Source organism: Streptomyces sp. NPDC005266 (assembly GCF_040607655.1).
Classification (GTDB): domain Bacteria; phylum Actinomycetota; class Actinomycetes; order Streptomycetales; family Streptomycetaceae; genus Streptomyces.
This window is the reverse complement of sequence record NZ_JBEXHC010000018.1, coordinates 1-57,671: the sequence shown is the minus strand read 5'-3', so window position 1 is coordinate 57,671 and position 57,671 is coordinate 1. Positions and strand designations below refer to the sequence as shown.

The following is a 57,671-nucleotide window of genomic DNA, read 5'->3' as shown; positions in this document are numbered from 1 at the left end:
CCTTGAGGACGGCGAGCGGGCCCTGGTGATCGGGCACACCGACGAGGAGCGCGTGGTGCGGCTCGCCGAGCCGCTGCTGGAAACCACCATCCGCCCCGGTGACGCCCTGTTGCTCGAGCCCCGGTCCGGCTATGTCTACGAGGTCGTGCCCAAGAGCGAGGTCGAGGAGCTCGTTCTCGAAGAGGTTCCGGACATCGACTACACGAAGATCGGCGGTCTGGGAAACCAGATCGAGCTGATCCGCGACGCGGTCGAGCTCCCTTATCTCTACCCCGACCTCTTCAAGGAGCACGAACTGCGGCCGCCCAAGGGCGTGCTGCTTTACGGCCCGCCCGGCTGTGGCAAGACGCTCATCGCCAAGGCGGTCGCCAACTCCCTTGCCAAGAAGGTCGCCGAGGTGACCGGCAAGCCCGCCGGGAAGAGCTTCTTCCTCAATATCAAGGGCCCGGAGCTGCTCAACAAGTACGTCGGTGAGACGGAGCGGCACATCCGGCTGGTCTTCCAGCGGGCACGGGAGAAGGCCAGTGAGGGCACGCCCGTCATCGTCTTCTTCGACGAGATGGACTCCCTCTTCCGCACCCGTGGCTCCGGGGTCAGCTCGGACGTGGAGAACACCATCGTCCCCCAGCTGCTCTCCGAGATCGACGGTGTCGAGGGCCTGGAAAACGTGATCGTCATCGGCGCCTCCAACCGTGAGGACATGATCGACCCGGCGATCCTGCGTCCCGGCCGCCTCGATGTGAAGATCAAGATCGAGCGTCCGGACGCCGAGGCCGCCAAGGACATCTTCTCGAAGTACCTGACCGAGACCCTGCCGATCCACACGGACGACCTCGCCGAGCACAGCGGGTCCCCGAAGGCCGCCGTCGGTGGCATGATCCAGTCGGTTGTCGAGCAGATGTACGCGGAGTCCGAGGAGAACCGCTTCCTGGAGGTCACCTACGCCAACGGTGACAAGGAAGTCCTCTACTTCAAGGACTTCAACTCCGGCGCCATGATCCAGAACATTGTGGACCGGGCCAAGAAGATGGCGATCAAGGCTTTCCTCGACCACAACCAGAAGGGCCTTCGGGTCTCCCATCTGCTCGCTGCCTGCGTGGATGAGTTCAAGGAGAACGAGGACCTGCCCAACACCACGAACCCGGACGACTGGGCCCGGATCTCCGGTAAGAAGGGCGAGCGGATCGTCTTCATCCGCACCCTGGTCACCGGCAAGCAGGGCGCGGACACGGGACGCTCCATCGACACGGTGGCGAACACCGGTCAGTACCTGTAACACCGCTGTCCGGCTGCGGATGTCCTGGACGGGGCATCCGCAGCCGGATGCGCTTTGCGGCCGCATTATTCGTATGAGTCCTACGAGCCCGACCGGAGCGATGACTGAAATGATCTCCGCAGCACCGCATAGCCGTTTTAGGCTCTTCGGTACCGCCGTATCGCGGCGTGCGGGATCGGGGGCCGCAGACGGATCCGAAGCGCAGCGGTACTTGAGCGCCGACCCCGCCCGGGGGCGGCGCCGGGCAAGGAGGGCCGCATGACCGTACGGCGAGTTATGGGAATCGAGACGGAGTACGGGATCTCCGTCCCGGGACACCCGAACGCCAATGCCATGCTCACCTCATCCCAGGTCGTCAACGCCTACGCGGCGGCGATGCACCGGGCGCGCCGCGCCCGCTGGGACTTCGAGGAAGAGAACCCGCTGCGGGACGCCCGTGGCTTCGACCTCGCGCGCGAGTCCGCGGACGGCAGCCAGCTCACGGACGAGGACATCGGCCTGGCCAATGTCATCCTCACCAATGGCGCGCGGCTCTACGTCGACCACGCGCACCCGGAGTACTCCGCCCCCGAGGTCACCAATCCCCGGGACGCGGTGCTCTGGGACAAGGCGGGTGAGCGCATCATGGCCGAGGCCGCCATGCGCGCGGCCGAGCTGCCCGGAGCCCAGCCCATCCACCTCTACAAGAACAACACCGACAACAAGGGCGCCTCCTACGGCACGCACGAGAACTACCTGATGAAGCGGGAGACCGCCTTTTCGGACATCGTGCGTCATCTGACGCCCTTCTTCGTCTCCCGCCAGGTGGTGACCGGCGCCGGTCGCGTCGGCATCGGCCAGGACGGCCATGAGCACGGCTTCCAGCTCAGCCAGCGCGCGGACTACTTCGAGGTCGAGGTCGGTCTGGAGACCACCCTCAAGCGCCCCATCATCAATACCCGCGACGAGCCGCACGCGGATGCCGAGAAGTACCGCAGGCTGCATGTGATCATCGGCGACGCCAATCTCTCCGAGATCTCGACCTACCTCAAGCTCGGCACCACCTCCCTGGTGCTGTCGATGATCGAGGACGGCTTCATCGCCGTGGATCTCGCCGTGGACCAGCCGGTGCGCACCCTGCACCAGGTCTCGCACGATCCGAGCCTGCATCAGCTGGTCACGCTCCGTAGCGGCCGTACGCTGACCGCCGTACAGCTCCAGATGGAGTACTTCGAGCTGGCCCGCAAATACGTCGAGGACCGCTTCGGCGCCGACGCCGACGAGCAGACCCGGGACGTCCTGACCCGCTGGGAGGACGTGCTCAACCGGCTGGAGCGCGATCCCATGAGCCTGTCCGGCGAGCTGGACTGGATCGCCAAGCGCGAGCTGATGGAGGGCTACCGCCGGCGCGACCGCCTGGAGTGGGACGCCGCCCGGCTCCATCTGGTGGACCTGCAGTACGCCGACGTACGCCCCGACAAGGGCCTGTACAACCGGCTGGCGGCCCGCGGCAAGATGAAGCGGCTGCTGACCGATGAGGACGTCGCACGGGCCCAGAACAAGCCCCCGGAGGACACCCGCGCCTACTTCCGCGGCCGCTGCCTGGAGCAGTACGCGGACGACGTGGCCGCGGCCTCCTGGGACTCCGTGATCTTCGACCTCCCCGGCCGTGACTCCCTGCAGCGGGTCCCCACGCTGGAGCCGCTGCGCGGTACCCGCAACCACGTCAAGGAGCTGCTGGACCGCTGTCGTACGGCCGAGGACCTGGTCCGGGTGTTGTCCGGCGGCTGAAATGGCCTCCGGCCGGGAATCATCGAGGTGGCCCCCGTGCGTTGTAGCAAGTGGGAGGCCGATGTCGGACCCGGCTTGTAGGGTCTGATCTTGAGACCGATCGAACCATGCGGGTCGAACCGAGCGGGGTGAGGGATATGGCGACCAAGGACACCGGCGGCGGTCAGCAGAAGGCGTCACGCCAGGCCGAAGAGGTTGAGGAGCAGGCGCAGGACGCACAGGCCCAGGAGGACCTCAAGGAGCGGCAGGAAAAGCTCTCCGACGACGTCGATTCCGTGCTGGATGAAATCGACGATGTCTTGGAAGAGAACGCCGAGGATTTCGTGAGGTCCTTCGTTCAGAAGGGTGGCGAGTGATTTTGCCTTCGATTGCAAGGTGAGATCGAGGGTCGCTCGGGGTGAACGAAGAGACGAGGCGCTGTTCGCGTTGCAAGCAGGACCTGCTGCGGACTGCCTTCGCAAGCAACAAGCCCATGTCCGATGGTCTCCAGGTGTACTGCCGGGAGTGCTCCGCTGAGTACTACCGGCAACGCCAGGAGGCCAAGGGGAAGAGGGTCCGGGAGAAGGTTCTGGTCCCGCCGAGGCAGAAGCGGTGTCCGCAGTGCGAAGAGGTGAAGCCGCACTCCGAATGGGAGCGCAACAAGTCCTCGTCGGACGGCTGGGCGAGCTATTGCCGTGAGTGCAGGGCCGAGCGGAACCGGGTCAGCTATTTCAAGCGCAAGTACGGCCTCACGCCGGTGGAGTTGGATGCGCTGGTTGCCGAGCAGCGAGGCGTCTGCTGTATATGCCTCGACGCCCCCACAGCGCATGTGGATCACGACCACGGGACGGGTAGGGTCCGTGGCGTACTCTGCTTCAGCTGCAATGCGGCATTGGGGCAGTTCAAGGACCGAGCGGATGCCATACGGCGTGGCGCCGCATACCTGGAAGGAAACGTGTGGAAGCCAACACTCGTAGCACCGGGCGTCTACCAGCTGCCTTCCTGACGCCGGGCTCATCCTCCTTCATGGACTTCCTCGGGTCGCACCAGCCCGAGCTGCTTCCGGGGAACCGCCCGCTGCCCCCGGTGCAGGGCGCCATCGAGGCACCGCATGGCACGACGATCGTCGCGGCGACCTTCCCCGGCGGTGTGGTGCTCGCCGGTGACCGCCGCGCGACGATGGGCAATGTCATCGCTCAGCGGGACATCGAGAAGGTCTTCCCCGCCGACGAGTACTCGGCCGTCGGTATCGCGGGGACCGCCGGTATCGCCGTGGAGATGGTCAAGCTCTTCCAACTGGAGCTGGAGCATTTCGAGAAGGTCGAGGGCACCGTCCTCTCGCTGGAGGGCAAGGCCAACCGGCTGTCGACCATGATCCGGGGCAATCTCGGCATGGCGATGCAGGGCCTGGCCGTCGTTCCGCTGTTCGCGGGCTATGACGTCAACCGGGACAAGGGGCGCATCTTCTCCTACGACGTCACCGGCGGGCGCTCGGAGGAGCAGGGCTTCGCGGCCACCGGCTCGGGCTCGATGTTCGCCCGTGGCGCGCTCAAGAAGCTCTACCGCGACGACCTGACGGAGGACCAGGTCGCCACCGCCGTCATCCAGGCGCTCTACGACGCCGCCGACGACGATTCGGCGACCGGCGGGCCGGATCTGGCCCGGCGCATTTACCCCCTCGTCACGGCTATCACCGAGGACGGCTTCAAGAGGTTCAGTGACGACGAGGTTGCCGAGATCGTCCGCGCCATCCATGAGCGGCGCCTCGAGGAACCGGACGGCCCCCGCGCCGCTCTGCTCTGAAGGAACGGCCCACCCGGAATGCATTTGCCATTGACAGAAGGGACGGACAGCCGGTGACGACGCCGTTCTATGTATCGCCTCAGCAGGCCATGGCCGACCGTGCCGAATACGCCCGCAAGGGCATCGCGCGTGGCCGCAGCGTGGTCGTGCTTCAGTATTCCGACGGCATCCTGTTCGTCGCGGAGAACCCGTCCCGTGCGCTGCACAAGGTCAGTGAGATCTATGACCGGATCGCCTTCGCGGCGGTCGGCAAGTACAACGAATTCGAGAATCTGCGCATCGGCGGCGTCCGCTACGCCGATCTGCGTGGCTATACCTATGACCGTGACGATGTGACGGCGAGGGGGCTGGCCAACGTCTACGCCCAGACGCTGGGCACCATCTTCTCCAGCGCCGCCGAGAAGCCGTACGAGGTCGAGCTGATCGTCGCCGAGGTCGGGGAGGGCCCCGAGGACGACCAGATCTACCGGCTGCCGCACGACGGCTCCATCGTGGACGAGCACGGCTCGGTCGCCGTCGGTGGCAATGCCGACCAGATCAGCAGCTATCTCGACCAGCGCCATCGGGACGGCATGACGCTTGCCGAAGCCCTCAAGCTGGCCGTCGACTCGCTCTCCCGGGACAACAACGGCGGCGAGCGCAGCCTCACCGCCGAGCAGCTCGAGGTGGCGGTCCTGGACCGTACCCGGCCCCAGAGCCGCAAGTTCAAGCGCGTCCTGGGCCGTCAGCTGTCCCGGCTCCTGGAGTCGGAGGACGCCACCGGTGCGGAGACCCCTGCGGAGGGGGCCGAGGCGGGCGAGGCGAGCGAGACCGAGGAGTAACCCACACGACACGCCGACGCGCCCCGGCAGGCCATGGCCCCGCCGGGGCGCGTCGGCGTGTCGACGGGGGCTCCGCGGGGGCTTCTACGGGCTCCCCGGCCCTAAGCGGTTACGGCGAAGTCAAGTGCTGATCCTTCTCGGCGTCCAAGCCCTCGGCCAGGCCGAACGGCGAGGGATCAGCGGGGAACTTCACCGCATCCGCTTAGGCGCTTAGGTGCCCGGGCCGGGCTCCCCGGCCTCCGCGGGCTCCCCGGGCGGCGGCGGGGCACTGGAGCCGCGTGTCACCAGTTCCACCGGAAGGGTCGTGTCCTGGGGTGCCTCGCCGTCCAGGACGGCCATCAGGGCCCGCATACCGGCCGCGCCGACGGCCTCCGCCGGGAGCCGGACCGTGGTCAGCTCCGGCTCCACCGCTGTGGCCAGGGCCAGATCGTCGAAGCCGGTCACCGAGACATCGTCCGGGACGCGCAGGCCCAGCCGCCGGGCCGCCTTGCACGCTCCCGCCGCCAGGATGTCGTCGTCGCAGACGAGCGCGGTGGGCCGGGGTTCGGGACCCGCGAGAACGCGTTCGGCCGCCCGGCGGCCCTCCTCGACGCTCAGCCCGGCCGGCTCGGTGCGCAGGGCGGTGCCGGGGACTTCGCTGACCGCCTGGGCGAGGGCCCGCGCGCGAACCCGGAACGTCCAGGAGTCCACGGCGGCCGCGAGATGGGCCACCCGGCGGTGGCCGAGCGCCAGCAGATGCCCCGCCGCCTGCCGGGCACCGTCCGCGATGTCGAGGTTGACGGTGGCCGCCGCGGCCGGATCGTCCGGGTCGCTGTCGAGCATCACCAGCGGCAGCCCGCCGCCGCGCACGGCGGCCAGCGCGTCAGCCGCCATGGACGAGGCGATGACCCCGTCGAGCGAGGCGCGCGCCGAGTCGAAGGGATCCCGGGCGGGGCCGACGCCCTCGGGGGAGGGGTAGAGGACCACGCCGAGGCCGTGGTCGGCGGCGACCCGGGCGGCGCCGGTGTAGACGCGGGCGAAGAACTCGGTCGTCAGGGCGGGCACGACCAGCAGCACGGTTCTGGTGCGGCCCAGCCGGAGGCTGCGCGCCGCCAGGTTGGGGCGGTAGCCGAGGTCACGTGCCGCGGTGCGGACGGCATGCGCGGTGCGCTCGGACACCCGGCCGGGCCACTTGTCCCCGAGCACCAGCGAGACGGTGGCCTGCGAGACGCCCGCGGCGCGCGCCACGTCCCGGCTGGTCGTCCGCCCGGAGGGGGCGTGGCGGGACACGCCCGGGGCGCCGTCACCCGTCCGGCCGGTTCCCGGGGAACCTTTCTCAGCGGCCCCGTTCGCCACCATCGCCTCCGCTCCCCTCCGCCGCTTCCGCCGCGGTCGGCGATTCGCCGACCGCGGGTGGACCCGCTACCGGCGGCCATGGTACGTATAACGGCGGACGTTATACGTAAAACTTGTTACGGGACCCGCAGAGAGAGGGGCAGGCATGGCGGCCGGCTACGGGGATCTGCTGCGCACCCGGCATACGGCACGACTGCTCGTCGGCACGCTGATGGGGCGGCTGCCGAACGCCACCGCCGCGCTCGCCGTGCTCCTCTTCTCGCGCGCCGAGGGCGGCAGCTACGCCCTCGCCGGGGCGCTGTCGGCCGTCTACGGCGTGGCCAACGCCATCGGGCAGCCGCTGCTGGGCCGGGCGGTGGACCACCTCGGCCAGCCCCGCGTGATGTTCCCCGCCGCCGTGGTCTCGGCGCTCGGGATGGTGCTGTTCGCCGTCGTCGGGCTCGACCCGCTGCCCGTGGCGTACGCCGCGATGCTCATCGCGGGCCTGTTCACCCCACCGCTGGAGGGCGGGCTGCGGGCCCTGTGGCCGGCGGTGCTGCGGCGCGAGGACCAGGTGCACACGGCGTACGCGCTGGACGCCGTGGCCCAGGAGGTGATGTTCTGCGTCGGCCCGCTGCTGGTCACCCTGGTCGTGACCGCGTGGTCGGAGGCGGCGGCGCTGCTGGTGATCAACGCCATCGGCGTCCTGGGCGCGCTGTCCGTCGTCGTGTCGCCGCCCTCCCGGCGGTGGCGCTCCGGGCCGCGCGAGGCGCACTGGCTGGGCGCGCTGCGCTCGCCCGGGCTGCTGGTTCTGCTCGGCTCGTTCTTCTTCATCGGCCTCGCCCTCGGGGCGATCGCGGTGGCCTCGGTGGCGTACGCCGACGAGCACGGCGGCGGCATGGTCGCCAGCTATCTGCTGTCCGCGCTGGGCGGGGGCGCGCTGCTCGGTGGCGTCGTCTACGGCGCCCGCACCTGGCCCGGCTCGCCCGAACGGCGGCTGCGGCTGCTCGTGGCCGCGCTCGCGCTCGGCTATGTGCCGCTGACGCTGGTGCCCGGCGTCGCCGCCATGACGGTGCTGGCCGGGGTGGCGGGCGTGTTCCTGGCCCCGGCGCTCGCGTGCGCGTTCGTGGTCGTCGACCGCCACGCCCCCTCCGGCACGGTCACCGAGGCGTTCTCCTGGCTGGTGACGACCTTCGTGGTCGGCAACGCGGTAGGGACGGCCGCCGGGGGGCCCGCCGTCGAGCTCGGCGGCACCGGCCCCGGTTTCGCGGTCCCCGCGGCCGCCGGAGCGGCGGCGCTCGCCGTGCTGCTGGCCGCCCAGCGGTTCCTCCTGGACCCGGTGCGGCGGCCGCCGCACCCGGCGGCGGGGGCGACGCTCGAGCCAACGCCGGGTGAACCCTGCGCGGAAAATGATCGCAACCGTGCCGTCGAACCCGGTTTCAGAGCAGGCCATCAGGCGTAATGTTCAGGCATGGACCGCCGCATTTTCGGGCTGGAGAACGAGTACGGCGTCACGTGCACATTCAGGGGACAGCGTCGGCTGTCTCCTGACGAAGTGGCGCGCTACCTCTTCCGCCGTGTCGTCTCGTGGGGCCGCAGCAGCAATGTCTTCCTGCGCAACGGCGCCCGCCTCTATCTCGACGTGGGCTCGCACCCGGAATACGCAACCCCCGAGTGCGACAACGTGACCGAGCTGGTCACCCACGACAAGGCAGGCGAGCGCATTCTCGAGGGTCTGCTCGTGGACGCCGAGCGCCGCCTGCACGAGGAGGGAATCGCGGGCGACGTCTATCTGTTCAAGAACAACACCGACTCGGCGGGCAACTCCTATGGCTGCCATGAGAACTATCTGGTGGCTCGCCACGGGGAGTTCTCCCGGCTCGCCGACATTCTCATCCCGTTCCTGGTGACGCGGCAGCTGCTCTGCGGTGCGGGCAAGGTGCTCCAGACCCCGCGCGGTGCGGTCTACTGCGTCAGCCAGCGCGCCGAGCACATCTGGGAGGGCGTCAGCTCCGCGACGACGCGCTCCAGGCCGATCATCAACACCCGCGACGAGCCGCACGCCGACGCCGAGCGTTACCGCCGGCTGCATGTCATCGTGGGTGACTCCAACATGTCCGAGACCACCATGCTGCTCAAGGTCGGCGCCACCGACCTCGTGCTCCGCATGATCGAGGCGGGCACGGTGATGCGCGACCTGACCCTGGAGAACCCGATCCGGGCCATCCGGGAGGTCAGCCACGACATCACCGGGCAGCGGAAGGTGCGGCTGGCCAGCGGCCGCGAGGCCTCCGCCCTGGAGGTCCAGCAGGAGTACTACGAGAAGGCCGTCGACTTCTGCGAGCGCCGTGGCATCCGCACCGGCACGGTCGAGCGCGTCCTGGAGCTGTGGGGCCGCGCCCTCGACGCGATCCGCACCGAGGATCTCGACCGCATCGCGACCGAGATCGACTGGGTCATGAAGTACCAGCTCATCGAGCGGTACCGGGCCAAGAACAACATCACCATGTCGCATCCGCGCATCGCCCAGATAGACCTCGCCTATCACGACATCCACCGCCGCCGAGGGCTCTACTACCTCCTGGAGAAGCGCGGTCAGGCGGCCCGGGTGTGCAACGACTTGAAAATCTTCGAGGGCAAGTCGGTGCCACCGCAGACCACCCGCGCCCGGCTGCGCGGCGACTTCATCCGGCGCGCCCAGGAGCAGCGCCGCGATTTCACGGTGGACTGGGTGCATCTCAAGCTCAATGACCAGGCGCAGCGCACCGTGCTGTGCAAGGACCCGTTCCGGTCGGTCGATGACCGGGTGGAGAAACTCATCGCCGGTATGTGACATGGCAGTCGGCTTATGTTCCCCGCGGGCCCCGTGCGTTCCCCGGACGGGGCCCGCGGTACGTCGTAGAGTGGCGCGCGTTGTCCATCGAAAGATCTACCGAACGAGGACCCCGTGCGCCGACGCTCCGTACTTCTTGCCGTGCCCGCGGGCCTGCTCACCCTCGCGGGCTGCGGTGACGACAAATCAGGATCTGAGAAGGCCAAGCCGTCCGAGGAGCCCAGCAGCCCGTCGGCGGCCCCCACCGGCAAGGTGGTCAATGGCCCGGTGCCCCCCATTACCGACGGCAAGAAGTTCGGTGAGAAGCCGAAGGTGGCCAAGGGTTCGGGGAAGCCGTCCTCCGATCTGGCGGTCAAGACGGTCACCGAGGGGCACGGCCCGAAGGTGGTCAAGAAGGACTTTCTCAAGGTCAACTATCTGGGCCAGATCTGGAGCACCGGGAAGGTCGTCGACAACTCCTGGGACAAGAAGAAGCCCGCCGTCTTCCAGCTCGGCACCGGCCAGGTCATCCCCGGCTGGGACCGGGCGCTGGTCGGCCGGAAGGTCGGCAGCCGGCTGGAGGTGGCCGTCCCGCCCGCGTACGCCTACGGCAAGCAGGGCCAGCCGCAGGCCGGTATCAAGGGCACCGACACCCTGGTGTTCGTCATCGACATCATCGAACGCTACAACGCCAAGAGCTCGGCCAAGGGCAAGAAGGTGGCGCAGGAGAACAAGGATCTGCCCAAGGTGTCCGACAACACCGACGGCAAGCCCCCCACCATCACCGTCCCGAAGAAGCCCGCGCCGAAGAAGCTGGTCTCCGAGTACGTCATCGAGGGCGACGGCCCGAAGGTGAAGAAGACCGACGCCCTGCTCGTCCAGTACAAGGGCGTGCTCTGGGACAACGGCAAGGAGTTCGACTCCACGTACAAGCGGGGCGAGCTCGCCCAGTTCTCCCTGCAGCAGGTCGTCAAGGGCTGGTCGCAGGGGCTGACCGGCAAGAAGGTCGGCAGCCGGGTGCTGATCGTCGTGCCCCCGGAGCTGGGCTACGGGAAGAAGGCCCAGAAGGGTATCCCGGCCAACTCCACGCTGGTGTTCTCCGTGGACATCCTGTCGGTTCTGTAGCCTGTGCGGGTTGCCCACAACGTAACGAGGAGCACTTTCGTGAGCATCGAAAAGCCCGAGGTCGACTTCCCGGGTGGCGAGCCGCCGGCCGAGCTGGAGATCAAGGACATCTGGGAGGGCGACGGACCCGCCGCCAAGGCCGGCGACAACATCGCCGTGCACTACGTCGGCGTGGCCTTCAGCACCGGCGAGGAGTTCGACGCGAGCTACAACCGGAACACCCCGCTGCGGATCCAGCTCGGTGTCGGCCAGGTCATCCCGGGCTGGGACCAGGGACTGCAGGGCATGAAGGTCGGCGGCCGTCGGCAGCTGATCATCCCGCCGCACCTGGCCTACGGTGACCGTGGCGCCGGCGGCGGCCGGATCAAGCCGGGCGAGTCGCTGATCTTCGTCTGCGACCTGGTCTCCGCCTGAGGCCACCGCGAGCCGGCGCCGAGGGTCTCTGCCCACTGGGCAGGGGCCCTCGGCTTTTGCCGCGCGTCCCCGGAGCGGTACGGTCACGTGCGTAAGGTCACCGAGAAAGGGCGTCGATGGCGATTGCCAAGGCCGAGCGGCTGATGAACCTGGCGCTGTGCCTGCTGGGGACCCGGCGCCCGCTGACCAAACGGGAGCTGCGGGACTCCATAGAGGCCTACCGGGAGAGTGCCGCGGCCGGCGCGGCCAGCGACGACGCCTTCAACCGCATGTTCGAGCGCGACAAGGACGATCTGCGCGAACTCGGACTGGTCATCGAAACGGTCGAGGGGCTCGACGGCGACACCGGCTATCTCGCCCGCCGCGACAGCAACCGCCTCCCGCCCATCACCCTGGACGCCGAGGAGGCCGCCGCCCTCGGCCTCGCCGCGAAGGTCTGGCAGCAGGCCCGGCTCGCGGGCGCCGCCAGCGGCGCGCTGCAAAAGCTGCGCGCCGCCGGGATGCCGGTCGCCGATGATCCGTACGACACCTCCGCGCACAGCGCTCTGGAGCCGCGCATCCCGGTCCATGAGACCGCCTTCGAGCCACTGATGCTCGCCTGCCGCGACCGCCGCCCCGTCGTCTTCGACTACCGCAAGGCGAACGCCGCCCGGCCCGAGCAGCGCCAGGTCGAGCCCTGGACGCTGGAGTGCTGGCGAGGCCACTGGTACCTCGCCGGATGGGACCGCGAGCGCGCCGCCGAGCGGGTCTTCCGGCTCTCCCGGATCACCGGCCGGGTCCGGCTGCGCTCCGGCGCCTACACCGCCGAGGTGCCCGACCACTCGACCGTCCGCGAGACGGTGGAGAGCTGGGCGGGCGAGACCGCCACCGGCACCGCCCGGATCCGGCTGCGCTCCGGGCAGGGCTACCCGCTGCGGACCCGGGCGCTGTCCAGCCGGCCGGCCGACGCGGACGACGGCTGGGACGAGTTGGAGATCCCGTACGGACACGGGCTGGACGCCTGGCTCGTGGAGTTCGGCCCGGACGTGGTCGTACTGGCGCCCGACGAGCTGCGGGCGGATGTCGTGGACCGGCTGCGCGCCGTGGCCAAGGGCTGAGGGGACGGACCGACTTCACCATGGCCGGAAACGCCATTGACCAGACCCGCCGGATGCTCTCCCTGGTGACGTATCTGCGCGAGCGCCCCGGCGCCCGCGTCGCCGACGTCGCCCGCGCCTTCGGGATCAGCGAGGACGAGCTGATCGCCGACCTCGATGTGCTGCCGCTGTGCGGCACCAGCTTCCGCGGCGGGGATCTGCTGGACATCGACACCGACGGCGAGCGCATCTGGTGGCACAACCCCGACGATGTGGCCGAGCCGCTGCGGCTGGCCGCCGACGAGGCCACCGCGCTGCTCGTCGCCGCCCGCGCCGTCGCCACCCTCCCCGGGCTGCGCGAGGGCGACCGGGACGCACTGCTGCGTGCCACCGCCAAGCTGGAAGCGGCGGCGGGCGAGGCGGCGGGCGCCAGCTCCCGGCTCTCGGTCACCTTCGAATCCGAGGGCGGCGTCTTCGCCGACGTCGACCGGGCCATCTCCGAGCGCCGCCGGCTGTGGCTGCGCTACTACTCGCCCGCCCGCGACGAGCTCACCGAGCGCGAAGTGGACCCGATCCGGCTGTTCGCCGTCGGCCACACCTATATGGAGGCCTGGTGCCGTCTCTCGGAGGCGCGGCGGACCTTCCGGCTGGACCGGGTCGTGGAGATCAAGCTGCTCGACGAGGCGTCCGACCCGCCGCCGATCGAGCTGCGCGATCTGTCCGAGCTCTCCACCGCCCTGGTGCAGACCAACGCCGAGGACCCCGAGGTGGTCGTCGAGACCGGCCCCGGCGGGCGCTGGGTCGCCGAGTACTACCCGCACGACCGCGCGGAGGAGCTGCCCGACGGCGGCCTCAGGATCACGCTGCGCACCCCCGAGCCCGGCTCGCTGCGCCGGCTGGCGCTGCGGCTCGGCAGGGACGGCCGGATCGTCTCGCCGCAGGGGCTCGCGGACAGCGCGCGGGACGCGGCGCAGCGGGCGCTCGCGGCGTACGGCGAGTGAAGGGACGCACACAGTGACCGCTCGGGGGAGTGCCGCTTCGGTGATCTTCAAGGCAGCATGTCCGGAGTGCCGCGGCCGGTTCGAGCTGGCCGCCGGCGCGCTGCGGCTGGCGATCGGGGCCAGTGACCGTACCACCTTCTACTCCTTCACCTGCCCCGATTGCGGCAGCGCGGTGCGCAAACCGGCGGGGGAGCGGATCGTGGAGCTGCTCACCGGCGGCGGGGTGCGTACGCTGCGGCTGCACTCCACCGTCTAGGCTCGGCGCATGCTCTGGCCGATGCTCGCCCTCGCCCTCGCCTTCTGCGGAATCGCCGTCCTCGCCGTGCTCTCCGTACGGGTCTACGCGGAGGTGCGCAGGCTGGCCCGGCAGGTCTCGGACAGCTCGCAGCGGATCACCCGGGCCGCCGAGGACCTGGAGCGGGCCGCGGCGCCGCTGGGCTCGCAGGTGGACGCCCTGCGCCGGAGTGACAAGTGACAGCCGCTGACAGGCCCTCTCCTGTCGCACAGGAACGGCGGGTAGGCTGGGAATTTGTGGCCCTGGTAACGAGGCGGAGGGCCGCAACCAGGCGTCCGCATGGGGATTGCCCCCGGTTCACCCCCGCGCGCTACGATCGCTGACAGCACGGCTGCCGGACACCTGTCCGACCGGTCGGGCAGCCCCACCCCCAGCCGCCTCGGTGAGAAGGTAGACGCTTATGTTCGGAAGGCTCGGCGCTCCCGAGATCATTCTCATCCTTGTCGTCATCGTGCTGCTGTTCGGTGCGAAGAAGCTCCCGGACATGGCGCGCTCGCTGGGCAAGTCGGCCCGCATCCTCAAGAGCGAGGCCAAGGCGATGAAGTCGGACGGTCAGCAGCAGCAGAACGCGCCGGCCGACCCGCCGGACCCGGGCCAGGACCAGGGCGCGCACCGTACGATCCAGGCCGCCCCGGGCGATGTCACCAGCGCGCGCCCGGTGTCCGAGCCGAGCGACCAGACCACCAAGCGCTGACCCGGGGCCACTTGACGGCGGCGCCGACGGCCGCCGCCGGACGCACGAGATGAGGACGTGGGTTGCTCAAGTCTGCCCGCAAGAAGGAGAAGGACCCCGAGGGGCGGATGCCCCTCGCCGAGCACCTGCGTGAGCTGCGCAACCGGTTGCTCAAATCGGTCCTGGCGATCTGTGTCGTCACGGTCGTGGCGATGTTCTCCTACATGGACATCGTCGACTTCCTGATGAAGCCGGTGCTGGGCTCCGTCGGTTGCGGCGGGGTCACCCTGTCCGAGCTCTCGGCCCACGACGCCGCACAGAAGTGCGCGTACTTCACCGTGAACGGTCTGCTGTCGCCGTTCACGATCATGCTGAAGGTCTCCTTCACCACCGGCGTGGTGCTCGCCACCCCGGTCTGGCTGTATCAGCTCTGGGCCTTCCTCGCGCCCGGTCTGCACCGCAACGAGAAGAAGTACGGCCTGTTCTTCGTCGGCCTCGGAGCGCCGCTCTTCGTCGGCGGCGCCTTCTTCGCGTACAAGATCCTTCCGGCCAGTGCCAAGGTGCTGCTCGGCTTCACGCCCAGCGGGGCGAACAACCTCCTGCCGCTCGACGACTTCCTCGATCTGCTCGCCCGCATGATCGTCGTCTTCGGGCTGGCCTTCGAGCTTCCCCTGCTGTTGATCCTGCTGAACTTCACCGGCATCCTCAGCGGCCGCAAGATGTTCGGCTGGTGGCGGGGCATGATCATGGGCATCACGGTCTTCGGCGCCATCGCCACCCCGAGCACCGACCCCATCGGCATGTTCGCCCTGGCCGGACCGGTCACCGTGCTCTACTTCTTCGCCTGTGCCGTCGCCCTGCTCAACGACCGGCGCAAGGCGCGCCGCCGGGCCGCCGACCCCGACTTCCACCTGGACGACGACGAGGCCTCGCGGCTGGACCTGACGCCCGAGGGCGTCGGGGACACCGAGCGGGTCGGCGCGGGTCCGGCCGAGCTGCCCAGCGGGGACGACCCCGGCCCCGCCCGGCGGGGCGGCTACGACGACGTCACCTAAGCGGATGCGGTGAAGTTCGCCGCTGATCCCTCACCGTTCGGCCTGGCCGAGGGCTTGGACGCCGAGAAGGATCAGCACTTGACTTCGCCGTAACCGCTTAGGACGTCCCCCAGGACGTCTCCCAGGACGTCTCCCAGGACGTCTCCCAGGACGTCTCCCAGGACGTCATCCAGGACGTCACCTCACCGGCGCACCGGCGGGCCCGCCCGATAAGATCCGCGAGTGACCTGCGACATCGCTCTCTTCGTCAACCCCACGGCGGGCCGGGGGCGCGGCGCCCGCGCCGCCCAGCCGGCCGCCCGGGTGCTGCGGGACGCCGGATTCCGCGTACGGACCGTCCTGGGCGCTGACGCCGCCGACGCCCTGCGGCGGGCCCGTGCGGTGGTGGCGGAGGGGACCGGAGCGCTGATCGCCGTCGGCGGTGACGGCATGGTCTCGCTCGCGCTCCAGGCCGTCGCCGGGACGGCGACCCCGCTCGGCGTGGTCGCGGCGGGCACCGGCAATGACTTCGCCCGGACGGCCGGACTGCCGGTGCGCGACCCGGCCGCGGCGGCGCGGGCCATCGCCGACTCGCTCAAGGGGGACGGCGGCCGCCCCGTCGATCTGGGGCGGGTGGGGGACGTCTGGTTCGGTACCGTCCTGGCCTCCGGTTTCGACTCCCGGGTCAACGACCGGGGCAACCGGAGGCGATGGCCCGGCGGACGGCTCCGCTACGACCTCGCGATGCTCGCCGAGCTGGCCGGGCTGCGGTCCTTCCGCTACCGGATGCGGCTCGACGACGGGCCGCAGCGGGAGGTCGAGGCCACCTTGATCGCGGTCGGCAACGGCGGTGCGTACGGCGGCGGGATGCGGATCTGCGCGGACGCCCGCCTCGACGACGGGCTCTTCGACGTCACCGTCGTCGGCCCCTGCTCCCGCACCACCCTGCTGACGGTCTTCCCGCGCGTCTACCGGGGCAGCCATCTGGACCACCCCGCGGTCACCACCCACCGGGCGGCCTCCATATCCCTGGCAGCCGAGGATCTCACCGCGTATGCGGACGGTGAGCGGATCGGGCCGCTGCCGGTCACCGCCCGCACCGTGCCCGGCGCCGTGCGGCTCCTCGGCGGCTGACCGCGCTCCCGGTACCGGAGCCCGGTACAAAGCCCGAATAAAGATCGCGTGCACTGTCGGAGGCGGCCGGTAGGCTCGTACATACGATGACCGACGAGCTATCTCCCGCCGAGCGCTATGCCGCGTCCCGCGTCCGGGCCGCCGAGCAGGCCACCGCGCTGGCCCCCTTCCGCGAGATGTACGACTTCGCGCTGGACCCCTTCCAGATCGAGGCGTGCCAGGCCCTGGAGGCCGGCAAGGGCGTGCTGGTCGCCGCCCCCACCGGCTCGGGCAAGACCATCGTGGGCGAGTTCGCCGTCCACCTGGCGCTCACCCAGGGCCGCAAGTGCTTCTACACCACGCCCATCAAGGCGCTGTCGAACCAGAAGTACGCCGACCTGGTCAAGCGCTACGGCGCCGACAAGGTCGGCCTGCTCACCGGCGACAACAGCGTCAACTCCGAGGCCCCGGTGGTCGTCATGACCACCGAAGTCCTGCGGAACATGCTCTACGCGGGCTCCCAGTCGCTGCTCGGCCTCGGCTATGTGGTGATGGACGAGGTGCACTACCTCTCCGACCGGTTCCGCGGCGCCGTCTGGGAAGAGGTCATCATCCACCTCCCGGAGTCGGTGACGCTGGTGTCACTGTCCGCGACGGTCTCCAACGCCGAGGAGTTCGGCGACTGGCTCGACACCGTCCGCGGCGACACCGAGGTGATCGTCTCCGAGCACCGGCCCGTGCCACTGTGGCAGCACGTCCTCGCAGGCCGCCGGATGTACGACCTCTTCGAGGAGAAGAGCGGCCAGGACGGCGACCAGAACGGCCGCCGCGAGGTCAACCCCGACCTGGTCCGGCTCGCCCGGATGGAGAACACCCGGCCCTCTTTCGGCCGCGACAAGCGTCGCGGCCGGAACATGCGGGAGGCCGACCGCGAGCGCGAGCGCCGTCAGCGCAGCCGGATCTGGACCCCCGGCCGCCCCGAGGTCATCGACCGGCTCGACTCCGAGGGGCTGCTGCCCGCCATCACCTTCATCTTCAGCCGCGCGGGCTGCGAAGCGGCCGTCCAGCAGTGCCTGTACGCGGGGCTGCGGCTCAACGACGACGCCGCCCGCGCCCAGGTCCGGGCGATAGTCGAGGAGCGCACCGCCGGCATCCCCGACGAAGACCTCCACGTGCTGGGGTACTTCGAGTGGCTGGAGGGCCTCGAGCGAGGCATCGCCGCCCACCACGCCGGAATGCTCCCCACCTTCAAGGAAGTTGTCGAGGAGCTGTTCGTCCGCGGCCTGGTCAAGGCCGTCTTCGCCACCGAGACCCTGGCGCTCGGCATCAACATGCCCGCGCGCTCGGTGGTGTTGGAGAAGCTCGTCAAGTGGAACGGCGAGACGCACGCCGACATCACCCCCGGCGAGTACACCCAGCTGACCGGCCGGGCCGGGCGGCGCGGCATCGACGTCGAGGGCCATGCCGTGGTGCTGTGGCAGCGCGCCATGGACCCCGCCGCCCTCGCGGGCCTCGCCGGGACGCGCACCTATCCGCTGCGCTCCTCCTTCAAGCCGTCGTACAACATGGCGGTCAATCTCGTCTCGCAGTTCGGGCGGCACCGCTCGCGTGAGCTGCTGGAGACCTCCTTCGCGCAGTTCCAGGCAGACAAGGCGGTCGTCGGGATCTCCCGCCAGGTGCAGCGCAACGAGGAGGGGCTGGAGGGCTACCGCGCCTCCATGACCTGCCACCTCGGCGACTTCGAGGAGTACGCGCGGCTGCGCCGCGAGCTCAAGGACCGCGAGACCGAGCTGGCCCGGCAGGGCGTGGCGCAGCGGCGCGCGGCCGCCGCGGTCGCGCTGGAGAAGCTCCGTCCGGGCGATGTCATCCATGTGCCCACCGGCAAGTTCGCCGGGCTCGCGCTGGTGCTGGACCCCGGGCTGCCCGCCGGGCGGTCCAACGGCCACCGCGGTTTCGAGCACCACGACGGGCCACGGCCGCTGGTGCTCACTGCCGAGCGCCAGGTCAAGCGGCTGGCCTCGATCGACTTCCCGGTGCCGGTCGAGGCGCTGGACCGGATGCGGATCCCCAAGTCCTTCAACCCGCGCAGCCCCCAGTCCCGCCGGGATCTGGCTTCCGCGCTGCGGAACAAGGCCGGCCACCACGATGTGCGGCGCCACCGCAAGGAGCGCTCGCCCGCCGCCGACGACGCAGAGATCTCGCGGCTGCGCGCCGCCCTGCGCGCGCACCCCTGCCACGGCTGCTCCGACCGCGAGGACCACGCCCGCTGGGGCGAGCGCTACCAGCGGCTGCTGCGCGACACCCGGCAGCTGGAGCGGCGCATCGAGGGCCGTACGAACACCATCGCCCGCACCTTCGACCGGATCTACGCCCTGCTGTCCGAGCTCGGCTATCTGCGCGGTGACGAGGTCACCGAGGAGGGCAAGCGGCTGGCCCGGCTCTACGGCGAGCTGGACCTGCTGGCCAGCGAGTGTCTGCGCGAGGGCGTCTGGGAGGGCCTGCCGCCCGCCGAGCTCGCGGCCTGCGCCTCGGCGCTCGTCTACGAGGCGCGGGCGGCCGACGACGCGCTGCCGCCCAAGCTGCCCCCGGGCCGCGCCAAGGACGCGCTCGGCGAAATGGTCCGGATCTGGGGGCGGCTGGACGCCCTGGAGGAGGAGCACAGGATCAACCAGGCGGAGGGCGTCGGACAGCGCGAGCCGGACCTCGGCTTCGCCTGGGCCGCCTACCGCTGGGCCTCCGGGCACGGGCTGGACGAGGTGTTGCGGGAAATCGACATGCCCGCCGGTGACTTCGTGCGCTGGACCAAGCAACTGATCGATGTGCTCGGCCAGATCGCGGCGGCGGCCCCCGAGGGCACGGTGGCGCGCAACGCCCGCCGGGCGGTCGATGGGCTGCTGCGCGGCGTGGTGGCGTACTCCTCGGTGGGCTGACCCGGCCGACTCAGGACGGGTCGTAGGTGTAGGGGAGGGCGTTGCTGTTCCCGGCCGGGGTATGGGCCACCACGTTGACCGTCCCGGCCGCCCCGGGCGGGGATGTCGCGACGACCTGGGTGTCCGAGATCGCCGCGAAGGAGGCCGGGACGCCACCGAAGGTGACCGCGTCGGTGTAGGTCAGATTGGTGCCGTTCAGGACCACCGAGTCACCGCCGGTGTCCGAGCCATGGCTCGGGTTCAGGCTGGTGAGGACCGGTGCGCCGAGATAGGTGTAGTAGGGATTCCCGGTCGCCGCCGTGCTGGTGCCGCCGGGTGTGGTGACGGTGACCACGACCGTGCCGGACCCGGCCGGGGCGGTGACGGTCAGCTGGCTGTCGGAGATCACATTGATAGCGGTGGCCGGATTGCCCCCGAAGCTGACGGCGCTGGCGAGGGTCAGATTCGAGCCGAAGATGGTGACCGTGTTGGCCCCGGTGGCCGGGCCGAGATGCGGTGACAGATCGGTGACGGTAGGAGCGGCGATATAGAAGTACGGCAGCGGATTGCTGGTGCCGCCGGGCGTGGTGACCGTGACATTGACCGAGGACGGCGGCCCGGCGGGCGCGGTCGCGGTGATCTGCGTGGGGGTGTTGGTGAGGATGGTGGCGGGGGTGAGTCCGAACTTGACCGAGGTGGCGCTGGTGAGGTTGGTGCCGTTGATGGTGACGGTGTTGCCGCCGGAGGTCGGCCCCGCGGATGGGCTGAGGCTGCTGATCATGGGCGCGGGGGTGGCGATGTAGGTGTAGGGGAGGGCGTTGCTGGTGCCGCCGGGTGTGGTGACGGTGACGTTGGTGGTGCCGGCGCCGGCGGGGGCGGTGACGGTGATCTGGGTGGGGGTGTTGGTGAGGATGGTGGCGGGGGTGAGTCCGAACTTGACCGAGGTGGCGCTGGTGAGGTTGGTGCCGTTGATGGTGACCGTATTGCCGCCGGAGGTCGGCCCCGCGGATGGGCTGAGGCTGTTGATCATGGGTGCGGGGGTGGCGACGTAGGTGTAGGGGAGGGCGTTGCTGGTGCCGCCGGGTGTGGTGACGGTGACGTTGGTGGTGCCGGCGCCGGCGGGGGCGGTGACGGTGATCTGGGTGGGGGTGTTGGTGAGGATGGTGGCGGGGGTGAGTCCGAACTTCACCGAGGTGGCGCTGGTGAGGTTGGTGCCGTTGATGGTGACCGTATTGCCGCCGCCGGTGGGGCCGGAGGTGGGGCTGAGGCTGGTGAGGACGGGGGCGGCGACCGTGGTGTAAGTGAAGGGCACGTTCTGGGTGCTGGTTCCCGTCGACCCCGTGACCGTGACATTGACCGTGCCGGTCCCCGCGGGCGTCTTGGCCGTGATCTGAGTATTGCTCACGACGACCACGTTGGTGGCCAGGTTGGGGCCGAACCTGACCGCGGTGGCACCGGTGAAGCCGGAGCCGGTGATCGTGACGGAGGTGCCCCCGGCAGGAGCACCTTGGGCGGGGCTGACGCTGGTCACTACGGGGGCCATGGCTCTTCTCCTTCTCGTGCCGCTCGGGTGCCTCTCAGGCGGCCGCGCCCTGGCCGGCGGTGCTCGGCCAGGGCGCTGAGGGCGTCGCCGCTCGCCCGCGCCACGCACGCGGAACGGGGGCGACTGTGTGGTTGTGCCGTCGGTGCCCGGTCGTGGCCGACGGTCAGGTGATGGTGAAGGCCTGGGCGTTGGAGTTCCCACCGCAGGTGTGGACGGTGATGGTGCCGGCGCCGGTGGCCAGTCCGCCGGGCACGATGGCGGTGAGCTGGGTGTCGCCCACGGCGGTGAAGACGGCGGTGGCGGTGGCGGCGGCGCTGTCGGTGAACGTGACGGTGTCCACGCCCACGAAGCAGGTTCCGTTGATGACGACGGTGTCCCCCGCCGTGCCCGTGGTGGGAGCCACCGAGGTGATGGCCGGGGCCTTGTAGTAGTCGACCAGGGTGGTGCCCGAGGTGCTCGTGCCGCCGGCGGTGGTGATGGTGACCGCCTGGGTGGCCACACAGGGGACCTGCCCCGGGTTGGCCGGTGCGGTGAAGGTGACCTGGTTGGTCTGCGTGGGAGTGACCGCGACATTGCCGACCGTGCCCACCCCGACCTGCGTCCCGGTCAGGAAGTTGGTGCCGAAGAGCGTGACCGAACCGCCGGTGGCGGCCGGGACGCACACGGCGCTCAGGCCCGTGGTCGTCGGCGTGGCGATGACGAAGAACGGCAGCGCGTTGCTCGTTGCGCCGGCGCTGCTGGTCACGCTGACGGAGACCTGGCCGGAACAGGGGGCCGAGTTGGGCACGACAAAGGTGACCTGGGTGGCGGTGACGCCGGTCGGGGTGACCGTTGCCGAACCGAAGTTGACACGGGTGGTGGTGGCCAGGGCCGTGCCGTTGATCTGAACGGTGTCCCCGGGTTTGCCTTGGTTGGTGGTGGTCGTGGTGTCCACCAACGAGGTGATGGTTGCCATGAGCTTTCTCCTTCGGTCATGCCACTCCTCCGCAGACCGTTGGGGGCGCGGGAAGGCACGTCGCGCGGGCGGAAGGCGGCGACTTGGTGAGAAGACCCGTTGCCTCGGGGCCGGCACCTGGGGGACGGGCCATTCGATGGGAAGCGACGCGGCGCGATCACCACGGTGCGCCGTCAAGCTCGCTTGAATTGATTAAAGCGATCGAGTGAAGGGTGCGGCAGGTGCAATTGATGCACTGAGGAAGTCATATGAAAGTAGGGTTAAATCCGTGATAGGGGATTTCTCCGCCGGAGTGCGCCCCTCCCGGGTCGGCCGGCGGCATCGACGAGAAACGGCGGGCGGACGGCTCTCGCCGTCCGCCCGCCGTGGGTCCGCGTGCGACCCTGTGCCGCGCCCGCTACGCCGCGGCCTCCTCCGGCCGCTCCCCTTCCTGCTCGGCCTCCACCCGCTGGTTCCACTCCCGCTTCGACGCCTGCCAGCCGTCCTCGTTGTGGCCGCGCCGCCAGTAGCCGGAAATCGACAGCCAAGCGCGCGGAATCTCCCGCTCCAGACGCAGATGGCGACGGATCTCCTTCACGAAGCCCGCCTCGCCGTGGACGAAGGCGTGCACCTGGCCGGGCGGGAAGTCCAGCGCGCGGACGGCCGCCACCAGCACCTCGCCGACCGGTGCGCCGCCCCGGTGCAGCCAGGTGATCTCGGCGCCCTCCGGCGCCGTGAGCTTGTGTTCCTCATCCGGGCCCGCGACCTCGACGAAGGCCCGTACCGGGGCGCCGGCGGTCCGGGGCGCGCCATCGGCGAGTCGCTCCAGCGCGGCGGCGATCGCGGGCAGCGCGCTCTCGTCGCCCGCGAGCAGATGCCAGTCGGCGTCCGCGCTCGGGGCGTACGCGCCGCCCGGTCCCAGGAAGTGGACGTCATCGCCCGGCTGGACCCGCGCGGCCCACGGCCCGGCCAGCCCCTCGTCGCCATGGGTCACGAAGTCCACGGTCAGCTCGCGGACCGCCGGGTCCCAGGCGCGCACCGTGTACGTACGGGTCACCGGCCACTGCTCGCGCGGGAAGTCGGCCCGGATCCGCTCGATGTCGAAGGGCTCGGGGTAGCTGACGCCCGCGGCCGGGAAGAGCAGCTTGATGTAGCGGTCGGTCCACTCGCCCGGGGTGAAGCCGGCGAGGCCGTCCCCGCCCAGGACGACCCGCACCATATGCGGGGTGAGCCGGTCGGTGCGTACCACCTGGGCCCGGTGGGGCTTCGGTGTCTTCCGGGCCGGACGGTCCGCCATGACGGCCTCCCTGATCAACGACAGTTAGGATTACCTAACCTAACAGCTCACTCCTGGAGAGTGGAGAGAAGCCGACGCAAAGATCCACCCAGTCCCCAGCGCTCCGCCAGCGCGTCCACCGCGGCGGGGTCGTGCGGCACCCGCGGCAGCGCCGGGTCGAAGGCGGGCAGCGGGACGTCGGAGGCGACCTTGACGACCTTCGGGGCGACGGCGACATACGCCCGCGCCTCGTCGAGGCGCTTGCGCTGCGAGGGGGTCAGCTTGGCGGCCGGGTCATCCACGGCGGCCATGATTCCGGCGAGCTCGCCATGGGCGGCCAGCAGCTTGGCGGCCGTCTTCTCGCCGATCCCCGGCACCCCGGGCAGCCCATCGCTCGGGTCGCCGCGCAGCAGTGCCAGATCCGCGTACCCCCGGCCGTCCACTCCGTACTTCTCGCGCAGCGCCGCCTCGTCGAACAGCCGCAGCGTGCCCACGCCCTTCACCGGGTAGAGCACTCGCGCCTCACGCTTGTCGTCGACCAGCTGGAAGAGGTCGCGGTCGCCGGTGACGATGTCGACCGGGCCAGTGGCGCGGCCCGCCAGCGTGCCGATCACGTCGTCGGCCTCATAGCCCTCGGCCCCCACCCGGGCGATGCCGATCGCGTCGAGCACCTCGTCGATCACCGGAACCTGCGGGGAGAGGGTGTCCGGCACCTCCTCCTGGTCCACCCCGGCCCCCTCGGGGGCCTCCTCGGCGACCCGGTGCGCCTTGTACGTGGGGATCAGCTCGACCCGCCAGGAGGGGCGCCAGTCGAAGTCCATGCAGGCCACGAGGTCGTCGGGCCGGTGGTCTTGGACGAGCCGGGCGATGAAGTCGAGCAGCCCGCGCACGGCGTTCACCGGAGTACCGTCGGGAGCCCGGACCGAATCCGGCACGCCGAAATAGGCTCGGAAGTAGAGGGAAGCGGTATCGAGAAGCATCAGGCGTCGCGTCACGCCTCGATGATGCCGCACGCCACTGACACCCAGGCAGGGAGAATGTGAGCTGGATCACGGTTCGGTTTGAGCCAAACGGATGGGGGCAGGTGCGCCGCCGGAGCGAACCCGTGCAGTGATTGCATCGGGCGCGCGGTCCAATGCCACGCCGCTCCGCGACCCGCCGGCGGGGGTGGCGGGTCGTTTTGGTGCGATTTGAGAGGTGTGTGTGTCCAAACTGCGAGCTGAACATCTGTACAAGGTGTTCGGTAGACGACCCGATGAGGCGGTGGCCAGGCTCGAAGCGGGCACGGACCGTGAAGAGCTGCGGGCGGACGGTACGACAGCGGCGGTCATTGATGCCTCCTTCGACGTCGAGGCGGGCGAGATCTTCGTCGTCATGGGTCTGTCCGGATCCGGCAAGTCCACCCTGCTGCGGATGCTGAACGGGCTGCTGGAGCCGACCGCGGGACGCGTGCTCTTCGACGACGACGACCTGACCGCGCTCAGCCCTCGCGACCTGCGCGGGGTGCGCTCCCACAAGATCAGCATGGTCTTCCAGCACTTCGCCCTCTTCCCGCACCGCAGCGTCCTGGAGAACGCCGCCTACGGCCTGGAGGTGCAGGGCCTGCCGCGTGACGAACGGGACAGGCGCGCCGCCGAGGCCCTGGAGATGGTGGGCCTGGATGGCTGGGAGAAGTCCTGGCCGGACGAGCTCTCCGGCGGTATGCAGCAGCGTGTCGGCCTCGCCCGCGCGCTGGCCACCGACGCCGACATGCTGCTGATGGACGAGTCCTTCAGCGCGCTCGACCCGCTGATCCGCCGCGATATGCAGGACCAGCTGCTCACGCTGCAGAAGCGGCTCAAGAAGACCATCGTCTTCATCACCCACGACCTGAACGAGGCCATGCGGCTCGGCGACCGTATCGCCGTCATGCGCGACGGCCGGATCGTCCAGATCGGCACCGCCGAGGACATCCTGGTCACCCCGGCCAATGACTACGTCGCCTCCTTCACCCAGGACGTCGACCGCAGCCGGGTGCTCACCGCCGGCGCGATCATGAGTGAGCCCGCCGAGGTGCTGGGGACCACCACCGACGACGGCGCGACGCTCCGCACCGAGCAGGACGTGCTGGACGCCGCCCCCGCCACCGTCACCACCGGCACTCCGGTCATCGAGCTGTTCGCGCCCTGCTCGCGCAGCGGGGTCGCGGTCGCGGTGACCGACGACGACGGCGAGCTCGCCGGTGTCGTCTCGCGCGCCCGGCTGCTCGCAGTCCTCGGCGAGCCGGACACCGGACCCGACGGCGCGACGCCGACGGGCCCCGGCGAACCGGACGCGCCCGAGTCCGCGAAGAAGGTGATCACCGGTGCCTAGGCTTCAGCTCGGCGACTGGATCAATTCCGGCGTCAACTGGCTCCGAGACAATCTGAGCTGGCTCTTCGACTTCATCTCCTCCGTCGTGCAGGGCATGTACGACGCGCTGAACTCCGTGCTCAGCGCCCCCGAGCCGCTGCTGCTCGCGGGCATCCTCGCGGTGCTCGCCTGGTGGCTGCGCGGGCTGCTGCCCGCTGTCCTCGCCTTCGCGGGATTCGCGCTCATCGACTCGATCCAGCTCTGGGGCGAGGCGATGAACACCCTCGCGCTGGTGCTGGTCGCCGGTGTGATCACCATCGTGTTCGCGGTGCCGCTGGGCATCTGGGCGTCCCGTAACCGCGCCGTGAGCGCGCTGATCCGCCCGGTGCTGGACTTCATGCAGACGATGCCCGCCTTCGTCTACTTGATCCCCGGCATCTTCTTCTTCGGCCTCGGGGTGGTCCCCGGTGTCGTCGCGACCGTCATCTTCTCGATGCCCCCGGGCGTCCGCATGACGGAACTGGGCATCCGCCAGGTGGATGCGGAGCTGGTCGAGGCGGCCGATGCCTTCGGCACCCATCCGCGCCGTACCCTGCTGCGCGTCCAGCTCCCGCTCGCCCTGCCCACCATCATGGCGGGCGTCAACCAGGTGATCATGCTGGCGCTGTCCATGGTCGTCATCGCCGGCATGGTCGGCGCCGAGGGACTCGGCTCCACCGTCTTCCAGGCAATCAGCTCCGTCGATGTCGCGATGGGCTTCGAGGGCGGTATCGCGGTGGTCATCCTGGCCATGTACCTGGACCGGATGACGAGCGCGCTCAACCAGCGCGTGTCCCCGCTCGCCCGCCGCGCGCTGGCCAAGGAGAAGGCCAAGGCGGTCAGCGGCCTCAAGGTGCTCCACTGGAAGCCCGCGACCTCCGTCGCCATGGTCGGCGTCGTCGTCCTGGCACTGGTCGCCGGCGGCATGAGCATGTTCGGCGGCGGCGAGAGCGGCCCCAAGGTCTCCGCCAACGTCGGCAAGGGCCAGTCGGTCAACCTCGGCTACATCAACTGGGACGAGGGCGTCGCCTCCACCTTCCTGTGGAAGGAGCTCCTGGAGCAGCGCGGCTTCAAGCCGAAGGTGCAGTCGTACGATGTCGGCGCGCTGTGGACCGGCCTGGCCGCCGGCAACGTCGACATGCAGACCGACGCCTGGCTGCCGGCCACCCACGCCCCGTACTGGTCGAAGTACAAGAACAAGCTGGAGAACCTCGGCTCCTGGTACGACAAGACCTCGCTGGAGGTCGCCGTGCCCTCGTACGTCAAGGGTGTGAAGACCCTTGACGACCTGAGGAAGAAGTCCTCCACCTTCAAGAAGAAGATCATCGGCATTGAGCCCGGCGCCGGTGAGATGAAGCTGATGCAGGACAAGGTCATGCCGGGCTACGGCCTGGACAAGGACTACTCCCTGCTCAAGGGCTCCACCGCCGCCATGCTCTCGCAGCTGGACCGCTCCTACGCCAAGAAGGAGCCGATCGCCGTCACCCTGTGGTCCCCGCACTGGGCGTACGACAAGTACAAGCTCACCAAGCTCAAGGACCCCAAGGGCGCCTTCGGCAAGGGCGACCACCTCGATACGATCGCGCGCAAGGGCTTCGCGAAGAAGAACCCGCAGATCGCGAAGTGGATGAAGGACTTCAAGCTGAGCGAGAAGCAGCTCACCAGCCTGGAGTCGGCGATCCAGGACGCGGGCAAGGGCAAGGAGCAGCAGGGCGTGCGCGCCTGGCTGAAGAAGAACCCCGGCACGCTCAACAAGCTCGCCCCGGTGCCGGGCGCCGAGCAGAAGGGCAAGGACGCCGGCGCCGCGCCGAAGATCGGCTACTTCCCGTGGGACGAGGACATCGCCACCACCTATCTGTGGAAGAACGTCCTGGAGCGGCGCGGCTACAAGCCGGAGATCAAGCAGTACGACGTCGGCTCGATGTTCACCGGCATGAGCACCGGGCAGGTCGACGTCGAATTCGACGGCTGGCTGCCGGTCGCGCAGAAGCAGTACTGGGACCGCTACAAGAAGAATCTCGTCGACGTCGGGGCGTGGTACGACAAGACCTCCCTCGAGATCGCGGTGCCTTCCTACGTCAAGGACGTGAAGTCCCTGGCGGACCTCAAGGGGAAGGCCGACACCTTCAAGGGCAAGATCGTCGGCATCGAGCCGGGCACCGGCGAGATGAAGCTGCTCAAGGGCCAGGTCCTCAAGCAGTACGGCCTGGACAAGGAGTACAAGGTCTCCGACGGCTCCTCCCCGGCGATGCTCGCCCAGCTCCAGCGCTCGTACGCCAAGAAGGAGCCGGTCGCCGTCGTCCTGTGGTCCCCGCACTGGGCGTACAACAAGTACAAGCTCACCAAGCTCGCGGACCCGAAGAAGGCATTCGGGGACAGCAACCAGCTCCACTCGCTCGCCAACAAGTCCTTCCCGAAGAAGTACCCGGAGTTCAACGGGTGGCTGAAGAAGTGGCACATGAGCGAGAAGGACCTCGCGAGCCTTGAGGCCTCCATCCAGGACGCCGGCAAGGGCAATGAGGAGAAGGGCGTCCAGAAGTGGATGGACGCTCACCCCGGCATCGTCGACAAGATGGCGCCGGTGGCTCCCTGACACCACCCGGTGGACAACCGCTGACGCGCCGCGGCCCGGAGCATCCGCTCCGGGCCGCGGCCGTTCAATTCGGATGACGACCGTTCCGGGCGCCCCTTACTGCCGTGCCCGTGAACGCACCTCCCGGTGCGAAGACGACGGTTACGGTTACTTCGGTCGATTCGGGTTCGATTCCTGAGCCACTCCGCCCTGCGCGGAGTGGCATACGTACCGTCGTCGACTCTGATCTCGGGAGGCGCGCGCACGCATCGGAGCGCCCGGTGCGCGGGCCGTGGTTACTTCCTCTTCCGAACAATCCGCAGCCCCTCCTGATCTCGGGCGCCCCGATGCCTTCGCGCCGCCTCGTGCTGCGCGTGGCCGGTCTTGAGGTGATGGTGACCGAAGTACGGATGCTGGAGCAGGCGTTCACCGGGCTGGAGCGGGTCCTGGTGCACGGCTGCGGGCTGGCCCGGCCCGGCTGGCTGGACGAGGCCGAGGCCGCCTGGGCCGGCGTACGGGCCACCGGCCGGGCCCGGCGCGCCGTCGTACCGGTCTGCCGGCGGCCGTGGACGGTGCTTGGGCCGGGACACCTTCGCCGGCGACGTCCTGGCCCGGCTGGGCGTCCACCAGCTCTACCGGGAGCATGCCGAGCGCTACCCCCGTATCCCCATCGACGAGTTGACGGCCCAGGGCGCGGAGCTGGTCGTGCTGCCGGACGAGCCGTACCGCTTCGCGGCCGACGACGGGCCGGAGGCGTTCCCGGGCCTTCCCGCCGCACTCGTCAGTGGCCGGCATCTCACCTGGTACGGGCCCTCGCTGGCCGAGGCGCCCGCCGTCCTCACGGCCGCGCTGTCGGCGGCGCGCTGACGCCCTGGGCCCGGGCGTAGTCGGCGAGGGCCGGTTCGAGCAGGGCGAACGCCCGGGTGGCCTGGTCCTCGAGGAGTGCGGCGATCTCCGGGTTGGCGCGTCCCGCGAGCGTGAGGTCCTGGATCCGGCGGAACAGGACCCGGTGCACCCCGCCGAGCAGGGACGCGGCCGTGCGCGGGGTGATGTCATCGGGGGAGGCACCGGTGGCCTCGGCGAGAGCGGCGGCCAGGGCGTCCTCGCGCTGGTCGTGCAGACCGCGCAGACAGGCCGAGAGGGTGGGGCTCTCCACGATCATGCGGCTGAATTCCGGCCCGGCGAAACCCGCGACGGGATCCTGGGCGGCGACGGCGGACAGAAAGGCTCGGCGCAGCGCCGCGAGGGCGGACTCGCCGGGTTCCCGGGCGGCGACGGTGCGGGCCAGACTGGTGACGAACTCGTCCTGGTGGTCCAGGGCCAGGTCCTCCTTGCGCGGGAAGTAGTTGGTCACGGTCTTCTTGGCGACGCGGGCGGCGTCGGCGATCTCGGCGATGGTGGTGCGCTCGAAGCCCTGCTCCATGAAGAGCCTGGTCGCCCGGTCGGAGATCAGCTGCCGCGTCTCACGCTTCTTGGCCTCGCGCAGACCCGTGGCCGCGGTGTCCATCGTGGTGCTCGACTCGATACCCATGGCCGAATCTTATATCCGTAGTAATTTTATGTTGACACCGTCAGTGCGCAGAACATAAGTTTACCCCCGTTGTAAATTTCGTCTCGGGGAAGTTGCGGCCGCGCCCCCTGCCCAGACCATGTACGACGGAGGACTGTTGCGATACGTCACTGCTGTTCCCGCGGCACCCGGGGGACCGATGCGGCGCGCGGCCGGGGCGCCGCGCTGATCGCCGCCCCGCTCCCTGCCGACGCCGAGGTGCGGGGCGACCGGGTCCGCGCGCCCGGCGCCCGGGGCGGCGCGGTGATCTATGTGCACGGCGGCGGATTCACCGACACCATGCCCGAGGCCGAGCGCCTGATGGCCTATCGGCTGTCGAAGGCGACCGGCCGGCCCGCCCTGCGGGTGGACTACCGGCTCGCGCCCACCCACCCCTGCCCCGCGGCCCTCGAGGATGTGCTGGCCGCCTGGCGAGGCGTGCTGGACGAGGGTGTCCCCGCCTCGCAGATCGTCCTCGTCGGCGAGTCGGCCGGCGCCACCCTGGTGCTGTCCGCCCTCCTGGAGATCGCACGGGCCGGCGGTCCGCGACCCGGTGCCGCGGTCGCGGTCTCGCCCATCACCGACTTCGCCCTCACGGGTGCGTCGCTGTCCGCCGACGACGGCAAGGATGTGCTGAGCCATGCCGTTCTCGGCTCCATCGCCGACCGGTACCTGGCCGGCGCGGACGCCCAGGAGGCGCCGCAGTCGCCGCTGTACGGGGAGCTGCGCGGGCTGCCGCCGCTGCTGATCGCCGTCGGCACGGACGAGATGCTCCTGGACGACGCCCGCCGCTTCGCCGAGGCGGCCGACGCCGCCGGGGTGAGCGTGCGGCTGGAGGAGTACGAGGACATGCCGCACGCCTTCCACCTCTCCGAGCGCGGTGAGGTGCTGCTCGACCGGATCGGCCGGTGGCTCGCCGACCCGGTCCGCGAGTTCACCGTCAGCGATCCGGACGCGGGACGCTATGCGCTGGCGCACGGCCCCGACGGGGCCCTGTCGTTCACCGAATGGGGCCGCGGCGGGGTCGGACGCATCACCACCGATGGCCGGATCACGACGTACGACCTGCCCCGCTCCGACAGCGAACCGCACGGCATCGTCCAGCACGACTGCGCGCTGTGGTGCGCTCTGGGAACCGGCTCCCTGGCCAGGATCGAGGTGCTCCGGTGACCGCTCCTGAACCCGCTCCCGAACCGAACACGACGAGAGGAACCGCCTTGGCCCCAGCCACCACCTTCGACCCGGAAGCCGCGTTCGACCGCCAGGTCCGTCACCTGACCGACCTCGGATATCCGGCGATGTCAGGCCTGGGCCCGGAGCGGTTCGGCGCCCTGGTCGCCCCGCTGCGCGCCCGCGCCGTGGCAGCCGCGGACAGCCGGTGCGATCCCGAGGCCGGCCGTGTGCCGTTCGTGCTGGTCGTCACCCGGAACGCGGCGCCGATGGAGGAGACGATGGCGCGCACCGCCCTGCAAGCCGGGCGGCTGCCCGGTTTCGTCGACCGCTCCTTCGAGCCCGGCTCCCTCGAACGGTTCGTCGCCACCAAGGAGACCGGACTCCCGGGCCCGGACGCCTACCTGCTGTTCGACGTCGACCGGGGGGAGGAATTCTGCGGCGCCGTACCCCATGACGCCATGAACGTGATCGCCGAGCGGCGCCGCACCCTTCTCACCATCGAGGAAGGGATCGCGCTCATCACCCACTTCCCGCAGGTGCTGGTCAAGAACAAGTGCTTCTCCCTGGGCGGCTCACGATGCGGTGACCGCCGGGTCCCGGCGATCTGGATCAGCCAGAAGGCGCCGAAACTCGGCTGGTGCTGGGAGGGCAACCCGCACACCTGGCTCGGCATGGCCTCGGCGGGGGCGCGGGCCGCGGCCATCCCCTGAGACCCGGAAAAGGTGCGGGTGCGGGGGACGACCCCCGCATCCGCACCTTCACCTCAGAGCTCCACCGCGCAGCTACCTCAGACCTCTACCGCGCAGCACGTGTCCCGCCGCAAGTGCCGCCCCACCTCCAGCCAGTGGTCCGCCGACCTCCCGCGCGCCACCGCGGCGCCCGCCGGCTCCGGGAAAGACTCGACCAGTGCGCGCTGCTCGTACGGCACGCCGCCCCGCAGCACCGAGACCGTCCTCACCAGCGAGTCGAAGTCCGTGAACGGGTCGCCGTCCACGACCGTCAGATCCGCCAGCTTGCCGACCTCCAAGGTGCCCAGATCGCGTTCGGCTCCGAAGGTCCGCGCCGGCAATACGGTCGCCGTGCGCAGCGCCTCCGCCGGCGAGAGCCCGTACCGGTGCAGCGCGCGCAGGCTCATGTGCAGATGCAGCCCCACCGGGACCAGCGGCTGGTCCGTGCCGAGGGCGACCACGCCGCCTGCGGCCAGGATCCGCTGGTAGACGCCGATCTCGGTGCGCAGCGTGGTCAGCTGGGCGGGCGTCGGGGGCGCCCCGGCGAGCTGATGTACCAGGGCGGTGTCCCATGGCGGCATCAGCCGGGTGACCCGCTCGTCCTCGGCCAGCGAGGGGTCCGCGCCGACCAGGGGCGCCGCCGTGAACGGCGTGGCGATGAGCCGGAAGTCCGAGGTCGCCGTATAGATCTCCGTGACGTCCCTGTAGGAGCGGCCGGTGGCCGTCGTGCCGTGCCCGTACTCCAGCCGCTGGGTGGCCTGCAGATGGGTCGTCAGGTCCTGCCCGAGCTGGATGCCCGGTGAGCACAGATGGCTGCCGGTCCGCACGCCCAGCCGGTCGTGCGCGAAGCGGGCCGCCTCCTCCATGACCCACCCCGGCGCGCGCACATACGTCTTGACGAAGTCCCAGTCGAGCCCGGCACCGCGCGCAAGGGAGCGGCGCAGCCCGTCCCGGGTGCGGTGCGCCCGGCCCATGCTGTACGCGACGCGCGGCCCGTCCAGCAGCTCTCCGGTGGCCAGCAGCCGCGGCCCGGCCAGGGCCCCCGCCGCGACGGCCTCCCGCAGCCGGGCCTGCTCGTACGCGAATCCGCCGAGGGAAACCGCGGTCGTTATGCCGTAGGCGAGCTGCAGGGTGGTCTGACGGCCGCCGTAGGTGGACTGCCAGGGGTGGGTGTGCGCGTCCCACAGCCCGGGGATCACGGTGCGGGCGGAGGCGTCGACACGGCGCTTGGCGGGCCGCCCGGCGCGGTGTGACTCTACGGCGGTTATACGGCCCCCGCGCACCAGGATGTCGACGTCCTCGCGGACCGTACTACTGTCGCCGCCGGCCCAGAACCGCCCCGCGTGGACGACGGTGTCGGCGGGCCGCGGCCGCCGGTGATCGAGCGGGACGCGCACCGTACGGGCGCTGCCGCGCTCAACGTCCAGCAGCCGCAGCCGACCCGCCGACAGATACAGGAGGCTGCGGGAGTCCCCGGACCAGGAGGGATGGTCGGCGGGCTCGTCGGTCAGCCGGCGCGGCGCGCCGTCGGGGGTGCCGTCCGCCCCGACCGGCAGCAACCACAGCGCCGACTCGGCGATGAGCGCCATATGGCGGCCATCGGGGGACCAGACGGGGCCCGAGTCATAGCGGTCCGAGACGCAGGTGTGCTCCGCCACGGCGTGCAGCCTCGCCGCGCCGCTGCTCGCGTCGACCACCCGGATCAGGTTGTAGCCCTCGCGGAACCGCTGATTCAGCCGATTGCGGTCACACAGCGCGATATGGCGGCCATCGGGCGACCAGCTCGGCCGGCCGGGCAACCCGCCGGCACCCAGCGGCGCGGCCAGCACCCGCTCCGTACCGGCGCCCAGATCGCGTACGACCAGGTTTCCCGACATGTCGATACAGGCGAGCCGTGTGCCGTCCGGGGACAGCGCGGGATGCACCCGGCCGCCGGAGGCCAGCACGGTCTCCTCGCCCGAGGCGAGGTCCCGGCGGTGCACGGCGAGCAGCCCGTCCCGGTCGTCCGCGTACACCAGACCGCGTCCGTCGGACGTCCAGGTGGGCGCCAGCAGATACCGGGTAGGGGCGGCCCGTACGACCCGGCGCGGGGCCCGGCCGCCGGAGACATCCGCGACCCAGAGCGAGTTGAGGGCCGCGAAGGCCACCTTATGGCCGTCGGGCGACAGCGCGGGCAGATGCAGCCCGCGCACCGGCCGCACCCCGGCACCGTCGAAGTCGTACCGCTTGACGCGGTACCGGGGCCGGTCGACCGGCAGGGTGGCCGAGAACGGGATCTCCTCGCCCGCGCCGGGCGCCTCCGGGCGCACCACCCGGAACCGCCCGTCGACCGTCAGCAACAGCTCCTCCCGTGACGTCCAGCGGGGCGGTACCGGCTGAACATCGCCCTTCAGGCCGACAGCCTCACCGTCCACGACCAGCGTGCACGTGGCGGCGGGGGCGGCGGTTGTCCGCAGATAGGCGAGCCGGCCGCCCGGCGACAGCGAGGGCGTCATCACCGCGGTGCCCGCGGTCGCCTCGGTGTGCTCAACCTTCACCGGTCCGCTGCCGTCGGCCCGTACGGAGGCCACCGTACGGGCGTCCAGCGCGGTCCCGGCGGGCGCGCCGCGCACAAACAGCACCCGCTCGCCGTCCGGCGACCAGGCCGGGTCGAAGTCCTCCCAGGCACCGTCCTGGAGCGGTCCGTCCTGGCCGGGCAGACCGGTGAGCCGGGTGAGCTCCCCGGTCGCCACCTCCAGCACCCACACCCGGTACGGGCTGCCCGCCACGGGATCGCCCCCGCGCTCGGAGGCGAAGGCGAGCCGGGTGCCGTCGGGCGACCAGGCCGGACCGCGGTCGTCCCATGGACCGTCCGTGCGCTGGCGCAGTTCCGAGCCGTCGGGGCGCAGCGTCCACAGATGGAAGCCGCCGCCCCGGTAGGCGCATATGGCCAGCAGTTCACCGTCGGGGGAGAAGACCGGCCGGGTGGGCTCGAGATCGGGCGGGGTGAGCTGAACCGCCTCGCCGCCCTTGCGGGCGACCGACCACAGCACGTTCTGGACCTCGGCGATCAGACGGTCGCCGGAGGGGGAGAGCGTGGCGGCGCCGTTGGTGGCACCGGTGAAGGAGAGCGAGCCGCGCCGGGCCACCTGGGCCCGCGTCCCGGTGGCGGCGACCGCCTCCGAGGGCAGCGCGGTGACGGCGGTGGTAGCGGCGGCGGCCTGCAGAAGGCGACGCCGGGAGAGGGCGGAGGTCGGAGTGTCTAATGCGTCTGGGGCGTCTGGGGCGTCTGGGGCGTCTGGGGCTTCAAGAGCGTCCAACGGTCCTCCGGAACACGAGGGCTGCATGATTCGGGAGTTCACAAGCGATACGCCAAGCGCTTGATCGTTACACACCCCTTGGGTCGGGGGTCAACACCGCCTTGTCGGCGGCCTTGGCCTGCGCGACGGGCAAAGGGAGAGTGGGATGCCGCGCATCCCATCGCCCCGATCACTCCAGGAGGCAAGACGGCATGCCAGCAGACGGCATCACCTTCCGCACCGACCATCTGCCCACCCCGGACGGCGTGCCCGTCGCGACGTACACCTGGCTGCCGGAGGGCGGCAGTCCACGCGCGATCGTGCAGATCGCCCATGGCGCCGCCGAACACGCCCAGCGCTACGACCGGTTCGCCCGCTTCCTCGCCGGGCACGGCTACGCCGTGGTCGCCTCGGACCACCGGGGCCACGGCGCCACCGCCGCGTCCACCGGCGGTCTCGGCATCGTGGGGGAGGAGGGTGACGCCTGGCGGGCGATCGTCACGGACCTGCGGGCCGTCGGCGCCCGTGCGCGTGCCGACCACCCCGGGCTCCCGCTGGTCCTGCTCGGTCACAGCATGGGCTCCATGCTGGCCCGCGACTGTGCCCAGGAGTACGGCGCGGAGCTGGCCGGCCTGATCCTCTCCGGGACCTTCCGCTCACTGCCGGGCGCCGAGACCGAGGAGGCGATGGCGCGCATCGGACTGGAGATCGAGAAAGGGGGCCGTACGGCCCTGTCCCCCTTCATCCCGACGCTCTTCGCCTCGTTCAACGACCCGTACGAGTTCCGGACGGGCTTCGAATGGCTCTCCCGGGACCCGGCCGAGGTGGCCGCCTACGCGGCCGACGAGCGGTGCGGCTTCCCCTTCAGCGCCGGTCTGGCGCTGGACTGGGTGCGCGCCGTCCGCAAGATCAACGACCCACACGAGCAGGCCCGCATCCCGGCCGCCCTCCCGGTGCATGTGGCCGTGGGCACCGAGGACCCGTGCAACCAGCGGATGACGCTCGTCTACGAACTCCTCGAGGACTTCCGCTACATCGGCACCCAGGAGCTCACCTGGAGGGGGTACGACGGGGCCCGGCACGAGATCCTCAACGAGACGAACCGGGACGAGGTCCAGGAGGACCTGCTGCCTGGCTGGAGAAACGCCTCTGAACCCACCGGGCCAGGGACGGCAGCCGAAGGGGTCCCCGGGGTGCGCGGCGGAGGCCGTCCTGCCTCCGCCGCGCACCCCCGCCGATCCGGCCGAGGCTCGCACGCCCAGCCGCGCATCCGCGGCCTCACCCCATGGCTCCCCCGGCGCGGCGTCCGCCCCGGCGCCTGGTGGTGGGGGATCGGCGAGCGTGTCGTTGGCGGCGGGCGGTGGAGGTGCGCGCGAGATACGGCTCGGCGAGCACGACACCCGCCGCCGGACGGCCCAGTTCGCGCGACGTCAGAGAGGCGAAGCGCTCACCCAGTGTTCACGCCGAAGAATCCGCTCACAGCGAACAAATCAGGGCCATTCAACCTCACTCGGGCGACGACGACGCCCGGCGTTGTCGTCGCGAGCGCGCGCAGCCGCTCCAGCCCGACGGACCCGCGTAGGCGACCACCTCGCGGTCGCTGCCGTCGCCCATTCGACGCCCCTGGTCGCCACCCGTACCCCCGGCCCGGGGGAGCCCCGAGTCCGCAACCCCAGCGCCGCCCCGACGGCCGGCGGCGGCCCGCGCCCGAGTGAGCCAGTGTCGATCTCGGCACCCGGCGCCAGCGCCCGCTCAGGATGGTGGCCGAGCAGCGAGTCATACGAGCGGAAGCCCCCTCGGCGACGAACCGCCACAACCCCTACACTCAGAGTGATCCCCCGAGCCCACCTCGGGGTGGCGGCGGCCACCCCCTGAAGTGCGGTATTGTTCTCGTGCGCGGTCGGCAAGGGCGAAGCCCAAGCCGAACAAGCACCGGGACGTGGCGCAGCTTGGTAGCGCACTTGACTGGGGGTCAAGGGGTCGCAGGTTCAAATCCTGTCGTCCCGACCAGCGTTTTCGCAGGTCGGAGGCCGTTTCTGCGGGTAGCGGGAGCGGCCTTAACCGTTTCCGGGCTGGGAGCAATGGGGAGCCCTCTGGGAGCCCTCGTGCTCCCAACTCGCAGACGTGTCAACGCCGCCCGGTTTGTCCGTCACCCGATCCGGTAGACGTGCGGTGCCGTACCGCGCCCCTGTGTGCCGTCGTCAACCGTAGGCCCCTGGGGTCACCCGGTCGATTCGGATGCTCTCTGCATCGAGAGGCATAAGGACCCTTGTCGGCTCTCGACCTCCTTTCAGGGTGGGAGCACGGAGTCGCGCTCCGCATGCGACAGGGATGGGGGGACTGTCGGTGATGTCGCTGAGTCGGTTTTCGCAGGCAGGTCGCACGCGGGCGTCCTGGTCGTTGCGAGCGACCTGCGTCAAGGCGAGGCAAAGCCCCTTGGCGTCCGCCGGCAGATAGGTCACTCCCAGGGCGCGAGTGCCGTATCCGGCTCTGGAGCGCTGTGGCGAGACAGTCGGCGGGGGTTTCTCGGCGAAAAATAGTGTGCCAAGCGGACGAGCGCTTGCCGGAAATCCCATCCGTGCAGGTCATGGGGTATGCCGGTATGCGTGGAGGGTTGCGTTTGCCGAATATCTCGTCCGTGCAGGTCACGCGGCATGTCTGTATTCGTGGAGGATGCCGCCAAGGCGGTCGTGGCGTCGTATGTCGAGGTGGCTTAGCTTGTCTGGATCATTGATTGGTGTGGGCAGTGGGTGTAGCGGTCGGGCGTTCGCGATGCCCTGATGCGGTCGCTGGTAGTTGTAGAACTCCTCGAACTCTCGCAGGGCGTGGAGGAGGTGGCGCTGGTTTCAGATCAAGGTCCGTTCCAGGAGCTCGTGTCTGCAGGTCTGCACCCACCTTTCCATGATCGAGTTCATTCTCGGCATCTGGATGCCGGTGAGGACGACCTCGATCCCCGTGTCCTTGAGGACGGCGTCGAACAGGGCGGGGAACTTCCCATCCCTGTCCCGGATCATGAACCGTGCCCGGCAGCCTACGTCCTCGAGATCCATGACCAGGTTCTTCGCCGCTTGCGCCACCCATGAGGTGGTCGGGTGTGCGGTGGCGCCCAGGATCCGGATGCGGCGACTGCTGTGTTCGATTACCGCGAGTACGTACATCCGCGCGCCGGACCGGGTGACCGTCTCAAAGAAGTCGCAGGCCAGGAGGGCGTCGGCTTGGGAGTGCAGGAAGTCGGCCCAGGTGCTGGAGTTCCGGTCGGGGGCTGGATCGATGCCGGATTCCTTGAGGATCTTCCAGACGGTCGAGGCGGCCACCTTCACTCCCAGTACGAGCAGTTCGCCGTGAAGACGCCTGTAGCCCCAGTTCGGATTCTCCCTGGCCAGGCGCAGTACCAGAGTCCGGATGGAGCGCACGGTACGAGGTCGACCGGGTCGCTGGGGCCGCGATAAGACGGCATGACGGCGCCTGGCAAGGTCACGATGCCAGCGCAGTACTGTGTCAGGACGCACGAGCAGTCGCACACGCCGCAGGGCGGACAACGGCATCCGGTGCAGCAGCGCCGCCAGGAACGCCCGATCGCTCGGAGTGAACCGTAGTCGGGCACCGCCGAGTTGGCGTTCGAGCACCGTGATTTGATGGCGGAGGGCCAGGATCTCCGCATCCTTGTCCCGGTCGCTCATCGGCAGCAGACGCAGCAGCGCGAACGCGTTGGTCACGCCCAGGTAGGCCAGTCGCAGCAGCACGGTCGATCATCATGACGCGTGAACCACCGACTACGCGAGAGCGCCGACTCGAGCGATGAGGCTGACGACCGCCAGTCCCGGTGCAGGCCTCCGACCAGGGGCGGATAGCATTCTCGGCAAGCGCAGCCCTTCTTCACGAAGCCGGTGTCGTCGAGGATCAACACGCCGTTCGGCGTGCCGAGTTGTTCTGCGATGTATGCCAGGAGGTCGTCGCGCAGGCCGTCAGCGTCCCACCGGCTGTGGGAGAGCAGGTGCTGCAGGCCGTGTGGGGTGGCATGGCCGGCGTACTCGGCGAGTTGCCAGCTGTTCTTTCGGCCGACCGGGCCGAGCAGTCCGCGGACGTAGTCTCGCATCCTCCGCCGGGACTCCACCCGGGAGAAGCGGGCTCCGGTGCGCAGGAAGAGTTCTTCGAGTTCCAGGTCCCAAGCATTCGTTGGTACGTCGTGGATCATGAGAACGGACTGCTCGTCGCGCTGTCACTGCATGCGGCGCGGACACACGTTGGTGGGACGACCTGTCCAAGACCGTCCCGCGCATGCCCAACCCCCGCTACACTCCCCACCGCCAAGCCGTTGACCAGCAGAAATACAGAAGTCCGGCTGGAGTACTAACTCGCCTGCAGGACAGAGTCGGCGCGGCCGGGAACGCCCGCCACGAATGCCCTCTTGTGTGCGGTGAGCGACTGATCTCAACCGGGCCGCGCGAGGGATGCGGCCCCCTCCCGTCCCCGCGCGGCCCGCCCCCTGTCACCCGCCCCGCCGCGATGCGGCCCGGCCAGCGGCGTCGGCCGGGCGGGCAGTAACCGTCGCCCGCCCCCGAGCAGCGCCGCACCCCACCCCGCGAGACGACCTCAATCGCCGCGATGAGCGTACGGGCATCGAAGGGACCGTCGATGTCCATGTCCTCTTCGGCGCTCACCATGAGGTCAGGGCGGCGCATGACGCCCTCGGGCTCGTCCTCCACATCGGGCTCGCCGTCACCGGCCAGGCGCATACCTTGGGCAGCCAACTCCCAGGCCCGGCGGACCAGTCCCGACGAGGCCGCCGTGGCGCAGCGCGTTCACGGACCCGGAGCGGCTGACGCGTGGATGGGCCCGGTGAGGGTGGCCAGCCTCCGCCCGGTGGCTCCGGTACGGGTGACGAGGATCTCGGCGGCGATGGACAGTGCCGTCTCCTCGGGTGTGCGGGCACCGAGGTCCAGGCCGATCGGTGAGGCGAGCCGGGCCAGTTCGGCCTCGGTGACACCGGCCTCGCGCAGCCGGTCGAAACGGTCGTCGTGGGTCCGCCGGCTGCCCATCACCCCGATGTACCCAGCCGGCGTGCGCAGCGCGGTGAGCAGCAGTGGTACGTCGAACTTGGGGTCGTGGGTGAGGACGCACACCACCGTGCGCTCGTCGACCTCGGTGGCGGCGAGGTAGTCGTGCGGCCAGGCCCGCACCACCTCGTGGGCGTCCGGGAACCGCTTGCGGGTGGCGAACACCGGGCGGGCGTCGCACACCGTGACCCGGTAACCCAGATGGGCGCCGATCCGGCTGAGCGCGGCGGCGAAGTCGATGGCGCCGAACACCAGCATCCGCGGGGGCGGGGCGAAGGACTGCACGAGGACGTGCACCTCGTCCATCCGCCGCTGCCCTTGTGCCCCGTAGTGCTTGGCGCCGCTCACGCCCTGCGTGAGCATGCTGCGGGCGTCGTCGGCGACCGCCGCGTCCAGCTCCGGGTCACCGAGTGTGGCCCTGGTGCGTTCCGGCCAGACGTACAGCTGTGCCCCGAGCGGCGCGCCGCCGCCGGTGACCGTTGCCACCGCGACGGGCTCCGTCCGGTCGAGCGAGCCGAGGACCGCGCCGAGGGGTGAGTCCGGCCCGACCCGCTGCACCAGGACCTCGAGGGTGCCGCCGCAGGTCAGGCCCACCGAGAAGGCATCCTCGTCGCCGATGCCGTAGGTCTCCAGCTGAGGTCGCCCGGTCTCCAGCACCTCTGTGGCGGCCTGGTAGACCGCGCCCTCGACGCAGCCGCCGGAGACGCTGCCCACGGCCTCGCCCGCTCCGTTCACCGCCATCACCGCCCCGGGGAGGCGTGGCGCGCTGCCGCGTACCGCGACCACGGTGGCCAACGCGAACGCGGTTCCCTCCTCGTGCCACTGGAGCAACTGTGACAGCACGTCACGCATGGGTGTTCGTCCTCCGATCGCCGTCATGGGGTGGGCCGCCGGGCGGTGGGCGGGCGGCGGTGCGGCTACGCCGCGTCGGTCACGGCGGTGCGGCCCGCGCGGCGGCCGAAGACGGACCCCGAGGTGAGGCCCGAACCGCCGGGGTAGTTGAAGTAGAACAGACCGCCGACCAGCTCACCGGCCGCGTACAGACCGCTGATCGGGCGCCCGGCCCGGTCCAGCACCCGGGCCTGCGGGTCGATCCGCAGTCCGCCGAAGGTGAAGGTGATGCCGCAGGTGACCGGGTACGCCTTGTACGGCGGCGTGTCCAGGCGCTGCGCCCAGTTGGACTTCGGCGGGGTGATGCCGGTGGTGCCGCTGCCGTCCTTGACGGTGGGGTTGAAGGTGGCGTTGCCGGTGACGGCCGCGTTGTACTCCTCGACCGTGCGCACGAACTCGGCCTCGTCGATCCCGAGCGCCTTGGCCAGATCCTCGACGGTGTCGGCCTCGACCTTGGTGATGCCGACGGAGCGGTACTCCTCCGGGCGCAGCAGCGGCTCCGCCTTGGCGTCGAAGACCTGGACGGCGGTGCTGCCGGGCTGCTTGAGGATCTCGGCGCCGTACTTGGCGTAGGTGTAGTTGCGGAAGTCCGCGCCCTCGTCGAGGAACCGCCGGCCCTCGGTGTTCACCACGATGCCGAACGGGTAGCCACCGCGGGTGAGCTGGTTGGTCAGCTCCAGGTCGCCGGTCGGCGGCGCCTCGGCGTCCCAGGCCACCGAGTGGCAGCCGCTCCAGTTGCCGTACGGCTGGGCACCCGCGTCGAGCGCCATGGTGAGGCCGTCGCCGGTGTTGTACGGGGTGCCGCGCACCAGCGCCATGTCCCAGCCGGGGCCCAGGTGGGCGGCCCGCATCTGCGGGTTGGCCTCGAAGCCGCCGCAGGTCAGGATGGTGCTGCGGGCGTGCAGCTCCCGGACGGTGGAGCCATCGGCGACGAGCACGCCGCGCACCTCGCCGTGGTCGCCGGTCACCAGGCCGGTGACGTTGGCGTCGTAGCGGACCTCGATGCCGGCGGCGTCGGCCGCGGCCTGGTGCTGGGAGATCATGCCCTTGCCGCCGCCGACCACGCCGAGCGCGAGGCCGCCCCAGAAGCGGAACCGGCCGTCGTTCTCGTAGGCCTGCCGGTGGAACATCAGCTCGAAGCGGAGGCCGAGGTCGTGCAGCCAGGACATGATCTCACGGGACTCGTCGACCAGGATCTGGGCGAGCACCGGGTCGGTGCGGTTGCGGGTGACCCGCTGCAGGTCGGCGAGGAAGTCGGCGGCGGAGTACGGGGCGAGGTCGACCCGGTCGAGCCGCTGCTCCGCGGGGTCGTCCAGGAGCGGCCGCAGATCCGCGAGGCCGCCGTGGGTGGTGCGGACCGCGCCCGCGGTGAAGTACGAGTTGCCGCCGGCCCACTGCTTCGGCGCCTTCTCCAGCAGCAGGACGCGCGCGCCCTGCTGCTGTGCCGAGTGCGCCGCGGAGAACCCGGCGTTGCCGCTGCCCACGACGATGACGTCCCACTCTTCGGCCATGATCTCCCTCTCCACGAATGTCGTACGGCCGCACCGGTCCATGCCGGGACCGGAGGCCGTGAGTACCTGAGTTTGTCGATGCGGGGCCGGCGGGCCTACTCCCGCGGCACGAGGACGAGCCGGCCGGGCGCCGCGCGCTCGGCGACCATCGTCAGTGCCCGCCGCCACTGCGAGAGCGGCAGCGCGGTGCTGGGCGGGGCCTTGATGGCCCCGGCGGTGTAGAACGCGAACAGCTCGCGGTAGCACTCCGCCATCAGGTCGGGGCGCCGCCTGCGGTAGTCGCTGATCTGCAGCCCCGACACCTCGATGTTCTTCAGCAGCGTGTAGTTCACCTTGAGGGTCGGGATGCGCCCGGCGGCGAAACCCACGACCACCAGTCGACCCCGCCAGGCGATCGAGCGGATCGCGCCGTCGAACGGGTCGCCGCCCAGCGGGTCGATCACGATGTCCACGCCGGCCCCGTCGGTGGCGGCGAGGACCTGTTCCTTGACGCTCTCCCTGAGGTCCGGCCGGGACAGGTCCACCACGCCGTCGGCGCCGGCCGCACGTACCGCGGCGGAACCGTCCGGCGACGACGTCCCGGCCAGGACCAGGCCCGCGCCCATCGCCTTGGCGAGCTGGACCGCGGCCCCGCCGACCGCCCCGCCGGCGCCCAGCACCAGCACCGACTCGCCGGGCTGGATGCGCGCCCGCTCCCGCAGCGCCATCCAGGCGGTGTCGAAGGCCAGCGAGATCGCGGCGGCGTCGGCGAACGGCATCGCGTCGGGCAGCCGGTACACCTGCCGGTGGTCGGCTGTCACCAGCTCCGCGTACCCGCCGTATTCGGCCATCGCCAGTACCCGGTCGCCGACGGCGAGATGGCTCACCCCCTCACCGAGGGCTTCCACCACCCCGGCGGGCCCCTTGCCCGGGGTGTAGGGGAGCTCCGGCTTGAACTGGTACGCGCCGGTCAACGTCACCAGATCGACGTAGTTGACGGGCGCCGCCTCGATCCTCACGAGCACCTCGCCCGCCGCGGGGACGGGATCGGGGGTCTCCTGGAGGGCGGCGCTGTAGGACGGGCCCAGCTCGTCCACCATCACCGCGCGCATACGGCCTCACCTCCGGTCTCGGGTCCGCGCTCGGCGCGGGGCGGGGCGAAGGTGCTGAAGGTGCCCCGTCCGGCCGCGACGAGCGCGCCGGAGGCATCGAGCACCTCCACATCGGCCCGGGCGACGGAGCGGCCGGCCCGGAGCACCTTCCCCTTGGCGGTCAGCGGGGCGCCGGCGGCGGCCCTGAGGTAGTCGATCCGCAGATCGACGGTGGGGGACACCCGGCCGGTGCGCACGGCGACAGCGGCGTGCGCCGTGATGTCGACGAACGACGCGAGGACCCCGCCGTGAAAGAAGTCGCTGTCCCGGGCGAGGCGGAACTCGGGGCGGTACGGCAGCCGGACGACCACGGTGCCCTCGTCCGCGTCCGCCGCGACGGCCTGGGGCCGCAGGAAGTCGTGGTACGGGCAGCGGGCCAGCTCGGTCTCCAGCCGGTCCAGGGCGGCGGCGGTCACGCGTTCACCGCCGGTGCCTTGAAGCGGACCGGTGTCGGCACCGCCCGCCCGTCCTCGACCTGCGCCACCAGGTCGCGCTTGGAGACCTTGCCGGACGGCAGCAGGGGGATCTCCGCCAGCCGCAGGAAGTACTCCGGCATGTCGTACTTGGACAGCCCGAGGGTGTCCAGGTGGACCAGGAGCTCGTCGGGCTCGACCTCGTGACCGGGCTTCACCGTGACGACCAGGCAGACCTTCTCGCCGAGCCGGTCGTCGGGCACCGGGATGACGGCCGCCTTGGCCACGGCCGGGTGCCGGGTGACCAGGTTCTCGATCCGGGCCGGGAAGATGTTGTGGCCGCCCCGGATGATCACGTCCTTCTTGCGGCCGGTGATCCTGATGTAGCCCGCCTCGTCGACCCAGCCCAGGTCGCCGGTCATGAACCAGCCGGAGGAGTTGAAGGACTCCTCGGTTGTCGCCTGGTCGTCGAAGTAGCCGAGCATCAGGGAGGCGCCCCGGCCGCCGATCTGGCCGACCTCGCCCGGTGGCAGCTCTCGGTCCGGGTCCTCGCGCGAGAAGATCCGCGCCTCGTGCCCGGCGCAGGGCCGGCCGGAGGACTCGACGATCAGCCGGGGCGGGTCGTCGGGCCGGGTGTAGTGGTGCGACCCCGCCTCCGTCATGCCGTATCCGCTCTGCGGCACGATCCCGTGCGCCAGCAGTCCCTCGGCCACCACCGGGGTCATCGCGGCGCCGGAGACCCGGAAGCCCTTCAGGGCGGGGAGGCCGGGCGCCCCGGGCCGCCGCAGCTCCGCCAGCAGGTCCATGGCGTGGGTGGGCACGCCGAACAGGAAGGTCGCCCCGGTCTCCCGCAGCCGCTCCAGCATGCTCGCGCCGCGCGGCAGGTCGTGCACCACCAGCCGCCCGCCCCCGGTCAGCGCCATGATCATGGCACCGAATCCGAGGTTGTGGCTCAGCGGGGAGGCCGAGTACACCACCATGTCCTGGTCCAGCGACCAGTCCTCGGCCAGCGCCCGCGCCGGGGCGAGCAGGGTGTTGTCCGAGTGCATCACGCCCTTGGGCCGGCCCACCGTCCCGGAGGTGAAGGCGAGGTAGACCACCGAGTCCGGGTCTCGCCAGACCTCCTTGGGCGCCGCGGGGGCGGGCAGTTCGGCGAGCACCGGGCGGCCGGCGGCGTGCTCGCCGAGCGGTTCCAGCCGCAGTACGTACCGCAGGCTGTCGACCTCGCCCAGCCGCCCGAACAGGTCGCGCCGGTCGGCGTCGGCCCCGTAGCCGTCCTCGGCTATCAGCGCGGAGGCCCGCATCCGCCGCAGCACCTCGACGATGTCCGCGACGGTGTGGTCCCGGTGCAGGGACGGGGAGACGACATAGCCGTTGCGCGAGCAGGCCAGTACGGCGACCGCGGTCTCGATGCGGCTGGGCAGCCAGACCGCGACGCGCTGGCCCGGCCGCACCCCGCCCGCGTCCAGCGCCCCGGCCAGGCGGTCGGCCGCGTCGAGCAGATCCCGGTAGGTGACGGAGCGGAAGCGCTCCTGGATCGCGATCGCGTCGGGCCGGAGCTCGGCCTGGGCCCGCACCATCGAGTGGATCGTGTCGTCCCGCCAGTGCCCGGCCGCGTAGAAGGCGCGCAGCCGTTCTCCGCTCAGCAGGGTCAGCATCGTATGGGTCATGCGGTGTGTCTCCGACTTCTGTCTGTCCAGGGGGTCGTGCCGAGCAGCCGACGGCTCGGCTCCGGTGCGGGGTGGCGGGGTGTCATGTCACCGTGCCGTGGCGGACTCGCGGCCGGTGATGCGGCGGAGGAACCGGCCGACGGCCCTGGCCATCGCCCAGAACAGCAGGGACAGCCCGCCGACCGGTGCGGCGGCGGTGTCCTGCGGGGCCGGCTGCCCGGCCGCCGCGGTGCCCGGCCCGGCCGACGAGTCGGCGGCGATCTTGGCCTCCAGCCGCTGGGCGAAGTCGCGGGAGAGCCGCTGGGAGACGTCCTTCATGACGCCCCGGCCGAACTGGGCGATCCGTCCGGTCACCCGCAGGTCCTGCTCGATGGCCACCTGGGTGCCGCCCTCGGGGGAGTCCGTGAGGCGGGCGACGACCTGGGCGTTGGCCCCGCCCTTGCCCTGCTTGTCCTTGGCGCTGCCGGAGATGGTGATGGCTCTGGCCGCCTCGTCGCGGGACTCGATGACCGCCGTCCCCTGGAGGTTCAGCCCGAGCGGGCCGACCTTGAGCGTCACCTGGCCCAGGTATTCGTCCTCCGAGATCTTCTCCACGATCTCCGCGCCGGGAACGCAGGTGACGACCTCGTCGACGTTGAGGAGGTACTCCCAGACCTTCTCCACGGGCGCGTTGACGTGGAATTCGGATTCGATGCGCATATGTCTGCCTCCACTGTGCTCAAGGCGGGTCGGTGCCGGCCGGGGCGGCGGGCTGTCGGGGTGGCGGGGCGGTGCCCGGCGGGTCAGGGCACCCGGATGCCGGGTTCGGGGGTGCGCTCGGCCGGCTCCGTGTGCAGGGTCAGTCCCTGCCCCTTGGTCTCCGGGCCGAGGATCAGGGTGAGCAGCAGCACCAGGCCGACCACGGCCGAGGTGACGCCGAAGGCGCCGACCAGGCCGAGCACGGGCCACAGGACGCTGCCGAGCAGGATGGGGGCGAGGCTGGCCGCGATCCGGCTGATCGCGGAGGCCCAGCCGAACCCGGTGGCCCGCAGCAGGGTCGGGTAGATCTCGGGGACGTAGACGTAGAGCGTGGCGATCAGCAGCTGGACGGAGAAGCCGTAGACGGCCAGCCAGACCGCCGCGTCGCGGCCGACGTCCAGCCACAGGGCGAACATGACGATCCCGCCCGCCGAGCCCAGTCCGCCGACCAGGAGCCCGCTCTTGCGGCCGAGGACGTCCACCAGCCACGCCGAGAGCAAGGTGCCGATGACGCCGGCACCGGTCATCAGGGTGGTCTTCAGGAAGGCCGCATAGCGGCCGAGTCCCTCACCGACCAGAATGGATGGCATCCAGTTCAGCACACCGTAGTAGAGGAAGAACACGGTGATGAAGAGCCCCCAGATCAGCATGGTGTTCTTCCAGCTGAATTTCCAGATGTCGCCGAGCCGGCTGACGAACACCATGGGGGACAGTCGCGATTCGTCGTTGAGCTGCGGGCTCCGCCATTCCTGAACCGGAGCGCCGGTGCGGCGCACCAGGTCATCGATGACCGCGCGTGCCTCGGCCTCCCGATTGCGCCGCAACAGGAAGAGCGGCGATTCAGGAATTCCTCTGCGGATCCACACCGCCAGCACGGCGGGGATGACCATCAGGCCGAGCATGAGCCGCCAGTCCTCCAGCGGCAGCATCAGGGTGGAAATCAGGCCGCACAGGGTGGCGCCCAGCGGGAACGCGATGCCCATCAGCGCCATGACGCGGCCGCGGACCTTGCGCGGGGTGAACTCCGAGACCAGGGAGTAGTCCACCGGCAGGCATCCGCCCAGGCCGGTGCCCTCGATGAAGCGCGCGAGGAGCAGGATCTCGAAGTTGGGGGAGAGCGCGCAGGCCAGCGAGGCGACCCCGTAGACCAGCACGGTGAGCATGAACACCCGCTTGCGGCCGATCACGTCGGCGACCGTGCCCCACGCGAACGCGCCCACCGCCATGCCGGCCAGCCCCGCCGCGCCGAACAGGCCGAGCTGTGCGGCGCTGAGCAGCATGTCGGCCTTCAGCAGCGGCAGGACATAGCCGGCCAGGACGACGTTCCATCCGTCGAAAAGCAGGCCGAGTCCGGCCAGTAGTGCGATCTTGCCGTGAACGCGCCATCTCCATGGCAGTTCCTGAATTATTTCATCGCCGGTACGCACAAGTACACCCGACCTCTCCTGGAGATTGGTCCGGCCTTTCGGGCCTGTGAGCGAATTCCGCTTTCTTCCCCTCGCCATGCGATTCTGGGGCGGTGCTGATTTCGGGCGGTACGGTCGGCAGCCGTTTTATGAAACGTCGTCCGGCGGCCATTTCGTGTGACTGTATACAGCGGTATACAGCGCGGTCAATCCTTCAGTGAGGAGAATCTTCCGGAGAATCTTCAGGGAATCAGAGACGGTCGAAGAGGTCCTGCACCGCGTCCGGATCGGTGGTCCGGGTGAGCGCCAGCGCGAGCAGGACCTTGGCCTTCCAGGGCTGCAGGCTGTCCGCCGCCACCGCCCCGCGGGCACGCAGGGATGGCGACGGCGGGATGCGGCCGGAGCCCACCCGGGAGCTCTGGCACACCACGACGCCGGCCGCGGCGGCCCGGTCCAGCGCCGCGTCCTCGGCGGGCGTCGGCCGGCCGCCGCCGGTGCCCGCGCTCACGATGCCGCGCGCCCCCGCGGCCACGGCCGCGTCGACGAGGGCGCCGTCGGCTCCCACATAGGAGGCGACGACATCGACCCGCGGCAGATCGTCGAGACCCGCCAGGTCGAACCGCGGACGGTCCGGGCCGGCCCGCAGATGGCGGTGGTAGAAGACCACCCGGCCGTCGGCGTCGGCATAGCCCAGCGGCCCCAGATCGGGCGCCTGGAAGGCCTGCACCCGGAACGGCGCCGTCTTGGTGACGTCCCGCGCCGAGTGGATCGTGTCGTTGGCGACCACCAGCACGCCGTGGCCGCGCGCCTGCGGGGACGCCGCCACCTGGACGGCGCGCAGCAGGTTGAGCGGGCCGTCGGGGCTGAGCGCCGAGGGCGGCCGGATCGCGCCGACCAGGACCACCGGCTTCGGCGAGCGCAGCGCGAGATGGAGGAAGTAGGCCGTCTCCTCCAGGGTGTTCGTCCCATGGGTGAGGACGACGCCGGCGTAGTCGTCGCCGGCCAGCAGCGCCTCCACCGTCCGGGCCAGCTCCAGCCAGTCCCGGATGGTCAGCGCGGAGCTGGACAGCCGCCGGAACGGTTTCTCCTCGACCGCGGCGAACTCGCCCGACTCCGGTACGGACGCGACGAGTCCGCCGTCGGGCAGCCGCTCACCGGTCTCGTAGTACCAGGCCAGGTCCAGCCGGGAGGCGCCCACCGAGTCGATGGTGCCGCCGGTCTGGATGAGGGCGACGCGGGGGCGGGCGGTCACCGGACCACCCCGCCCTCGCCCGGAGCGCCCTCGCCCGGAGCGCTCTCACCCGGAGCGCCCTCGGCCGTGCGGCACCACTGGACGATCTCACCGGGCGTGGCCAGCCACGCCCCGCCGTCCGCGGCGATGTGCCGCAGCGCCTCCTCGACCGCGCCGGCCCGGAACGCCTGACCGGAGACCCAGGGGTGCAGATGCAGCGCGAGCACCCGGCCCGAGGCCGCGGCGTCCCGGCACAGCACGTCGTACGCCTCCCGCAGGCCGCGGCCGTAGTCCGCGGGCGGGACCTCGCGCAGGAACATCGCGGCCAGATCGCTCAGCTCCCACGACAGCGGGAACGCCCACAGGCCGTCGGCCGTGCCGCGCAGCGGGTACGGCTGCTCGTCGTTGCCCCAGTCGGCGACGTAGTCCAGGCCCGCCCGCGCCAGCAGCGCCGGGGTGCGCGCCGACTCGCTGTGCTCGGGGCTGAGCCAGCCCGACGGGCGCACCCCGAGCGCGGCCTCCAGCCGGTCCAGGGTCAGCCGGATGTAGTGGGCCTCCTCCGGCTCGGTCATCCGGCTGGTCAGCGGCCGACTGGCGCTGAGGCCGCCGGCGAGGAACTCCGCGGCCGCGGGCCGCAGATGGCCCGTCAGCGGCCCGTACTCCTCGGCGGTCAGCACATCGACGGCGACGGCGGGCGCGATGCCCAGCCGCCCCAGGATCCGCAGCAGCCGGAAGACCCCGACCCGGTGGCCGAACTCCCGGTGCGACATGCGGGGGAAGTCCGGGGACGGCGCCACACCGCGTCCGCCGGGCGGCGGGACGGGGGTGGCGTGCCGCGGGTCGTCCCACTCCGCGGCCCGCAGATCCAGGACGACGCTGACCGCCACCTTCGCGCCGCCCGGCCACCGCAGCGGGGGCCGGGCCGGCAGCGGCAGCCAGGAGTACCAGCCGTGGTCGTAGCCGGGTTCGGCACCGCGGGTGCCGGTGGCGTCCGTGACGTTCGGCGTCCGCTCGGCCGCCGCCCGCCCCGTCGCTGTCCGCTCACTCATGGCGGCCCCCACAACTCTCCCTCAGATCCGCGTCGTAGTGGTGGCGCAGATAGTGGTCCACGATGTCGCTCGCCGTCGCGATCCACACGTCGTCGCGGGCTCGCAGATGGGCCAGGACCCGGTCCAGGTGCCCGATGCGGTGCGGCTGGCCGATGGTGAAGGGGTGCAGCGGCAGGCACATCATCCGGCCCGCGCCGTCCTCCTCCCCGTACAGCCGCTCGAACTGGGCGATGCACCGGTCGGCGTAGGCGCTCCCCTCGACGTGGGAGCGCATCAGCAGCGGGGCGTCGTTGAGTTCGTAGCTGTAGGGGAGCGCCACCATCCGCTCGCCGCCGGCGGTCAGCAGGGGCGAGGGCCGTTCGTCGTGCACCCAGTCGGCGTGGTACCGCATGCCGGCCTCGGCCATCAGGTCCGGGGTGTGCCGGTTGCCGGTGATGTTCGGGCCGAGCATGCCGCTGAAGCGGCGGCCGGTGTGCCGCTCCAGCGCCCGGTTGCACGATTCCAGGAACTCCCGCTCCCGCTCCCGGTCCATACCGGTCAGATAGCGGGTGTTGTACAGGCCGTGGCTCATCAGGTCCCACGACCGCTCGGCCATCGCCGCCGCGATCTGCGGATAGTGGTCCAGGACCGCGACGTTCAGCGAGACGGTGGCCGGGACCTCGTAGCGGTCGAGGACCTCGGCCATCCGCCAGAACGCGACCCGGTTGCCGTAGTCGTGGTAGGCGTACTTGCGCACGTCCGGGTGGGGAGTGCGCGGGTACGGGTCCACCGCGCCGGCGGGCGGGAGGTACTCGTAGTGCTCGATGTTGGGCACGACCCAGACGGCGATCCGCGCCCCGCCGGGCCAGGCAATCGGCGGACGGTCCACGATCGGCGCGTAGGGCAGCCGGTCGTGGACCGGGTCGAAGGGGCGTTCGTGCGGGTACGCCGCCGCGGCGCCCGTCCCGTTCCCGCCCGCGGTCATGCGCGCGGCGGGCAACCGCCCGCGCGGCCGCCGCAGGCGCTGACCGCCTCCTTGATGCTCGCGTAGCAGCCGCAGCGGCACAGGTGCCCCTGCAGTCCGTCCACGATCTCCTGGTCGCTGAGCTGCCGGCCCCCGGCGGACTCGAGCAGCGCGTGGCCGCTCATCAGGAAACCGGGGGTGCAGAACGAGCACTGGAACGCCTGCTTCTCGATGAACTGCCGCTGCAACTCGGTGAGCTGGCCCTCGTCGGCGAGCCCCTCCGCGGTCTGCACGCTGCGGCCCTCGACCGCGTACAGCGGCAGGATGCAGGTGCTCACCGGTTCGCCGTCGAGCAGCGCGGTGCAGGTCCCGCAGACCCCCAGACCGCAGGTCTCGCGCACGCTGAACAGGCCGTTCGCCCGCAGGACCGTGCTCAGCGCGGCGGCGGGGTCCCCGGTGAGGGCTGTCTGGACGCCGTTCACCACGCAGGTGACGGAGATCTCGTCGCTGTTCTGGTCCATGGCGTCCATTACGGCTTCCTCGCTCGCAGAACTCGTTCGGGGGTGATGGGCAGGGAGCGCACCCGGCCGCCGACGGCCGCGTTCACCGCGTTGCCGATGGCCGCGATCACCGGGGGCAGAACCGTTTCGCCTAGGCCGTGGATGTTGCCCGGGGCGTCGTCCTCCAGGTACTCGATCTGCAGGACCTCGGGCAGGTCGTCCATGGCGGGGATCGAGTAGTCCGACAGGTTCGGGTTGGTCAGGACGCCGTCGTCGTAGACCAGTTCCTCGTACAGGGTGTGGCCGATCCCGAAGAGCGCGCTGCCGTGCATCTGCATGTCGGCGAGCTTGGGGTTGACGACCTGCCCGGCGTGCGCGATCACGTGCAGGTGCTTGACGTAGACCTTGCCGGTGTCGAGGTCCACCTCGACCTCCGCGCCGGCCGCGCCCTGGTGCCAGTGGTCGCTGGCGACGCCCTGGCCCGTTTCGGCGTCGAGTCCGCCGGTCGTCCGGACCTCGCCGTGGCCGCTGATGCTGCCGGTGCGGGTGCGCCAGAAGACGTCCTGGACGGTGAGCCGGGTGGCGGGGTCCGAGCGGAGCGCCACCGCGCCCTCGGTGAGGACGAGGTCCTCCGGAGCGGCCCCCAGCAGGTCCGCCGCGAGCGCCAGCAGTCTGTCGCGGATCATCTCCGCGGCCTGGACCAGCGCACCGCCCATGGCCCGGGTGGTGCGGCTGGAGCTGGTGGTCTGGTCGTAGGGGGTGTAGTCGGTGTCCGGTGCGGTGACGTTGACCGCCTCGATGGGGATGCCGAGCGGGCCGGCGGCGATCTGCGCCAGGACGGTGTGCGCGCCCTGGCCCATCTCCACGGAGGAGGTCAGCACCTGGAGGCTGCCGTCGGCGTCCAGGCGCAGCGACGCGTGGGAGGTCGACGGGGTGATCGTGGACTTCAGGATCACCGCCAGGCCCTTGCCCCGGACGCGGTTGCCCTCCACCTCGCGGCGCCGGTCGGCCGGCCAGCCGATGGCGGAGGCGCTACGGTCGAGCAGCTCCTCCCAGGTGGCCTCCTCCATTACCTCGCCGGTGGCGAAGCGCTCGCCCTCCCGCAGCAGGTTCCGGCGGCGGAACTCCACCGGGTCCAGGCCGAGTGCGTCGGCCAGCTCGTCCATCTGCTGCTCGTACGCCCAGGCCGCCTGCGACACCCCGTAGCCCCGGTAGGCGCCGGCGGGCGGCAGGTTGGTGTACACGGCGTAGGAGTCCACCCGGACGTGGGGGATGGCGTACGGGCCGACGCAGCTGTAGCCGCCGTTCTTGATCAGCCGCGGGCTGATGTCGGCGTAGGCGCCGCCGTTGAAGTAGGCCTTCACCTCGCGGGCGACCAGCCGCCCGTCCTTGGTGACGCCGGTGCGCAGATGGATGCGGGCGGCGTGCTTGGTGATGGAGATGAACTCCTCCTCGCGCGTCAGCACGAGCTTCACCGGACGCTTGGCCTTCCATGCCAGCGCGGCGGTGACCGGCTCGAACTTGGCGTAGGTCTTGGCGCCGTATCCGCCGCCCAGCGGGGGCACGGTGACCCGGACGTCCGAGGCCGGCAGGCCGAACATCTCGCTGAGGCTGTCGCGGACGGCGAAGGGCGCCTGCGTCGAGCTGATCACATGGAGCCGGCCGTCCTTGAAGGAGGCTATGACCACGTGCGGTTCCATGGGGACGTGCTGGACCGCCGGGCTCTCGTAGACGTTCTCCATGATCAGGTCGGCGGCGGCGAAGCCGGCCTCGACGTCGCCGGTGCGCAGCTGGAACTTGGTGCAGATGTTGCCTTCGCGCCCGACCAGGTTGATGTCCGAGTAGGAGCGCTCGCGCGGCGGCGGCGGGGCGTCGTGGACCTGCTCCGCCCCTTCGGCGAGGGCCTCGTCCACGGTGGTCACGAAGGGCAGCTCTTCGTACTCGACCTCGATCATGTGCAGTGCGGCCGCCGCGGCCTCCTCGGTCTCGGCCGCCACCGCTGCCACCGGGTCGCCCACGAACCGCACCTTGTCGCGGCAGAGCACGGGCTGGTCGCGGATGACCGGCCCGTGGTGGCCGGCCGGCCCGCCTGGCTGGTCGAGGTCGGCCGCCGTCAGCACGGCGACCACGCCGGGCATCTTCTCCGCCGCCGACACGTCCACGGAGCGGATCCGGGCGTGCGGGACCGTGCTGCGCATCAGCTTGGCGAAGACCATGCCGGGCACTTCGGCGTTGAGCGCGTAGCCGACCGTGCCGGTGACCCGCGCCTTCGCCTCGAACATGTCCACGGACCGGCCCACAGTGGTGCCGCTCATAGTCTCGACGCTCCGTTCTCCCCGCTGCTGGACACCGTCTCCAGGGCACGGCGGACGAGCACCGTCGTGAGGTGCTTGCGATAGTCCGCCGATCCCCTGACGTCGTCGATGGGCTCGATGGCCGCGCCGTAGGCGGCGCCGACCTCCTGCCACAGGCCGCCGTCGGGCCTCGCGCCCCGGCAGTCGTCTGTCACCGATGGCAGGGTGAAGGGTGTCGGCGTGGCGCCCGAGACCGCCACCCGGACCTCGGTGAGACGGCCCGAGAGGTCGGTGTCGACATAGGCCGCCACGCCGACGCAGGGCCGGTCCTCGGCGCTTCGGCTGACGTACTTGAGGTAGGTCGTGCGCGCCGTCGGCGACGGGCGGGGAACCTCCACCTCGGTCACCAGCTCGTTGTGTTCCAGCGCGTTCTCGTAGTAGTCGACCAGGAATTCGGACAACGGCAGAACCCGCTGCGACCCGGTGCTCGCGATATGCACCCGGCAGCCGAGCGTGGTCAGCACAGCCGGCGGGTCCGAGGCGTAGTCGCTTTCGCTGAGGTTTCCGCCGATGGTGGCGCGCTGCCGGACGCGGTGGTTCGCGACGAGACCGAGCGTCGCGGTCAGGGTCGGCAGTGACCGGCGCAATTCGGGACAGCTCTGCATCTTTTTCAGTGAAGTCAGCGCGCCGAGCCGGATCGCGCCTTCCGAATCGGCGTGTATGTAGTCCAGTTCGGTCAGACGCTCAAGGGCGATCAACTGCTCCGGGAGCAGCAGGCCATTGCGCATCATGATCATCAGTGCTGTTCCACCGGCGATCACTTTGGATTCGTCGCCGGTTTCGTCCAGCAGCCGGAGAGTCGCCGCAACGGACTGCGGCTTACGGACTCGCATGTCACCTCCCAAGCAAGGGGTCCCCGATGTATACAGAGGTATGCAGGGATGACGCAAGACCCTGTCTCGAGCGGTTCATCCGCAGTTGGGCGGGTGTGCGGTCGTGACTGTCCGGGTCCCCCGGCGCGAGTCTGCAGAGATCTGGGGGAGACTGGCCAGGTCAGCGAAGGTGGCCCACGACGGGCGGTTGCGCTGTCGAGGGTTCGCCGGGCCGTGTCGAGAGCAGAGCCCGGTCCGGCCTCGCCGACATGGTCGGGCGGACTGGTGCGGAGATGGCTGTCGCATGCCGGCCGGGGGTAACACTCTCAGCTCGCTTCGTATACGACTGTGTGTGGTTGCGTACCGTCATAGCGATCGGTAATCTGCGCCGGGCGTTGCATTCATGCGCTTCGTTGAGGTGTCTATGACGTCGAAGCGGAGTGCCTGATTCTGGTCACTTTCATGGGGGAGCCGTTATGACCAAAAAAAGGACCAATGACTCAAAGGATGAAAATTCCCCTTACGAGAAAATCAAGCAGGGAATTCTGGACGGTACATTTGCGCCCGGTTCCGCCCTTGTTGAATCGGCGCTCGCGGAATGGTGCGGCGTCAGCCGAACGCCCGTGCGTGAAGCTCTGAGTCGACTGGAACGCGATGGTGTGGTCAACAAGACCGACCGCGGAATGGCGGTGCGGGAGCGGACCCCCGAGGAAATCCTCGACATCTACGAAGTACGCATCGCGCTCGAGGTCACGGCGGCCCGACTCGCGGCGGTGCGGCACACACGTATCGACCAGATCCGCCTCGAACGCCTCATGACGCTGCTGACCGAGACGAGTGACGACGCTCCGGGGGACGTCCTGGCCGAACGGAATCGAGAATTCCATCGCGGCATCTGGGCCGCGAGCCACAACCAGACACTGATCGACGTCCTGGACCGGATCAATCTGCACCTGCTGCGATACCCCGTCACGACCCTGACCACCCCCGGTCGTTGGCAGCAGTCGCTGCGCGAGCACCGTGAGCTGGTCACCGCGGTCATCGCGCGGGACGAGGCGAGGGCCCAGAAGATCGCCGGGGAACACTTCAGCGCGGCGCGCGACATCCGGCTCAAGCTGTGGGAACAGAGCATCGTCTGACGTGTCCCGCTTCCCGGGTTGCCGATGGTTGTCGTGGTGCAGCCCTGCGCTTGCCGAATACCTCGTCCGTGCAGGTCACGCGGCATGTCTGTATTCGTGGAGGATGCCGCCAAGGCGGTCGTGGCGTCGTATGTCGAGGTGGCTTAGCTTGTCTGGATCGTTGATTGGTGTGGGTAGTGGGTGTAGCGGTCGGGCGTTCGCGATGCCCTGGTGCGGTCGATGGGAGTTGTAGGACTCCTCGAACTCTCGCAGGGCGTGGAGTAGGTGGCGTTGGTTCCAGATCAAGGTTCGGTCCAGGAGCTCGTGTCTGCAGGTCTGCACCCTGTGCCGTTCGGAAACTCGTCGTTCCCGGTCAGGCGGCGTATCTGTACTCGTTGATCACGCCGCCGAGTATTCGGGTGCGCAGAACCTGGTGAGCGGACAGGCCGACCATGGACGTCGGGTGCTCCTGGAGGAGGGGAGGGAGCGCCCACGAGCCTGGTGGGGGCGATGACCGTTGTAATGCCGGGCGTAAGCATCGAGGACCTGCCGAGCGTGCGTCTCGTTCCAGATCAAGAGGTGGTCGAGGGCCTCGCGGCGCATGGTGCCGATGACACGTTCGCAGTGCGCGTTCATCCGTGGGGACCGTGGCGCGGTCCTCATGACCTGGATGTCGTCGGCTTTGAAGACCGCGTCGAAGGACTCGGTGTACTTCGCGTCCCGGTCGCGGAGCAGGAAACGCAGCGAGTCCACCCGAATACCCAACTCGACGGCGAGGTTTCTTGCCTGCTGCACCGTCCAGGGGCCGGTGGGATGGGTGGTCACTCCCGCGATGTGCAGTCGGCGTGTGCCGTGCTCGAGGAACACCAGCGCGTACACCCGGCGCAGATCGACCAGGTCGATGTGGACGAAGTCGCAGGCGATGATGGCTTGGGCTTGCGCGGTCAGGAAATCGCGCCATGTCGGACGGCTGCGGCGTGGGGCTGGATCGATGCCCGCCGCGGTGAGAATCTCCCAGATCGTCGTCGAGCCAACCGGGTGTCCGAGCCGGACCAGCTCGCCCTGAATTCTTCGACAGCCCCAACGCGGATTCTCCCTGGCGAGCCGCAGCACCAGAGCCTTCACCGCACCCGCCGTCGAAGGTCTCCCGGGCCTGCGCCGATGCTTGCTGTAGTCCCACTTCCGGGCGATCAGCCTGCGGTGCCACGCCAACAGCGTCGCGGGCGTCACCGGGAACACCTGCGCCCACCGGCGCCGGGGGACCAGCGAGGACAGCGCTGCGAACCACAGCCGGTCCGCATGCTCGTAGCGCACTGGCCTCGTGAGCTGCCTGCGCAGCACCGCATTCTCGTGCCGGAGCACGAGCAATTCCGCGTTCTTGGCTGTGTCCCGGCGTAGCAGCACCGCCGGGACCCTGAGCAGCTTCCGAGTCATCTGGTATACGAGCGAAACGATCACCCGGACAGGGTTCCAGCAGACGGTGATGGCGCGCCAGACCACCCGCGAGCAGGAGGGATGAAGTTTCCGAACGGCACAGGATGGCCCGCAAGCTGCGGACCAAGCCCGGCAAAGCCGCCTACAGCCGCCGCAAGGCCATCGTCGAACCCGTCTTCGGTCAGATCATGACCTGCCAGAACGGCCGCCAGCTCCTCCTGCGCGGCGAAGACGGCGCCCGCGGCGAGTGGCGCCTGCTGGCCGCCTGCCACAACCTCCGCAAGATCTTCGGACACACCGGAACCGCCGGACTCGCCACCATGATCGGCTGATCAGCCGGGCCCCGGCCCCATCCCGCCCCTACCAGACCGCGCACCTGACGGGCAGAACCCCATTCCCACCTCACCAGCGTCGACCGGACGACCGCGACTGATCCCACGCTCACGGCCACCCCGCCAATTGCCTGTTACTGACCCATGCTCCTAGTACTCCAGTGCGGTTTCGTGATCTATCCAGCAGGTTCGTCGGCGGATCGTCGTTGGTAGTGGCTGTGTCGGGCTGTCGCCTGGTGGCGTC

At 70.4% G+C, this 57,671-nt stretch carries 43 protein-coding genes, 1 tRNA gene and 7 pseudogenes (1 of these 51 running past the window's edge); 27 read left to right on the top strand and 24 right to left on the bottom strand.

The window, feature by feature from the left end; genetic code table 11:
- The 6 genes from arc to prcA form a co-directional block, all read left to right on the top strand.
- Nucleotides 1–1,276: the 3' portion of a proteasome ATPase gene (gene arc / locus ABZU99_RS26300; RefSeq protein ID WP_355949291.1), read on the top strand. 491 nt of this gene lie to the left of the window's left edge; the window shows 1,276 of its 1,767 coding nt (coding positions 492–1,767); its start codon lies beyond the left edge, outside the window; it ends in the stop codon at nt 1,274–1,276.
- 258 nt (nt 1,277–1,534) lie between these two features.
- Nucleotides 1,535–3,046, top strand: coding sequence for a depupylase/deamidase Dop (gene dop, locus ABZU99_RS26295; RefSeq protein WP_355949289.1), 1,512 nt, complete (start codon nt 1,535–1,537; stop codon nt 3,044–3,046).
- Nucleotides 3,047–3,183: 137 nt separating this feature from the next.
- Nucleotides 3,184–3,402 (top strand): ubiquitin-like protein Pup, encoded by a 219-nt coding sequence (locus tag ABZU99_RS26290; RefSeq protein WP_355949286.1) that lies wholly within the window; start codon nt 3,184–3,186, stop codon nt 3,400–3,402.
- Between the two features lie 41 nt (nt 3,403–3,443).
- The gene (locus ABZU99_RS26285; protein ID WP_356050073.1) at nt 3,444–4,031 is read left to right on the top strand and encodes an endonuclease VII domain-containing protein; all 588 of its coding nucleotides are present in this window, start codon (nt 3,444–3,446) and stop codon (nt 4,029–4,031) included.
- The gene (gene prcB / locus ABZU99_RS26280; protein ID WP_355949281.1) at nt 3,983–4,828 is read left to right on the top strand and encodes a proteasome subunit beta; all 846 of its coding nucleotides are present in this window, start codon (nt 3,983–3,985) and stop codon (nt 4,826–4,828) included. Before ABZU99_RS26285 ends, prcB begins: the two co-directional genes overlap by 49 nt.
- 53 nt (nt 4,829–4,881) lie before the next feature.
- Entirely contained in the window at nt 4,882–5,649 is a 768-nt protein-coding gene (gene prcA / locus ABZU99_RS26275; protein WP_355949278.1) for a proteasome subunit alpha, read from the top strand.
- 210 nt (nt 5,650–5,859) lie between these two features.
- On the opposite strand, the gene ABZU99_RS26270 is transcribed toward prcA, so the two are convergent.
- Complete coding sequence (locus ABZU99_RS26270; protein ID WP_356050070.1) at nt 5,860–6,918, bottom strand: LacI family DNA-binding transcriptional regulator; 1,059 nt, start codon at nt 6,916–6,918, stop codon at nt 5,860–5,862.
- Nucleotides 6,919–7,129: 211 nt separating this feature from the next.
- Here ABZU99_RS26270 and ABZU99_RS26265 point away from each other — a divergent pair, with 211 nt between their 5' ends.
- The 12 genes from ABZU99_RS26265 (at nt 7,130) to ABZU99_RS26210 (ending at nt 19,436) form a co-directional block, all read left to right on the top strand.
- Nucleotides 7,130–8,425: an MFS transporter gene (locus ABZU99_RS26265; protein WP_356050068.1), complete on the top strand. Its 1,296-nt coding sequence runs from the start codon at nt 7,130–7,132 to the stop codon at nt 8,423–8,425.
- 9 nt (nt 8,426–8,434) lie between these two features.
- A complete protein-coding gene (gene pafA, locus ABZU99_RS26260; protein WP_355949269.1) occupies nt 8,435–9,796 on the top strand; it encodes a Pup--protein ligase in 1,362 nt (453 codons plus the stop codon).
- Nucleotides 9,797–9,910: 114 nt separating this feature from the next.
- The gene (locus ABZU99_RS26255; RefSeq protein ID WP_355949267.1) at nt 9,911–10,900 is read left to right on the top strand and encodes an FKBP-type peptidyl-prolyl cis-trans isomerase; all 990 of its coding nucleotides are present in this window, start codon (nt 9,911–9,913) and stop codon (nt 10,898–10,900) included.
- Nucleotides 10,901–10,939: 39 nt separating this feature from the next.
- Entirely contained in the window at nt 10,940–11,314 is a 375-nt protein-coding gene (locus tag ABZU99_RS26250; RefSeq protein WP_355949263.1) for an FKBP-type peptidyl-prolyl cis-trans isomerase, read from the top strand.
- 116 nt (nt 11,315–11,430) lie between these two features.
- Nucleotides 11,431–12,411 carry a WYL domain-containing protein gene (locus tag ABZU99_RS26245; RefSeq protein ID WP_355949260.1) on the top strand — a complete coding sequence of 327 codons (981 nt, stop codon included), beginning with the start codon at nt 11,431–11,433 and terminating at the stop codon, nt 12,409–12,411.
- Nucleotides 12,412–12,431: 20 nt separating this feature from the next.
- Nucleotides 12,432–13,391 (top strand): WYL domain-containing protein, encoded by a 960-nt coding sequence (locus tag ABZU99_RS26240; protein ID WP_355949258.1) that lies wholly within the window; start codon nt 12,432–12,434, stop codon nt 13,389–13,391.
- A gap of 13 nt (nt 13,392–13,404) precedes the next feature.
- Nucleotides 13,405–13,647 carry a hypothetical protein gene (locus ABZU99_RS26235; RefSeq protein ID WP_355949256.1) on the top strand — a complete coding sequence of 81 codons (243 nt, stop codon included), beginning with the start codon at nt 13,405–13,407 and terminating at the stop codon, nt 13,645–13,647.
- A gap of 9 nt (nt 13,648–13,656) precedes the next feature.
- Nucleotides 13,657–13,866, top strand: a complete 210-nt coding sequence (locus ABZU99_RS26230) for a hypothetical protein (protein WP_356050064.1) — start codon at nt 13,657–13,659, stop codon at nt 13,864–13,866.
- Nucleotides 13,867–14,086: 220 nt separating this feature from the next.
- Nucleotides 14,087–14,380, top strand: coding sequence for a Sec-independent protein translocase subunit TatA (gene tatA, locus ABZU99_RS26225; protein WP_355949251.1), 294 nt, complete (start codon nt 14,087–14,089; stop codon nt 14,378–14,380).
- 62 nt (nt 14,381–14,442) lie between these two features.
- The gene (tatC, locus tag ABZU99_RS26220; protein WP_356050062.1) at nt 14,443–15,414 is read left to right on the top strand and encodes a twin-arginine translocase subunit TatC; all 972 of its coding nucleotides are present in this window, start codon (nt 14,443–14,445) and stop codon (nt 15,412–15,414) included.
- 222 nt (nt 15,415–15,636) lie between these two features.
- Entirely contained in the window at nt 15,637–16,527 is an 891-nt protein-coding gene (locus tag ABZU99_RS26215; protein WP_356050060.1) for a diacylglycerol kinase, read from the top strand.
- 86 nt (nt 16,528–16,613) lie between these two features.
- The gene (locus ABZU99_RS26210; RefSeq protein WP_355949242.1) at nt 16,614–19,436 is read left to right on the top strand and encodes a DEAD/DEAH box helicase; all 2,823 of its coding nucleotides are present in this window, start codon (nt 16,614–16,616) and stop codon (nt 19,434–19,436) included.
- 10 nt (nt 19,437–19,446) lie between these two features.
- Here ABZU99_RS26210 and ABZU99_RS26205 read toward each other — a convergent pair whose 3' ends face one another.
- The 4 genes from ABZU99_RS26205 to ABZU99_RS26190 form a co-directional block, all read right to left on the bottom strand.
- Nucleotides 19,447–20,958: an IPT/TIG domain-containing protein gene (locus tag ABZU99_RS26205; RefSeq protein WP_356050058.1), complete on the bottom strand. Its 1,512-nt coding sequence runs from the start codon at nt 20,956–20,958 to the stop codon at nt 19,447–19,449.
- Between the two features lie 163 nt (nt 20,959–21,121).
- Nucleotides 21,122–21,913 carry an IPT/TIG domain-containing protein gene (locus ABZU99_RS26200; RefSeq protein WP_356050056.1) on the bottom strand — a complete coding sequence of 264 codons (792 nt, stop codon included), beginning with the start codon at nt 21,911–21,913 and terminating at the stop codon, nt 21,122–21,124.
- 397 nt (nt 21,914–22,310) lie between these two features.
- On the bottom strand, nt 22,311–23,189 hold the full coding sequence (locus ABZU99_RS26195) for a siderophore-interacting protein (RefSeq protein ID WP_356050443.1): 879 nt from the start codon (nt 23,187–23,189) through the stop codon (nt 22,311–22,313).
- Between the two features lie 47 nt (nt 23,190–23,236).
- A complete protein-coding gene (locus ABZU99_RS26190; protein WP_355955112.1) occupies nt 23,237–24,148 on the bottom strand; it encodes a 5'-3' exonuclease in 912 nt (303 codons plus the stop codon).
- 223 nt (nt 24,149–24,371) lie between these two features.
- On the opposite strand from ABZU99_RS26190, the gene ABZU99_RS26185 reads away from it, so the two are divergent.
- The 3 genes and pseudogenes from ABZU99_RS26185 to ABZU99_RS26175 form a co-directional block, all read left to right on the top strand.
- Nucleotides 24,372–25,520: a glycine betaine/L-proline ABC transporter ATP-binding protein gene (locus ABZU99_RS26185; protein WP_355955106.1), complete on the top strand. Its 1,149-nt coding sequence runs from the start codon at nt 24,372–24,374 to the stop codon at nt 25,518–25,520.
- Complete coding sequence (locus ABZU99_RS26180) at nt 25,513–28,131, top strand: ABC transporter permease/substrate binding protein (protein WP_356050442.1); 2,619 nt, start codon at nt 25,513–25,515, stop codon at nt 28,129–28,131. Before ABZU99_RS26185 ends, ABZU99_RS26180 begins: the two co-directional genes overlap by 8 nt.
- A 347-nt stretch (nt 28,132–28,478) precedes the next feature.
- Nucleotides 28,479–28,977, top strand: a pseudogene (locus tag ABZU99_RS26175) (helical backbone metal receptor); the annotation flags it as partial.
- On the opposite strand, the gene ABZU99_RS26170 reads toward ABZU99_RS26175, so the two are convergent.
- Complete coding sequence (locus ABZU99_RS26170; RefSeq protein ID WP_355955110.1) at nt 28,949–29,617, bottom strand: TetR/AcrR family transcriptional regulator; 669 nt, start codon at nt 29,615–29,617, stop codon at nt 28,949–28,951. The pseudogene ABZU99_RS26175 and the gene ABZU99_RS26170 sit on opposite strands and share 29 nt — an antisense overlap.
- A 261-nt stretch (nt 29,618–29,878) precedes the next feature.
- Here ABZU99_RS26170 and ABZU99_RS26165 point away from each other — a divergent pair, with 261 nt between their 5' ends.
- Together ABZU99_RS26165 and ABZU99_RS26160 are read left to right on the top strand one after the other, a co-directional pair.
- Nucleotides 29,879–30,829, top strand: a complete 951-nt coding sequence (locus tag ABZU99_RS26165; protein WP_356050441.1) for an alpha/beta hydrolase — start codon at nt 29,879–29,881, stop codon at nt 30,827–30,829.
- A 47-nt stretch (nt 30,830–30,876) separates the two neighbouring features.
- Nucleotides 30,877–31,542, top strand: coding sequence for a DUF5701 family protein (locus tag ABZU99_RS26160; protein ID WP_355955098.1), 666 nt, complete (start codon nt 30,877–30,879; stop codon nt 31,540–31,542).
- Between the two features lie 77 nt (nt 31,543–31,619).
- On the opposite strand, the gene ABZU99_RS26155 is transcribed toward ABZU99_RS26160, so the two are convergent.
- The gene (locus ABZU99_RS26155; RefSeq protein WP_356050444.1) at nt 31,620–34,766 is read right to left on the bottom strand and encodes an amidohydrolase family protein; all 3,147 of its coding nucleotides are present in this window, start codon (nt 34,764–34,766) and stop codon (nt 31,620–31,622) included.
- Nucleotides 34,767–35,050: 284 nt separating this feature from the next.
- Between ABZU99_RS26155 and ABZU99_RS26150 the strand changes: the two are divergent.
- Nucleotides 35,051–35,991: pseudogene (locus ABZU99_RS26150) on the top strand (alpha/beta hydrolase).
- Between the two features lie 780 nt (nt 35,992–36,771).
- Nucleotides 36,772–36,848 (top strand) — tRNA-Pro (locus ABZU99_RS26145).
- A gap of 635 nt (nt 36,849–37,483) precedes the next feature.
- Here ABZU99_RS26145 and ABZU99_RS26140 read toward each other — a convergent pair.
- The 16 genes and pseudogenes from ABZU99_RS26140 to ABZU99_RS26065 all read right to left on the bottom strand — a co-directional run bounded on the left by ABZU99_RS26140 (nt 37,484) and on the right by ABZU99_RS26065 (nt 54,564).
- A pseudogene (locus ABZU99_RS26140) lies at nt 37,484–38,581 on the bottom strand (integrase core domain-containing protein).
- 125 nt (nt 38,582–38,706) lie between these two features.
- A pseudogene (locus tag ABZU99_RS26135) lies at nt 38,707–39,033 on the bottom strand (transposase); the annotation flags it as partial.
- A gap of 385 nt (nt 39,034–39,418) precedes the next feature.
- Nucleotides 39,419–39,568 (bottom strand): annotated as a pseudogene (locus ABZU99_RS26130) (Uma2 family endonuclease); the annotation flags it as partial.
- 72 nt (nt 39,569–39,640) lie between these two features.
- Nucleotides 39,641–40,747, bottom strand: a complete 1,107-nt coding sequence (locus ABZU99_RS26125) for an XdhC family protein (protein WP_356050411.1) — start codon at nt 40,745–40,747, stop codon at nt 39,641–39,643.
- A 65-nt stretch (nt 40,748–40,812) separates the two neighbouring features.
- Nucleotides 40,813–42,297: an FAD-dependent tricarballylate dehydrogenase TcuA gene (gene tcuA / locus ABZU99_RS26120; RefSeq protein ID WP_356050410.1), complete on the bottom strand. Its 1,485-nt coding sequence runs from the start codon at nt 42,295–42,297 to the stop codon at nt 40,813–40,815.
- 95 nt (nt 42,298–42,392) lie between these two features.
- Entirely contained in the window at nt 42,393–43,388 is a 996-nt protein-coding gene (locus ABZU99_RS26115; RefSeq protein ID WP_356050409.1) for an NADPH:quinone oxidoreductase family protein, read from the bottom strand.
- Nucleotides 43,376–43,843, bottom strand: coding sequence for a PaaI family thioesterase (locus ABZU99_RS26110; protein ID WP_356050408.1), 468 nt, complete (start codon nt 43,841–43,843; stop codon nt 43,376–43,378). Before ABZU99_RS26110 ends, ABZU99_RS26115 begins: the two co-directional genes overlap by 13 nt.
- Nucleotides 43,840–45,510, bottom strand: coding sequence for a class I adenylate-forming enzyme family protein (locus tag ABZU99_RS26105; protein WP_356050407.1), 1,671 nt, complete (start codon nt 45,508–45,510; stop codon nt 43,840–43,842). The genes ABZU99_RS26110 and ABZU99_RS26105 overlap by 4 nt, the downstream gene beginning before the upstream one ends.
- A gap of 87 nt (nt 45,511–45,597) precedes the next feature.
- A complete protein-coding gene (locus tag ABZU99_RS26100; protein WP_356050406.1) occupies nt 45,598–46,209 on the bottom strand; it encodes an SRPBCC family protein in 612 nt (203 codons plus the stop codon).
- Between the two features lie 83 nt (nt 46,210–46,292).
- Complete coding sequence (locus ABZU99_RS26095) at nt 46,293–47,675, bottom strand: MFS transporter (RefSeq protein WP_356050405.1); 1,383 nt, start codon at nt 47,673–47,675, stop codon at nt 46,293–46,295.
- 229 nt (nt 47,676–47,904) lie between these two features.
- Nucleotides 47,905–48,906 (bottom strand): asparaginase, encoded by a 1,002-nt coding sequence (locus tag ABZU99_RS26090; protein ID WP_356050404.1) that lies wholly within the window; start codon nt 48,904–48,906, stop codon nt 47,905–47,907.
- On the bottom strand, nt 48,903–49,934 hold the full coding sequence (locus ABZU99_RS26085; protein ID WP_356050403.1) for a hypothetical protein: 1,032 nt from the start codon (nt 49,932–49,934) through the stop codon (nt 48,903–48,905). The genes ABZU99_RS26090 and ABZU99_RS26085 overlap by 4 nt, the downstream gene beginning before the upstream one ends.
- Nucleotides 49,927–50,898: a polysaccharide deacetylase family protein gene (locus ABZU99_RS26080; protein ID WP_356050402.1), complete on the bottom strand. Its 972-nt coding sequence runs from the start codon at nt 50,896–50,898 to the stop codon at nt 49,927–49,929. Before ABZU99_RS26080 ends, ABZU99_RS26085 begins: the two co-directional genes overlap by 8 nt.
- Nucleotides 50,895–51,407 (bottom strand): 2Fe-2S iron-sulfur cluster-binding protein, encoded by a 513-nt coding sequence (locus tag ABZU99_RS26075; protein ID WP_356050401.1) that lies wholly within the window; start codon nt 51,405–51,407, stop codon nt 50,895–50,897. Before ABZU99_RS26075 ends, ABZU99_RS26080 begins: the two co-directional genes overlap by 4 nt.
- On the bottom strand, nt 51,407–53,692 hold the full coding sequence (locus ABZU99_RS26070) for a xanthine dehydrogenase family protein molybdopterin-binding subunit (RefSeq protein WP_356050400.1): 2,286 nt from the start codon (nt 53,690–53,692) through the stop codon (nt 51,407–51,409). Before ABZU99_RS26070 ends, ABZU99_RS26075 begins: the two co-directional genes overlap by 1 nt.
- Nucleotides 53,689–54,564 carry an FAD binding domain-containing protein gene (locus ABZU99_RS26065; RefSeq protein ID WP_356050399.1) on the bottom strand — a complete coding sequence of 292 codons (876 nt, stop codon included), beginning with the start codon at nt 54,562–54,564 and terminating at the stop codon, nt 53,689–53,691. Before ABZU99_RS26065 ends, ABZU99_RS26070 begins: the two co-directional genes overlap by 4 nt.
- A gap of 455 nt (nt 54,565–55,019) precedes the next feature.
- Between ABZU99_RS26065 and ABZU99_RS26060 the strand changes: the two genes are divergently transcribed.
- Nucleotides 55,020–55,682, top strand: a complete 663-nt coding sequence (locus tag ABZU99_RS26060) for a GntR family transcriptional regulator (RefSeq protein WP_356050398.1) — start codon at nt 55,020–55,022, stop codon at nt 55,680–55,682.
- 352 nt (nt 55,683–56,034) lie between these two features.
- Here the strand turns inward: ABZU99_RS26060 and ABZU99_RS26055 are convergent.
- Nucleotides 56,035–57,119, bottom strand: a pseudogene (locus tag ABZU99_RS26055) (integrase core domain-containing protein).
- Nucleotides 57,120–57,196: 77 nt separating this feature from the next.
- On the opposite strand from ABZU99_RS26055, the pseudogene ABZU99_RS26050 reads away from it, so the two are divergent.
- Nucleotides 57,197–57,427: pseudogene (locus ABZU99_RS26050) on the top strand (transposase); the annotation flags it as partial.
- Nucleotides 57,428–57,671 lie beyond the last annotated feature (244 nt).

Coding starts and splice junctions, on each gene's coding strand:
- ABZU99_RS26190 (WP_355955112.1), bottom strand. CDS start 24,148: ATGCTTCTCGATACCGCTTCCCTCTACTTCCGAGCCTATTTCGGCGTG.
- ABZU99_RS26245 (WP_355949260.1), top strand. CDS start 11,431: ATGGCGATTGCCAAGGCCGAGCGGCTGATGAACCTGGCGCTGTGCCTG.
- ABZU99_RS26240 (WP_355949258.1), top strand. CDS start 12,432: ATGGCCGGAAACGCCATTGACCAGACCCGCCGGATGCTCTCCCTGGTG.
- ABZU99_RS26230 (WP_356050064.1), top strand. CDS start 13,657: ATGCTCTGGCCGATGCTCGCCCTCGCCCTCGCCTTCTGCGGAATCGCC.
- ABZU99_RS26195 (WP_356050443.1), bottom strand. CDS start 23,189: ATGGCGGACCGTCCGGCCCGGAAGACACCGAAGCCCCACCGGGCCCAG.
- ABZU99_RS26085 (WP_356050403.1), bottom strand. CDS start 49,934: ATGAGTGAGCGGACAGCGACGGGGCGGGCGGCGGCCGAGCGGACGCCG.
- ABZU99_RS26070 (WP_356050400.1), bottom strand. CDS start 53,692: ATGAGCGGCACCACTGTGGGCCGGTCCGTGGACATGTTCGAGGCGAAG.
- pafA (WP_355949269.1), top strand. CDS start 8,435: ATGGACCGCCGCATTTTCGGGCTGGAGAACGAGTACGGCGTCACGTGC.
- ABZU99_RS26125 (WP_356050411.1), bottom strand. CDS start 40,747: ATGCGTGACGTGCTGTCACAGTTGCTCCAGTGGCACGAGGAGGGAACC.
- dop (WP_355949289.1), top strand. CDS start 1,535: ATGACCGTACGGCGAGTTATGGGAATCGAGACGGAGTACGGGATCTCC.
- ABZU99_RS26100 (WP_356050406.1), bottom strand. CDS start 46,209: ATGCGCATCGAATCCGAATTCCACGTCAACGCGCCCGTGGAGAAGGTC.
- ABZU99_RS26290 (WP_355949286.1), top strand. CDS start 3,184: ATGGCGACCAAGGACACCGGCGGCGGTCAGCAGAAGGCGTCACGCCAG.
- ABZU99_RS26060 (WP_356050398.1), top strand. CDS start 55,020: ATGACCAAAAAAAGGACCAATGACTCAAAGGATGAAAATTCCCCTTAC.
- ABZU99_RS26205 (WP_356050058.1), bottom strand. CDS start 20,958: ATGGCCCCCGTAGTGACCAGCGTCAGCCCCGCCCAAGGTGCTCCTGCC.
- ABZU99_RS26075 (WP_356050401.1), bottom strand. CDS start 51,407: ATGGACGCCATGGACCAGAACAGCGACGAGATCTCCGTCACCTGCGTG.
- ABZU99_RS26265 (WP_356050068.1), top strand. CDS start 7,130: ATGGCGGCCGGCTACGGGGATCTGCTGCGCACCCGGCATACGGCACGA.
- tatA (WP_355949251.1), top strand. CDS start 14,087: ATGTTCGGAAGGCTCGGCGCTCCCGAGATCATTCTCATCCTTGTCGTC.
- ABZU99_RS26065 (WP_356050399.1), bottom strand. CDS start 54,564: ATGCGAGTCCGTAAGCCGCAGTCCGTTGCGGCGACTCTCCGGCTGCTG.
- ABZU99_RS26115 (WP_356050409.1), bottom strand. CDS start 43,388: ATGCGCGCGGTGATGGTGGACGAGCTGGGCCCGTCCTACAGCGCCGCC.
- tcuA (WP_356050410.1), bottom strand. CDS start 42,297: ATGGCCGAAGAGTGGGACGTCATCGTCGTGGGCAGCGGCAACGCCGGG.
- ABZU99_RS26200 (WP_356050056.1), bottom strand. CDS start 21,913: ATGGCAACCATCACCTCGTTGGTGGACACCACGACCACCACCAACCAA.
- ABZU99_RS26170 (WP_355955110.1), bottom strand. CDS start 29,617: ATGGACACCGCGGCCACGGGTCTGCGCGAGGCCAAGAAGCGTGAGACG.
- ABZU99_RS26105 (WP_356050407.1), bottom strand. CDS start 45,510: ATGACCCATACGATGCTGACCCTGCTGAGCGGAGAACGGCTGCGCGCC.
- ABZU99_RS26080 (WP_356050402.1), bottom strand. CDS start 50,898: ATGACCGCGGGCGGGAACGGGACGGGCGCCGCGGCGGCGTACCCGCAC.
- ABZU99_RS26210 (WP_355949242.1), top strand. CDS start 16,614: ATGACCGACGAGCTATCTCCCGCCGAGCGCTATGCCGCGTCCCGCGTC.